At 59.0% G+C, this 55993-nt stretch carries 66 protein-coding genes (2 of these 66 cut by a window edge); 8 read left to right on the top strand and 58 right to left on the bottom strand.

Going from position 1 to position 55993, the window contains the following annotated elements; translation table 11 throughout:
- Positions 1–1187: the 3' portion of an ATP-binding cassette domain-containing protein gene (locus QX034_RS03670; RefSeq protein WP_315704504.1), read on the top strand. Its footprint begins 298 nt before the window's first position; 1187 of the gene's 1485 nt are visible here — the last part of the coding sequence; its start codon lies beyond the left edge, outside the window; it ends in the stop codon at positions 1185–1187.
- Between the two features lie 10 nt (positions 1188–1197).
- On the opposite strand, the gene QX034_RS03675 is transcribed toward QX034_RS03670, so the two are convergent.
- The 3 genes from QX034_RS03675 to QX034_RS03685 form a co-directional block, all read right to left on the bottom strand.
- Positions 1198–1929 (bottom strand): Crp/Fnr family transcriptional regulator, encoded by a 732-nt coding sequence (locus tag QX034_RS03675; RefSeq protein WP_315704951.1) that lies wholly within the window; start codon positions 1927–1929, stop codon positions 1198–1200.
- A gap of 372 nt (positions 1930–2301) precedes the next feature.
- Positions 2302–2433 (bottom strand): hypothetical protein, encoded by a 132-nt coding sequence (locus QX034_RS03680; protein ID WP_315704505.1) that lies wholly within the window; start codon positions 2431–2433, stop codon positions 2302–2304.
- A gap of 95 nt (positions 2434–2528) precedes the next feature.
- Positions 2529–3242 (bottom strand): helix-turn-helix domain-containing protein, encoded by a 714-nt coding sequence (locus QX034_RS03685; RefSeq protein ID WP_315704506.1) that lies wholly within the window; start codon positions 3240–3242, stop codon positions 2529–2531.
- 139 nt (positions 3243–3381) lie between these two features.
- Here QX034_RS03685 and QX034_RS03690 point away from each other — a divergent pair, with 139 nt between their 5' ends.
- On the top strand, positions 3382–3699 hold the full coding sequence (locus tag QX034_RS03690) for a cytochrome c (protein ID WP_315729623.1): 318 nt from the start codon (positions 3382–3384) through the stop codon (positions 3697–3699).
- 83 nt (positions 3700–3782) lie between these two features.
- Here QX034_RS03690 and QX034_RS03695 read toward each other — a convergent pair whose 3' ends face one another.
- Genes QX034_RS03695 through QX034_RS03705 form a run of 3 tightly spaced genes read right to left on the bottom strand, consistent with a single transcriptional unit; the run spans position 3783 to position 6808 of the window.
- On the bottom strand, positions 3783–4886 hold the full coding sequence (locus QX034_RS03695) for an ABC-type transport auxiliary lipoprotein family protein (RefSeq protein ID WP_315704508.1): 1104 nt from the start codon (positions 4884–4886) through the stop codon (positions 3783–3785).
- Positions 4887–4889: 3 nt separating this feature from the next.
- Entirely contained in the window at positions 4890–5669 is a 780-nt protein-coding gene (locus QX034_RS03700; protein ID WP_315704509.1) for an ABC transporter ATP-binding protein, read from the bottom strand.
- A gap of 2 nt (positions 5670–5671) precedes the next feature.
- Positions 5672–6808: an ABC transporter permease gene (locus QX034_RS03705; protein ID WP_315704510.1), complete on the bottom strand. Its 1137-nt coding sequence runs from the start codon at positions 6806–6808 to the stop codon at positions 5672–5674.
- 173 nt (positions 6809–6981) lie between these two features.
- On the opposite strand from QX034_RS03705, the gene QX034_RS03710 reads away from it, so the two are divergent.
- Both QX034_RS03710 and QX034_RS03715 read left to right on the top strand, forming a co-directional pair.
- Positions 6982–7257, top strand: coding sequence for a hypothetical protein (locus tag QX034_RS03710; RefSeq protein WP_315704511.1), 276 nt, complete (start codon positions 6982–6984; stop codon positions 7255–7257).
- Entirely contained in the window at positions 7258–7731 is a 474-nt protein-coding gene (locus QX034_RS03715) for a phage holin family protein (RefSeq protein ID WP_315704512.1), read from the top strand.
- Positions 7732–7767: 36 nt separating this feature from the next.
- Here QX034_RS03715 and QX034_RS03720 read toward each other — a convergent pair whose 3' ends face one another.
- The gene (locus QX034_RS03720; protein WP_316190134.1) at positions 7768–10461 is read right to left on the bottom strand and encodes a bifunctional acetate--CoA ligase family protein/GNAT family N-acetyltransferase; all 2694 of its coding nucleotides are present in this window, start codon (positions 10459–10461) and stop codon (positions 7768–7770) included.
- 267 nt (positions 10462–10728) lie between these two features.
- Here QX034_RS03720 and QX034_RS03725 point away from each other — a divergent pair, with 267 nt between their 5' ends.
- Together QX034_RS03725 and QX034_RS03730 are read left to right on the top strand one after the other, a co-directional pair.
- Positions 10729–11718, top strand: coding sequence for a zinc-dependent alcohol dehydrogenase family protein (locus QX034_RS03725; protein WP_315704514.1), 990 nt, complete (start codon positions 10729–10731; stop codon positions 11716–11718).
- A 4-nt stretch (positions 11719–11722) separates the two neighbouring features.
- Positions 11723–13255, top strand: coding sequence for an AAA family ATPase (locus tag QX034_RS03730; RefSeq protein ID WP_315704952.1), 1533 nt, complete (start codon positions 11723–11725; stop codon positions 13253–13255).
- A 27-nt stretch (positions 13256–13282) separates the two neighbouring features.
- Here the strand turns inward: QX034_RS03730 and QX034_RS03735 are convergent, their stop codons facing one another.
- Both QX034_RS03735 and QX034_RS03740 read right to left on the bottom strand, forming a co-directional pair.
- Complete coding sequence (locus QX034_RS03735; RefSeq protein ID WP_315727974.1) at positions 13283–15043, bottom strand: PHA/PHB synthase family protein; 1761 nt, start codon at positions 15041–15043, stop codon at positions 13283–13285.
- A 135-nt stretch (positions 15044–15178) separates the two neighbouring features.
- Entirely contained in the window at positions 15179–15556 is a 378-nt protein-coding gene (locus QX034_RS03740) for a hypothetical protein (RefSeq protein ID WP_315704515.1), read from the bottom strand.
- A 164-nt stretch (positions 15557–15720) separates the two neighbouring features.
- Between QX034_RS03740 and QX034_RS03745 the strand changes: the two genes are divergently transcribed.
- On the top strand, positions 15721–16449 hold the full coding sequence (locus tag QX034_RS03745; protein ID WP_315704516.1) for a CBS domain-containing protein: 729 nt from the start codon (positions 15721–15723) through the stop codon (positions 16447–16449).
- A gap of 38 nt (positions 16450–16487) precedes the next feature.
- On the opposite strand, the gene QX034_RS03750 is transcribed toward QX034_RS03745, so the two are convergent.
- From QX034_RS03750 to QX034_RS03965, 44 genes are all read right to left on the bottom strand, one after another.
- On the bottom strand, positions 16488–17330 hold the full coding sequence (locus QX034_RS03750; RefSeq protein WP_315704517.1) for a phosphodiesterase: 843 nt from the start codon (positions 17328–17330) through the stop codon (positions 16488–16490).
- Between the two features lie 4 nt (positions 17331–17334).
- Complete coding sequence (locus tag QX034_RS03755) at positions 17335–18399, bottom strand: ABC transporter ATP-binding protein (protein WP_315704518.1); 1065 nt, start codon at positions 18397–18399, stop codon at positions 17335–17337.
- Positions 18396–19181 carry an ABC transporter permease gene (locus QX034_RS03760; protein ID WP_315704954.1) on the bottom strand — a complete coding sequence of 262 codons (786 nt, stop codon included), beginning with the start codon at positions 19179–19181 and terminating at the stop codon, positions 18396–18398. Before QX034_RS03760 ends, QX034_RS03755 begins: the two co-directional genes overlap by 4 nt.
- 4 nt (positions 19182–19185) lie before the next feature.
- Complete coding sequence (locus QX034_RS03765; RefSeq protein ID WP_315704519.1) at positions 19186–20001, bottom strand: ABC transporter permease; 816 nt, start codon at positions 19999–20001, stop codon at positions 19186–19188.
- A gap of 52 nt (positions 20002–20053) precedes the next feature.
- Positions 20054–21061 carry an ABC transporter substrate-binding protein gene (locus tag QX034_RS03770; RefSeq protein WP_316195014.1) on the bottom strand — a complete coding sequence of 336 codons (1008 nt, stop codon included), beginning with the start codon at positions 21059–21061 and terminating at the stop codon, positions 20054–20056.
- A gap of 173 nt (positions 21062–21234) precedes the next feature.
- Positions 21235–21801 carry a flavin reductase family protein gene (locus tag QX034_RS03775; RefSeq protein ID WP_315741919.1) on the bottom strand — a complete coding sequence of 189 codons (567 nt, stop codon included), beginning with the start codon at positions 21799–21801 and terminating at the stop codon, positions 21235–21237.
- Positions 21802–21810: 9 nt separating this feature from the next.
- Entirely contained in the window at positions 21811–23031 is a 1221-nt protein-coding gene (locus tag QX034_RS03780) for an acyl-CoA dehydrogenase family protein (protein ID WP_316195016.1), read from the bottom strand.
- Between the two features lie 138 nt (positions 23032–23169).
- Positions 23170–24441, bottom strand: a complete 1272-nt coding sequence (locus QX034_RS03785; protein WP_316195017.1) for a CoA transferase — start codon at positions 24439–24441, stop codon at positions 23170–23172.
- 181 nt (positions 24442–24622) lie between these two features.
- On the bottom strand, positions 24623–25072 hold the full coding sequence (locus QX034_RS03790; protein WP_315751223.1) for a GNAT family N-acetyltransferase: 450 nt from the start codon (positions 25070–25072) through the stop codon (positions 24623–24625).
- Positions 25073–25103: 31 nt separating this feature from the next.
- Complete coding sequence (locus QX034_RS03795) at positions 25104–25403, bottom strand: hypothetical protein (RefSeq protein WP_315704525.1); 300 nt, start codon at positions 25401–25403, stop codon at positions 25104–25106.
- Positions 25400–25783 (bottom strand): hypothetical protein, encoded by a 384-nt coding sequence (locus tag QX034_RS03800; protein WP_315751224.1) that lies wholly within the window; start codon positions 25781–25783, stop codon positions 25400–25402. Before QX034_RS03800 ends, QX034_RS03795 begins: the two co-directional genes overlap by 4 nt.
- 1 nt (position 25784) lies before the next feature.
- The gene (locus QX034_RS03805) at positions 25785–26027 is read right to left on the bottom strand and encodes a hypothetical protein (protein WP_315704955.1); all 243 of its coding nucleotides are present in this window, start codon (positions 26025–26027) and stop codon (positions 25785–25787) included.
- Positions 26028–26030: 3 nt separating this feature from the next.
- Positions 26031–26195, bottom strand: coding sequence for a hypothetical protein (locus tag QX034_RS03810; protein WP_315704527.1), 165 nt, complete (start codon positions 26193–26195; stop codon positions 26031–26033).
- Positions 26192–26896, bottom strand: a complete 705-nt coding sequence (locus QX034_RS03815; protein ID WP_315704528.1) for a hypothetical protein — start codon at positions 26894–26896, stop codon at positions 26192–26194. The genes QX034_RS03810 and QX034_RS03815 overlap by 4 nt, the downstream gene beginning before the upstream one ends.
- A 913-nt stretch (positions 26897–27809) precedes the next feature.
- The gene (locus QX034_RS03820) at positions 27810–28826 is read right to left on the bottom strand and encodes a phage tail protein (protein WP_315704529.1); all 1017 of its coding nucleotides are present in this window, start codon (positions 28824–28826) and stop codon (positions 27810–27812) included.
- A gap of 129 nt (positions 28827–28955) precedes the next feature.
- Positions 28956–29159 (bottom strand): hypothetical protein, encoded by a 204-nt coding sequence (locus QX034_RS03825; protein WP_315704530.1) that lies wholly within the window; start codon positions 29157–29159, stop codon positions 28956–28958.
- Entirely contained in the window at positions 29128–29610 is a 483-nt protein-coding gene (locus QX034_RS03830; protein WP_315704531.1) for a hypothetical protein, read from the bottom strand. The genes QX034_RS03825 and QX034_RS03830 overlap by 32 nt, the downstream gene beginning before the upstream one ends.
- Before the next feature lie 8 nt (positions 29611–29618).
- A complete protein-coding gene (locus QX034_RS03835; protein WP_315704532.1) occupies positions 29619–29885 on the bottom strand; it encodes a hypothetical protein in 267 nt (88 codons plus the stop codon).
- Positions 29886–29910: 25 nt separating this feature from the next.
- Positions 29911–30516 (bottom strand): hypothetical protein, encoded by a 606-nt coding sequence (locus tag QX034_RS03840; protein ID WP_315704533.1) that lies wholly within the window; start codon positions 30514–30516, stop codon positions 29911–29913.
- A 364-nt stretch (positions 30517–30880) separates the two neighbouring features.
- Positions 30881–31339, bottom strand: coding sequence for a hypothetical protein (locus QX034_RS03845; RefSeq protein ID WP_315704534.1), 459 nt, complete (start codon positions 31337–31339; stop codon positions 30881–30883).
- Between the two features lie 123 nt (positions 31340–31462).
- The gene (locus tag QX034_RS03850) at positions 31463–32674 is read right to left on the bottom strand and encodes a hypothetical protein (RefSeq protein WP_315704535.1); all 1212 of its coding nucleotides are present in this window, start codon (positions 32672–32674) and stop codon (positions 31463–31465) included.
- A 69-nt stretch (positions 32675–32743) separates the two neighbouring features.
- Positions 32744–33601 carry a tail fiber domain-containing protein gene (locus QX034_RS03855; RefSeq protein ID WP_315704536.1) on the bottom strand — a complete coding sequence of 286 codons (858 nt, stop codon included), beginning with the start codon at positions 33599–33601 and terminating at the stop codon, positions 32744–32746.
- Between the two features lie 1203 nt (positions 33602–34804).
- The gene (locus QX034_RS03860) at positions 34805–35197 is read right to left on the bottom strand and encodes a hypothetical protein (protein ID WP_315704537.1); all 393 of its coding nucleotides are present in this window, start codon (positions 35195–35197) and stop codon (positions 34805–34807) included.
- Between the two features lie 187 nt (positions 35198–35384).
- A complete protein-coding gene (locus tag QX034_RS03865; protein ID WP_315727700.1) occupies positions 35385–35810 on the bottom strand; it encodes a hypothetical protein in 426 nt (141 codons plus the stop codon).
- Complete coding sequence (locus tag QX034_RS03870; RefSeq protein ID WP_315704539.1) at positions 35800–36036, bottom strand: hypothetical protein; 237 nt, start codon at positions 36034–36036, stop codon at positions 35800–35802. Before QX034_RS03870 ends, QX034_RS03865 begins: the two co-directional genes overlap by 11 nt.
- Before the next feature lie 55 nt (positions 36037–36091).
- Positions 36092–36928 (bottom strand): hypothetical protein, encoded by an 837-nt coding sequence (locus QX034_RS03875; protein WP_315704540.1) that lies wholly within the window; start codon positions 36926–36928, stop codon positions 36092–36094.
- Positions 36929–37172: 244 nt separating this feature from the next.
- Positions 37173–37487: a hypothetical protein gene (locus tag QX034_RS03880; RefSeq protein WP_315704541.1), complete on the bottom strand. Its 315-nt coding sequence runs from the start codon at positions 37485–37487 to the stop codon at positions 37173–37175.
- Complete coding sequence (locus tag QX034_RS03885; protein ID WP_315704542.1) at positions 37484–38956, bottom strand: hypothetical protein; 1473 nt, start codon at positions 38954–38956, stop codon at positions 37484–37486. Before QX034_RS03885 ends, QX034_RS03880 begins: the two co-directional genes overlap by 4 nt.
- Before the next feature lie 105 nt (positions 38957–39061).
- Positions 39062–39667, bottom strand: a complete 606-nt coding sequence (locus QX034_RS03890) for a hypothetical protein (RefSeq protein ID WP_315704543.1) — start codon at positions 39665–39667, stop codon at positions 39062–39064.
- Positions 39667–40701 (bottom strand): hypothetical protein, encoded by a 1035-nt coding sequence (locus QX034_RS03895; RefSeq protein WP_315704544.1) that lies wholly within the window; start codon positions 40699–40701, stop codon positions 39667–39669. Before QX034_RS03895 ends, QX034_RS03890 begins: the two co-directional genes overlap by 1 nt.
- Position 40702: 1 nt before the next feature.
- Positions 40703–41134 (bottom strand): hypothetical protein, encoded by a 432-nt coding sequence (locus tag QX034_RS03900; protein WP_315704545.1) that lies wholly within the window; start codon positions 41132–41134, stop codon positions 40703–40705.
- Between the two features lie 26 nt (positions 41135–41160).
- Positions 41161–41814, bottom strand: a complete 654-nt coding sequence (locus QX034_RS03905) for a hypothetical protein (protein WP_315704546.1) — start codon at positions 41812–41814, stop codon at positions 41161–41163.
- A complete protein-coding gene (locus QX034_RS03910) occupies positions 41811–42143 on the bottom strand; it encodes a hypothetical protein (RefSeq protein WP_315704547.1) in 333 nt (110 codons plus the stop codon). The genes QX034_RS03905 and QX034_RS03910 overlap by 4 nt, the downstream gene beginning before the upstream one ends.
- A complete protein-coding gene (locus tag QX034_RS03915) occupies positions 42143–42454 on the bottom strand; it encodes a hypothetical protein (protein ID WP_315704548.1) in 312 nt (103 codons plus the stop codon). Before QX034_RS03915 ends, QX034_RS03910 begins: the two co-directional genes overlap by 1 nt.
- A gap of 1 nt (position 42455) precedes the next feature.
- The gene (locus QX034_RS03920) at positions 42456–42818 is read right to left on the bottom strand and encodes a hypothetical protein (protein ID WP_315704549.1); all 363 of its coding nucleotides are present in this window, start codon (positions 42816–42818) and stop codon (positions 42456–42458) included.
- 70 nt (positions 42819–42888) lie between these two features.
- Complete coding sequence (locus QX034_RS03925; RefSeq protein WP_315704550.1) at positions 42889–43845, bottom strand: DUF5309 domain-containing protein; 957 nt, start codon at positions 43843–43845, stop codon at positions 42889–42891.
- An 840-nt stretch (positions 43846–44685) separates the two neighbouring features.
- A complete protein-coding gene (locus tag QX034_RS03930) occupies positions 44686–45108 on the bottom strand; it encodes a hypothetical protein (protein ID WP_315704551.1) in 423 nt (140 codons plus the stop codon).
- A gap of 427 nt (positions 45109–45535) precedes the next feature.
- Positions 45536–46105: a hypothetical protein gene (locus QX034_RS03935; RefSeq protein ID WP_315704552.1), complete on the bottom strand. Its 570-nt coding sequence runs from the start codon at positions 46103–46105 to the stop codon at positions 45536–45538.
- A 233-nt stretch (positions 46106–46338) separates the two neighbouring features.
- Positions 46339–46620, bottom strand: a complete 282-nt coding sequence (locus QX034_RS03940) for a hypothetical protein (protein WP_315704553.1) — start codon at positions 46618–46620, stop codon at positions 46339–46341.
- Between the two features lie 7 nt (positions 46621–46627).
- Positions 46628–48292, bottom strand: coding sequence for a hypothetical protein (locus QX034_RS03945; RefSeq protein WP_315704554.1), 1665 nt, complete (start codon positions 48290–48292; stop codon positions 46628–46630).
- A 48-nt stretch (positions 48293–48340) separates the two neighbouring features.
- On the bottom strand, positions 48341–49372 hold the full coding sequence (locus QX034_RS03950) for a hypothetical protein (protein ID WP_315704555.1): 1032 nt from the start codon (positions 49370–49372) through the stop codon (positions 48341–48343).
- Entirely contained in the window at positions 49369–49935 is a 567-nt protein-coding gene (locus QX034_RS03955) for a hypothetical protein (protein WP_315704556.1), read from the bottom strand. Before QX034_RS03955 ends, QX034_RS03950 begins: the two co-directional genes overlap by 4 nt.
- 43 nt (positions 49936–49978) lie before the next feature.
- The gene (locus QX034_RS03960; protein WP_315704557.1) at positions 49979–50302 is read right to left on the bottom strand and encodes a hypothetical protein; all 324 of its coding nucleotides are present in this window, start codon (positions 50300–50302) and stop codon (positions 49979–49981) included.
- 213 nt (positions 50303–50515) lie between these two features.
- On the bottom strand, positions 50516–51109 hold the full coding sequence (locus tag QX034_RS03965) for a hypothetical protein (protein WP_315704558.1): 594 nt from the start codon (positions 51107–51109) through the stop codon (positions 50516–50518).
- A gap of 317 nt (positions 51110–51426) precedes the next feature.
- Here QX034_RS03965 and QX034_RS03970 point away from each other — a divergent pair, with 317 nt between their 5' ends.
- Positions 51427–51732, top strand: coding sequence for a hypothetical protein (locus tag QX034_RS03970; protein WP_315704559.1), 306 nt, complete (start codon positions 51427–51429; stop codon positions 51730–51732).
- Between the two features lie 763 nt (positions 51733–52495).
- On the opposite strand, the gene QX034_RS03975 is transcribed toward QX034_RS03970, so the two are convergent.
- From QX034_RS03975 to QX034_RS03995, 5 genes are all read right to left on the bottom strand, one after another.
- The gene (locus QX034_RS03975; RefSeq protein ID WP_315704560.1) at positions 52496–53071 is read right to left on the bottom strand and encodes a hypothetical protein; all 576 of its coding nucleotides are present in this window, start codon (positions 53069–53071) and stop codon (positions 52496–52498) included.
- 314 nt (positions 53072–53385) lie between these two features.
- Complete coding sequence (locus QX034_RS03980) at positions 53386–53961, bottom strand: hypothetical protein (RefSeq protein WP_315704561.1); 576 nt, start codon at positions 53959–53961, stop codon at positions 53386–53388.
- A gap of 44 nt (positions 53962–54005) precedes the next feature.
- A complete protein-coding gene (locus QX034_RS03985; protein WP_315704562.1) occupies positions 54006–54464 on the bottom strand; it encodes a hypothetical protein in 459 nt (152 codons plus the stop codon).
- A 98-nt stretch (positions 54465–54562) separates the two neighbouring features.
- Positions 54563–54997, bottom strand: coding sequence for a hypothetical protein (locus tag QX034_RS03990; protein WP_315704563.1), 435 nt, complete (start codon positions 54995–54997; stop codon positions 54563–54565).
- A gap of 278 nt (positions 54998–55275) precedes the next feature.
- Positions 55276–55993 carry the 3' portion of a M23 family metallopeptidase gene (locus tag QX034_RS03995; protein ID WP_315704956.1) on the bottom strand. The gene runs 179 nt beyond the window's last position, so the window shows 718 of its 897 coding nt (coding positions 180–897); the start codon falls outside the window, past its right edge; the stop codon is at positions 55276–55278.

The raw sequence follows: 55993 nt of genomic DNA on the forward strand, positions 1-55993 counted from the left end.
GACAGACCGTTCTGGAAAACATATTGGTTGCGCTGCTGCCGGACAGCCTCTTGATGCTGTTTCCGGACAAGCAACTGACCGAACGGGCCAAGTGGATCGCGGACCGCGTCGGTCTTGGCGCGGTCATGAACCGGCGCCCGCCGACGTTGCCCTTTGCCGACCTTCGACGTCTTGAACTCGCGAAAGCGATCGCGCGCGAGCCCAAAGTCGTGCTCGTGGATGAGCCGTTCGCTGGCCTCACGATGGCTGAGGTCGGCACCTTCTCGGCTTTGATTCGTAGTTTTCGCGACGAGGGCCGCGCGGTGCTGCTGGTCGACCACAATGTAAAGAGCGTGGCAGCGCTGGTTGACCAAGTGCTCGCGATGTATCTTGGGGAAGAGATCGCCTTCGGGCGCGCCGAGGATGTCATGCGTAACGAAACGGTCCGCCGGGTTTATCTAGGTGGCGCGATCGAAACGTCAGCGCGCCCCGAGGTCAGCTTCAAGGACAAGGTCCCAGCATTGGAGGTGAAGAATCTCAGTGTCGTCTATGGCAAGGCCCAGGCCCTGGACGATGTCTCGATCCACGTCCATCATGGCGAATTCGTTTCCATTGTCGGTCTCAACGGCGCCGGAAAGACCACGCTGTTCAACGCCATCTCTGGCTTCCTGCCCTATAGCGGCGACGTCATTCGTGACGGCGCCCCGTTGCGCGGGATCAGCCCGGCGCGGATCGCGCGCGAGGGCATCGTGCAATGCCCGGAATCGCGCGAGCTGTTCGGCGAAATGACCGTGCGCGAAAATCTCGATCTCGGAGGCCAGCATCTTTCAGATCAAGAGCGGGCTCAGCAGCTGAGTTGGCTATTCGAGCTATTTCCGATTTTGAAGGATCGACAAAGCCAGCTTGCACAGACGCTTTCTGGAGGCGAGCAGCAAATGCTGGCCATCGGCCGCGCACTGATGATGCAGCCCAAGGTCCTGATCCTCGACGAACCGACGCTCGGGCTTGCGCCCGTCATCCTCGAGCAACTCTCCAAGGCTCTGGAAAAGCTGCGACAGACGACCCCGATCACAGTCGTCTTGGGAGAACAGAACGTCACCTTCGCACTTCCGCATGCGGATCGGGTCTATGTATTGGAGCACGCCCGCATCGTCTGGGAGGGCGATCCCGGCCGCTTCGCACTGGAAGCCGGCGCGGGCTATTTGTAATAGTCCGCGCTTACGCTTCGTGCTTTGAACCGGCCTCGGCCAAGGCCCGGAGCGGCTCCGGATTCAAGAGGACGATGGCGCCATGCTCGAGCCGGACCCAGTTGCGGGCTGCCCAAGCGCGCAGCTGCTTGTTGATACTTTCCCGGGTCATGCCGACCATTTCGCTGATTTCCTGCTGGGTGATCGCAATGGTCCGGCTGCCAGGTTCGAGCTTGCGCTTCTCGGTCAGGCCAAGCAGGGCGCTTGCGAGACGACGAGGCAAATCCTGCAGAATGAGCTGCTCGACCTGATCGCTGGTCCAGCGCAATCGATCGCACAAGAGCTCAATGAACTTCATGGCGAGTGCAGGCTGGCTTCTCACGAACGGCAAAAAATCGCGGCGATCAATGACAAAGATCTCGCAATTGGTGTTGGCCGTCGCATCGGCGGTCCGCTCCCCGCCATCGAGCACGGCGACCTCACCGAACAGTTCACCCGCGCTGATCAGGTTCAGGATTGCGTTCCGGCCGTCCGGCGACGACACGCTGATCTTGACGGTGCCGCTGATGACCGCATAGAGGCTGTTGCCCGAATCGCCTTTGGAAAAGATCGCGGCACCGCGCCTCAGCGTGGTGGGCTTGGCGTACCGACAAAGCTGGTCAAGCGCATCGGCCTCCAGGTCACGAAAAATCGGATGCTGGCGGAGCACAGAGAGTTTGCCGCTTGCAGAAGGCCGAGAGACCCCCTTCTTTTCGTCAATCACGCCGTTCCTCCAGCATCGGATCGCCGACCGGAAGATATTACCGTGACGCTGGCGGGGTGCTGACCCAAGGACGCAAGACAGGACGATTTGGTCACGCCAACAGCCATCGAACAAGCGGGAGGAAGCCGAAACTCTCAGGCCAGCAAGAGTGCCTGTTCGTTCCGCCTTTCGTACCGCTTCGGAATACGACAGATCGGCACAGGGAATCCGCCACAGTACAGCCGAGACCAAAGTAGTAAGCAATATGCCAGACACCTATAAGATGTCTTCTCGACAATGTCGATGCTGCTCCGCAGGCTGCGAAGGCCTCCTTAGGCGGCTGATGCCCGGCCAGGGCAGTCCTCCACCATCTCAGATGCGCGCTACGAGCGCCTATTTCCGACCTGAGATATCCTTCTTCAACTTCAGCGGGCTGGTCTGCGAATCGGCCCAGGCCAGCACTGCAGCGAACGCCACGAACACGGCCAATACGGCCAGACTGACCACCAAAGCGTCGAAAGGCATGCCTCTCCCTCCCCTTGAGTTTGGAGCATTGTCCTTTCGACAGCCGCTTAGGTCTTTGATCCGGATCAAACCGGAGCCAGCCGTCCCCCGCCCGATCAGGCCGCGGCGAGCGCTTCGGCGCGGGCAGGATCGCGCAGGCAGACGCCTCCTGGCACGATCTCGATGATCCCTTCTCTCTCGAGCTTGGTGAACGTCCGGCTCACCGTTTCGATCGTCAGGCCGAGGTAATCTGCGATGTCCTGCCGGCTCATTGGCAAGGGAACGATATCCGATATCCCCCTGAGTTCGGCGAGACGATCCCGCCAGCCCACGAGGAAGATGGCGACCTTCTCCTCTGCCGAACGACGTCCAAGCAAAACCATGTGGTCACGGGCTTGATTCAGCTCCTGGACGGTCAGATCGTTCATGCGCCGCAACAAGTTCGGCTTGTCGTCCGCAAAACGCGCGAACGGTGTCTTGGCGAACTGGCAGACTGTTACCGGACCGATTGCATCCGCCGAAAAGCAGTGTCGCTGCTCGGTCGTCATGCCTACGAAGTCGCCGGGAAGGGCGAACCCAACGATCTGCCTTCGCCCGTCGGGCAGAAGCTTGTAAAGTCGTACCACTCCGTCAAGCACATTGTAGAAATATGACGTCGTATCTTCCTGCGTAAATACGGTCTCACAGCTCGCGAACTGAACCCGTCGGCTCAGTTGTTCGAACTCCCGCATCTCCACCTTGTCCAGAGACGCACAGAGGCTGAATTGCCGCACAGCGCAGTCGGTACAGGCCTGCCCATTCGGGTCGACCGCAACCAGGGACATCTTCATGCATTGCTCCGAACGGCCGAGCCACCAACGTTTGCGGCATTCTAACCGATCATCCGCTCGGCAGTTGATGCAAATCAAATCGCCTCGCGTTGGGCCCAATATCTTGAGTTGAGGCGACCCTGCCGCCAACGGATTGCGAATGCTGCGCCTCACCTCGTGTCAGATTCTTCTGACCCTTGCCCTACTGTCTCCGGCTCTGGCTGCCCACACCGCGGAGCAACGCGGACGGACCTATGCGCAAGCCCATTGCGCAAGATGTCACGCGATCGGCAGGACGGGCGACAGCCCCCTCAAACCCGCGCCGCCCTTCCGCACGCTACACCAACGCTACCCTGTCGAATCGCTCAGCGAGGCCTTGGCGGAAGGAATTGTGACCGGTCACCCTGTGATGCCGCAATTTAGGCTCGCACCGGAGCAGATTCACGACTTGCTGTCCTATCTGAAGACCCTCGAATAACAGCGAGGAGTACGAAGCGCCCTCGCTGCCGTCTCATGATGCGGGCTTCGGAAGCAAAGCGCTAGCCCCCGAGCAAGTCCGGTCTAAAGCGCCTGTGTCGTCCACGCGATAACATCCTTGGCGAGACGGCCAAACGCGCCGTCAAAGCCGGAAACGGCCGCCGCCGGATCGAGCTCGCCGACTTTTTGGCTTTGCTCGAACAACCGCGAAGCGATCACCTTTCCATTCTTGTCGACCAGTCGTGCGGATACGCCGATTTCGGCGACGGGCTCGAGCTCGGTCGAGATCCGGAAGCGTCGGACATCAATCAAGAGCTGATAATCCGGCTGGCCGACGTCGGTACTCCGGAGCGGCGCGTGCGCGACGTCGAAGTTCTCAAAACTATCGATCAGCCGTGCCTGCAACAGCTTTGGAATGCTGTCAGCCCAGAGAAACTCGGCAAAGGCCGGATAATCTTTAGCCGGGAAGAACAGCATGCGCTGCGTCTGCAGCATGGCAACGGCCGTGGGTTCCGGGATCGCCAGCTGGCCTTTCCATATCTTGGTAGGACGCCCAAGATCACTCGGCGCCTGCAGATCATAGGTCACCTTCTGGGCTGGTGTGCCACCTCCGGTCAGCTTCTCAAGCCCGGCGACGATACCATCGAGTTTCCCGGTATTGCGCGCCAGCCCATCCGAGAACGTTTTGAAATTCCCGATGGTGTCCTTCAACGGTCCGGCATTTTCAGCGAGCACGGCGTCGACCCGGCGCAACGCATCCCTCGCAGCCTGCGTCATACTCTGGCCAGCTCCTGGCTCTGCGATCAAGGTCGGGATTGGACCGGACACCGTTACGAGCGTACCGCCCTCCAGGGCGATCACCGGAACGCCTGTCAAGCCCTGGAATTCGAGACCGACTTTGGTGTCCGCCCGGACCGGCGTCGCAGAAGCTACAGAGATCGTGGCGTTGACACGGCGTGGGTCCTCCGGTGCGAGCCCCAACTGGGTAACCTCTCCGACGCGGATCCCATTGAAGAGAACGGCGGCACCGACGAGCAATCCTGGGACCGAGCCCTCGAATTGCACATGATAGCTGGTCCGAGGCCCCAGTCCGCCGGTGTTGTTGAGCCAATAGACGAAGCCAAAAACGGCGACAATAGCGGCAAGAACGAAAGCGCCAATCACGGCAAAGGGAGCGCGGGTTTCCATCTCTCAACTCACTTTCGGTTGCAGCATCTGGGAACGCTTGCCGTGAAAATAGGCCTTCACCCAGGGATGCTCTGAAAGCAACAGCTCGCGCATCGGCCCGACCGCAACGATTTTGCCATCCGCAAGCGCCGCGACTCGATCGCAGACGACGTTCAGGCTCGCAAGATCATGGGTGACCATGAAAACCGTCAATCCCAGAGTTTTCTGCAGCGTCTTTATCAGCGCATCAAAATCGCCCGCCGAAATAGGATCGAGGCCCGATGTCGGCTCATCAAGGAACACGATTGCGGGATCGAGGGCGAGCGCGCGCGCCAGTGCAACACGCTTGGTCATACCGCCCGAGAGTTCAGCTGGAAATTTTTCGCCGTCCTCCGGGGTCAGGCCAACCATCTCGAGCTTCGCCGTTGCGATCTCATCCATCAATGACTGCGACATTTGAAGACTTTCCCGCAGCGGGAATTGGATATTTTGCCTGACGGTGAGCGATGAAAACAACGCTCCCTGCTGAAAGAGAATGCCCCAACGTCCCGCAACATCTTCCCTGTTCTGCCGCGCAGCAGCGCCGACAGGGATTCCCATCACTTCGATCGTTCCGCTTCGGCGTGGGATCAGACCGATGATCGTACGCATCAACACCGATTTGCCTCCGCCCGACGCACCGACCAGACCGAGGATTTCCCCCTTACGCACATCGAGTGAAAGATGGTCGAGAACGATCTGCCGTCCGAAGCCGACCACTAGATCGCTGACGTGAATGGCGACGGCTACTGCACTCTGCTCCATGGCTACATCCCGATGGACGCGAAGAAGACCGCAAACAGGCCATCGAGCACGATCACCAAGAAGATCGACTTTACGACCGAGGTCGTAGTCTGCAGACCGAGCGATTCGGCACTGCCCTTGACGCGCAACCCCTCGCTGCATGCAACGATGCCGATGACAAGAGCCATGAACGGCGCCTTGTACATGCCGACCTCGAAATGCGTGAGAGAGATCGCATCATGAAGCCTGGCAATGTAGATAGCCGGCGCCATGCCACCATAGAACTGCGCCACAAGACCTCCACCGTAAAGCGCTGCCATAGATCCGATGAAGGTCAGTATCGGAAGGGTCAGGATCAAAGCGACCACACGAGGCAGGATCAGCACCTCGATAGGGTCAAGGCCCATCGTCAGCAATGCATCGATCTCCTCACGCATCTTCATCGAGCCGAGCTCGGCCGTGTAAGCGCTGCCGGAGCGCCCTGCCACCATGATCGCCACGATTAGAACCCCGAGTTCTCGCAGAACCAGAATCCCCACCATGTCGACGACATAGGACTCGGCACCGAAGCGGCGAAAATGGAAGATTCCCTGCTGGGCGATGATCGCGCCGATCAGAAATGTGATCAGCATGATGATCGGGATCGCCTGCCAGCCGATCCGGTACATTTGATACACAAGCGACGTCAGTCGCAGCGAGCGCGGACGACGCAGCACGTTCGCCGTCGCCAGGAACAGCGATCCCAGCATCTCGAGAAACACAGCAAACTCGCTGACCGCCCCGATGCTGGATCGCCCCAGATCATCAAGCTTGGCCGCTATAGGAGATGCCTTGGGCGGGCTCACAACGGGCTCCCGGTTGACCCGCCGGACCTCCTCGATCAAGCCAACGTAATTGTCGGCAATCCCTACCATCTCGACGCCGCGTCCAACTGAACCGAGCCGCCGCGACAGCTTCTCTAAGAGCCAAGCGCCGAGCGTATCGAGTTCGCTTACGCCTTTCAGGTCCATCTTGACCGCCACAGGACGATCGGTGTCGGCCGCGACCGAATTCGTCAGGCGTTCAAGCACGGAGACATTTGCGGCGGTCCATGCGCCGCTCGGACGAAGCTCGAGCAAGCTTCCTGCGGCCTCAGCCGTCAATACTGGTTGGGTACCCAAAACGATGTCCTTCCCTCGCCTGAGGCCCGCGAGACCTCTTCCTTCCTAAGGTGCCTTCGAACACCAAAATTGACCTAGCTCAAACCGCCTTGCCAGTGACGCTGATTGAGCCAGATCAATCCCTGCACCGCAACACCTCCTAGCATTAGCAGGTACAATGGGATCGGCGACCAATGTTCGATGCGAGCGCAATCAAAGATGAGCTGCAAGCCCTCAAGAAAGACCTCGCTGACGCCTTGTCAAAAAGGGGAGCATCCCTTCGCGAAAAGTCAGACGAAGAGGTGAGATCGGTGGCCGCCCAGATGAAGTCTACATTCCAAGAGCTGAGCGACGCACTGGAGCAGGAGGAAGCTCAGCTCGAAAAGCTCGTCAGTCAACATCCGATCGCATCACTTGGCTCCGCTCTCGCACTCGGCGTGGTCATTGGCCTGCTATTCAGGAGAAGTTAGGTGAACACGGACAACGTCGTCAATCATTTGCGCGTCCTCTGGCGGACGGACAGGATCATCGCCGATATCCGCCTTCGTCACCTGCTCTGGGGCTTCGGCTTGCGAGCACTTGCCGCTCTCCTTGCGGTATTCGGGCTTCTGATGTTCGAGCTAGCAGCGTATTTCTGGCTGATCCAGATCTGGTCTGCCATCACAGCGGCTGCCGTCTTAGGTGCCATCGACGTCGCTATTGCGGTAATCCTACTTGCGTTCGCCGCCCGCTCGCCTTCGGGACGCGAGCTCGAGCTTGCCAACGAAATTCACGGAGCTTCGATCGAAGCGTTACAATTCGAGGCACGAGCGTTTCAGTCCAACGTCGCTGGCGCCTTGAACAATCCTTTGGACGTCCTTGTACCGCATCTGCTCGTGCCGCTGATCGGCATCATCATAAGAACTTTGAGAGGCCACTCTTCCAGCGGCGCTAGCCACCCCTGATTGCCCGTCCCGTCCAAACGACATGCGAAGATCACGTCACAACCTTAGTCGTACGTTACAGAGATCGTGCTCCATGGGATCCGGCTTCACCTCGAACCCGAGCTGACGGCACATATCGAGCATGATGATGTTTTCCTGCAGCACGTCGCCCGAAATCATCTTGAGCCCTTCCGATTTTGCATACTCGATGATCAGCTGCATCAGGGCCCAGCCGAGCCCTTTCCCCTTCAAATCCGAGCGAAGCAAGATCGCATACTCACCGCTCTCATAGATCGAGTCGGAGTGAATGCGCACAACCCCAACCAATTCGTGGGTGGCTTCGTCGAAGGCAACGAACGCCATCGCTCGGGCATAGTCCAGCTGCGTCAATCTCGCGATGAATTCGTGGGTGAACTCCTTCATCGGGGCGAAGAAACGCAACCGCAGATCTTCACCGGTCACGTGCTTCAGAAATTCGTGGATCAGCGGCTCATCTTCCGGACGAATGGGACGAGCAAAAATCCGCCAGCCGTCCTTGATCTGAAGGTGACGCTCCCACTGGGTCGGATAGGCCCGAACAGCGAAATTCGATGGACCAGATCCCTTGAACTTCGGCTGCACCTTGCCGATCACCACGCGTGCGTCGACCGCCAACACACCACTCTCGTCGGCCAACAACGGATTGATGTCGAGTTCGCGGACGTCCGGGAGATCGGCCGCCAGCTGAGCCAGCTTGACCAAGAGCAATGCGACCGCGTCCGGCTTGACCGCGGGAACATCCCGATAGCTGCGCAGCAACCGAGAGACCCGGGTACGCTCGATCAGATCGCGCGCCAAGTGCAGATCCAGCGGCGGCAAAGCCAATGCCTTGTCGTTGATGATCTCGACCGCGGTTCCACCACGGCCAAACACAACGACCGTGCCGAAGGTGGGATCGTCGGCAAGCCCCATGATCAGCTCACGGGCCTTGGCGCGCACCACCATAGCCTGCACGATCACACCCGAAATCCGCGCATCCGGGCGAAGCTTCTTGGCTCGCTCCATGATGTCGAGCGCAGCCGTGCGGACCGCCTGCGGCGTCGTCAAATTGAGCACCACGCCGCCGACATCGGACTTGTGCACGATATCACGAGAGAGGACCTTCAATACCACTGTCGCGCCTTGACTAAATAACTCCGTCGCATAGTCGACCGCAGCATCAACATCGGCCGCGGCGAACGTTTGGACCATCGGAATGTCGTAGGCACCGAGCAGCCGCTTGATTTCGACCGGATCAAGCCAAGTCCTTCCGTCGGCCAATGCCGCGGAGATAATGCTGCGAGCGGTCTCGATATCCGGGACAAAGGAGTCCGGCATAGCCGGAGGCACCGCCGCGAGCGCCTCCACGACTTCCCGGTGACGAACCAGATGCATGAAGCCACGAACGGCATCGTCTTCCGTCGGGTAATTTGGGATCGACGCGCTGCTCAGGGTTTCCACGATGGCCTGGTCCGCGCCGATCCAGGCAGCGAGAACCGGCTTCGCCCAGCGTCGGTGCTGCTTACGGTATCCGCTCACCAATTCAGTGATCGTCACCGCGATCTGTTCGGCAGACGCGATCGCAGTCTGAACATTCATGACCAGTACAGCGTCATTGTTCTGATCGGCTAACAACACCTCGAGAGCGGCAGTGTAACGGGCAGCATCCGCGTCACCGACGATGTCGACCGGATTCGATCCAGACCAGGTCGGCGGTAGCACGGCATTGAGCTTCCCGAGGCTCTCAGACGAAACGACTGCGGCAATTCCTCCGAGTTCGACAAGGCGATCGACGGCAAGCACCCCGATTCCTCCTCCGTTGGTAAGGATGGCGAGACGCTTTCCCGTCGGCGATTCGACTCGTCCCAACGTCTCCGCGCAATCGAACAATTCGCGCAAGTCGGAAACGCGCAAAATGCCAGCCCGTCGGAAGGCCGCATCATAAACGGCATCCGTCCCCGCAAGCGCACCGGTATGGGTCGCGGCAGCCATCGCCCCCGGCACGCCCCGGCCCGATTTGACGACCACGACCGGCTTGATCCTCGCGGCGGCCCGCGCCGCGGACATGAACTTCCGAGCGTCGTTGATGGATTCGATGTAGAGCAGGATCGCGCGGGTCTTGCCGTCCAATGCGAAATAATCCAGCAAGTCGGCGACATCGACATCGAGTTGATCACCGATCGAGACGATGCCAGAAAAGCCGACATCGCGCTGGGCCGCCCAATCCACCATCCCCGCGGCAATCGCCCCCGATTGTGATATCAGGGCGAGGCTGCCGGCGCAGGGCATGTGCGCCGCGAAACTTGCATTCAGGCCGACGTCCGGCATCATGATGCCCATGCAATTGGGCCCAACAAGACGCATGCCGTGCTTTTGAGCGGCTCGTTCCGCCTGCTCGGCCAAAGAACCCGGACCATGCCCGAGTCCGGAAGTGATGATCAGCGCTCCGGCAGTTCCCTGCCCCCCTGCCTGGTCGATCAACTCTGAAACAAATGCGCGAGGTGCGGTAATGACGATCAATTCCGGAACGAACGCCAATTGATCGAGACTCCGCGCCGCGGTAACGCCCGCGATTTCGCCATAACGCGGATTGACCAGCCCGAGGTTGCCTTTGAACCCGGACTTCCTGATGTTTTCGAGGATAGCTCGCCCGACGGAATTTCGGCGCGGACTTGCACCAATCAACGCGATCGAACGCGGCGACAGCACATTTTTGAGGCGATAGGTCGACATGAGCGAAGCATCCGACAATTAACCAAGCGGGTTTGGTGTTGGCTCTTGAAACGACTCACAACCCGAACCGTTCACCTCCCGGCTCGACATCATAATCCAGCATGGTGTTCGGGCTTGTGAACGATGCATAATGCCGCGAGCCGTTTGGCGGCGCCTTGAGCCATCATGTCATCATCGACATGGTTCCGCCTAGTACCTTGACAGATGTCAAAGGCAGATTGCGGCCGTCATTCTACTGGAGGATCCCAGTCACCTGGAGGTCGATCCATGCGTGCCATGGTGCTACGAAGAGAGGGCGGCCCTCTTCAACTCGAGGATCGAGCAGATCCCACCCCCGCCCCAGGTGAGATCCGCGTGAGGGTCAACGCCTGTGGCGTATGTCGGACCGACTTGCATGTGTTGGATAACGAACTGCCCAACATTAGATATCCGATCGTGCTGGGGCATGAAATCGTCGGACGCGTCGATCTGATCGGGCCAGGCGTGACGACGCATCGGCTCGGCGAGCGAGTTGGCGTCCCCTGGCTGGGACATACGTGCGGGGTTTGCCGTTTCTGCAGGGACGGCATGGAAAACCTCTGTGATCGTCCGTTGTTCACCGGCTATACGCGCGACGGCGGCTTTGCCACTCATACGATTGCAGATGCGCGCTACGCGTTCCCGCTTGGCGAAGGCGACAACGATGTCGCAATCGCTCCGCTTTTATGCGCCGGGCTGATCGGGTGGCGCTCACTCGTGATGGCGGGCAAGGCGGATCGCCTTGGCATCTATGGCTTTGGTGCGGCTGGCCACATCGTCACTCAGGTGGCGCGCTGGCAAGGCCGCCAAATCTACGCCTTCACCCGCAAGGGCGACGAAGCCGCCCAGAATCTCGCCCTTGAGCTTGGCGCCACATGGGCGGGCGCATCGGGTGAACTTCCGGATGAGCCACTGGACGCCGCCATTATCTATGCGCCTGCCGGAGAGCTGGTTCCCCTCGCGCTGCGCGCGGTCCGGAAGGGAGGTCGCGTGGTTTGTGCAGGCATCCACATGAGTGACCTGCCCAGCTTCCCCTATCGGCTGTTGTGGGGAGAACGACAGCTCGTCTCTGTGGCCAACCTGACTCGCCACGACGGTTTGGATTTCCTGAAAGTAGCCTTCCAAGCTCGCGTCCGTACCCACACCACGCCCTATCCGCTCGTGGAAGCAAATGAGGTGCTAGCCAAGTTGAAGCGCGGTGAAATCCTGGGTGCCGCCGTTCTTGTACCGGACGAATAGCATGATGCCGTCGTCATCTCCGAATGCGTTGCAAGAGGCCGTGCTAGCCTTTCTTGGCGATCCAGCACGGCATCCCCATGTCCATCGTATCGACACACATGCGGCTTCGGTGTTCCTGGAAGGTGATCGCGCCCTCAAAATCAAACGCGCCGTTTGGTTTCCATTTCTTGATTATTCCACTTTGGAAAAACGTAAGGCCGCGTGTGAGGACGAACTTCGCATCAACAAGCCCTTTGCTCCGGAGATTTATCGCCGCGTGGTCGGCATCATGCGGGCGGAGAACGGCTCGCTTTCGATCGGTGGGCCCGGAACGCCCGTCGAATATGCCGTGGAAATGACTCGCTTCGACGAAAACTGTACTTTTGACCACCTCGCCGCGCAGGGAGAGGTGAGTTCTGTGCTCGCCGAGCGCACGGCCGAGGCGATCGCGGCGTCGCACGACGTAGCCGTCCCGCGACCCGCCGAACCGTGGATCGCTTCGATTCCAACGATCATCCAAGCGTATGTCGAAGCATTTAAGGCCGTTCCTTGGTTCGCATCGAGCGAGATCGACGAACTGACCGAGATGTCACAGTCGACATTCACTCATCTGAAGCCCATGCTGGAAGATCGCGGCCGGCGGGGCTACGTCCGGCGCTGCCATGGCGACCTTCACTTGGCCAACATCGTCCTGGTCGGAGATAAACCTGTCCTGTTCGACGCAATCGAATTTGACGAGCGGATCGCCTCCATCGATGTTCTCTACGATCTTGCTTTTCCGTTGATGGACCTGGTCCAGTACGATCAGCGGGCCGCCGCCAATCACCTGCTCAATCGTTATCTCGCGGTCACGCCAATCGATCATCTCGACGGCCTCGCCGCGCTCCCGCTGTTCATGTCGATGCGGTCGGCCATCCGAGCTGAGGTTCTGCTCGCGCAGCTCGATCGAGCCGGCTCCGACCACGCCGGCATTCTCGAGGCAGCAACGCGCTATTTCCAACTCGCGCGGCGTCTGATCCATCCGGCCGCCCCGGCTCTCATCGCTGTTGGGGGGCTCTCAGGGACTGGCAAGTCCGTCTTGGCGCGCGCAATTGCTCCCTCCCTTACACCCCCACCAGGTGCTATCGTGTTACGTACTGACGTCCTTCGCAAGCAGCTATTCGGTGCACGCGAGACGGATCGTCTGCCGCCCGAGGCATACTCAGCAGACACGAGTCGGAGAGTCTATGATCTTCTCACAGAGCGCGCCGGCCGCGTCCTGGCACAGGGCTTTTCCGTTGTGGTCGATGCGGTCTTTGCTCGAGAGGACGAACGGACATCGGTGGCCGGTTTGGCCCGGCAAATGAAGATTGCATTTTCCGGATTTTTTCTGGTGGCGGATTTGGCGGTGCGCCAGGCACGCATCGGCGCGCGTCGGGCCGACGCCTCCGATGCGACGCCGAAGATCGCCGAACTGCAGGAACAATACGATGTCGGCCCCCTTGATTGGCCGATCATCGATGCGTCCGGAACAGCGGAGACGACACTTGCGCAGTGTCGAGCTCAGCTTCCACGATAGCAACGCCGCTCCGCTTGCGCGACTTCGTCACGTATGTACGTAATCTCCCGGTGCCTCGGGTAAATCGTCCGATACACCGGCGACGCCCATGGAGGGCGGATCGCAAGGCTGGCCCGATCGGGCATTAAGCCAGCCGATCCACTCGGGCCACCAAGCTCCCTCGACACGAGGCGTCGTCCGCTGCCATTCATCCGGACCGAGATAAGGTGCGTCCGCCAGCTTGGTCCTTACTTGATAGAAGTGGCCGGATTCGCTCGGCGGCGCGACAATACCGGCGTTGTGCCCACCGCTTGTCAATATGAATGTCACGTCCGCATCCACCTCATAGTGGATCTTGTAGGCGGACCTCCACGGCGCCACGTGATCACGGATGGTCCCTACCACGAACATCGGCGTGTGAATGTCGGACAGCGCGATCGGCCGACCATCCACCGCATAACGACCTTCGGCGAGATCGTTGTGCAGGAACAAATTCCGCAGATACTCCGAGTGCATCCGGTATGGCAGCCGGGTCGCGTCTGCATTCCAGGCCATGAGATCGCTCGGATGCACCCGCTCGCCCATCAGATAATCTCGCGACACCCGCGACCAGACCAGATCGTTGGAGCGAAGCAGTTGGAACGCGCCCGCCATTTGTGTAGTGTCCAGATAGCCGCGCTCCCACATCATGTCTTCCAAGAAGGCAACCTGACTTTCATTGATGAACAGCGTGAGCTCGCCGGCTTCGGTAAAGTCCGTTTGTGCAGCCAAGAGCGTGATCGATCTGAGCCGATTGTCACCGTCACGCGCCATCGCGGCACTCGTGATCGCCAGCAAAGTGCCGCCCAAGCAGTAGCCTAGCGCGTGGACGCGTCGTCTGGGCAGGATAAGCCCGATCATGTCAAGCGCCGCCTTGACGCCAAGTGTCCTATAATCATCGAAAGCGATATCACGATCCCCGGCACCGGGATTACGCCAGGAGATCATGAACACCGTGAAACCTTGCCCAGTGAGATATTTCACAAGCGAGTTATGAGGCGACAGGTCGAGGATGTAATATTTCATGATCCACGCCGGCACGATCAGGATCGGCTCTGGCCGCACCTGTTCGGTCGTCGGACTGTATTGAATGAGCTCGATCAGTTCGTTCCGATAGATTACCTTGCCCGGCGAGACTGCGACGGTCTTGCCGACGACGAACTCCGGCTCTCCCGTCCCCGGCGCACTTGAGGCCAACAGCTGCAGCAGGTCACTGCACCAGTTCTGCCAGCCAAAAACGAAATTCTCACCGCCGGTCTGAAACGCTTTCTGCAGGACTTCGGGATTGCTCCATGGGAAGTTAGACGGGGCGAACATGTCAAGGACCTGCCGCACCGAAAACTCGACAACCGCTTCGTTCGCGGCCGCGACACCCCGAACGCCCGTTGTCGCGTTATGCCACCACTGCTCGCCCAGCAAGAAGGCTTGGGCGAGCAAATTGAATGGTTCCGTTTCCCATTCAGGCTTCATGAACCTGTGGTCGGTCGGCTTGGGCCTAACCAAATCCCAGGGTCTCCGCTCGGGAGCGGCATAATGGAGTGCTCGCTGAAGCAACTTGTTGCTGGAACGCATGGCATCACGAACGTTTTCGATTTGACGCTGGGGCGCTGCGGCGAGATGGGAAGCCCAATCGAGATACGCCATCGATAGCGCGACCGGCGAAATACCGTTCGTCAGGCGCGCAAGTGTCGCACTGAACGCCTTGTCCAATTCGTGGTCTTCATGGCCGGACGCGTTTGAATCAAGATCGCGCGGCTGAGCTTCGGCCAACGCCGGCTCGTTTGGGCTGACGAACTCTGTGGGATGAGGTGAAGGTAAAGCGGCTGCACCGGCTTGGAGCGAGACGACTGGCGGCTGCACGAGCGTCTTTTCCTTCAATTCTGGTTGAATGGGCACACTAGCGGTTCAATTCTGTCCTGCCTGTCCCCGCACGGCCGCTAACTTGAGGCTTGCATCAATCATTCGCTGACCATGTCTGAAAAGTCGCTCGCAATCGCGCCGTAGGAATTCGATCTGATGCTGACCGCACTCTTGCAGCATCGTCTGAATGCCGTTCACGGAGTGTGCGCCGGCAGTCTTTGAAATGAACTCCATAAACAGGTGGGTTTCGGTGCGTGTCCGGTCCAATAGCTCGTTGCCGGCGAAAACAAGTTCTTCCAGCACAATGCGTTGGACGCCAAAGAACACGTCCAACATTTGTCTATTGGAGCTTGCAACGCGTTCTGAAATATCGACCGCCACCGGATCACTGCCGGCGGCACGAGTCTCGGAAAGCTCAGGCATTAGAAACCTCCACCTCCCCGGCTGGGGCCTAATGTCTATCAGGACGCGGGGGAAGCCACATTGCGCTGCGTCAAGCGCGCTTCCGGCCGACGATTGACCTGCATCAAGCGGCATCAACGCGGGCGGGCTACCCTTCAAAAAAGGTTCGAACGTCGGAGCTTTCCATGCGCGCCCATCAGATTATGACCCGCCCCGTCATTACCGTTACACCCGAGACCTCAATCGTAGAAGCTGCAAATGTCATGTTGCAGCGGCACGTCAGCGGCCTGCCCGTGGTCGACGGCGGTGGCAAGCTCGTCGGCGTGGTCTCGGAAGGGGACTTCATCCGCCGCAGTGAAATTGGCACGGGACGCAAGCGCGGCCGGTGGCTTCGATTCATCCTCGGCCCGGGCAAGTCCGCCGCTGACTTTGTTCATGAGCACGGTCGAAAGGTATCGGAAGTCATGACCAAGACGCCTTTGACCATCACGGAGGATACGGCGCTGGCCGAGATCGTGGACATCATGGAAAAGAACCACGTCAAGCGCTTGCCCGTGACGCGGGGAGACTTGGTCGTCGGCATCGTTTCCCGCGCAAACCTGCTTCAGGCAGTTGCCTCATTAGCTCGCCAGGTGCCGGACCCGACCGCCGATGATGATCACATTCGCAACCGAGTAATCGACACTCTAGAGAAGAACGATTGGTGCCCGTTCGGCCTGAGCGTGATCGTCAAGGACGGCATCGTGCATCTCAGTGGTGTCATCACCGAGGAGCGCTCACGCCAAGCAGCGATGGTCGCGGCGGAAAACGTCGACGGCGTCAAGAAGGTTCACGACCACCTCTGCTGGGTCGATACCATGTCCGGCATGTACCTGAATTCACCGGAGGACGACGAGATGGCGAAGGCCAGCTAGCGACGTCAATGAGATCCGGCGTATTAAAATACCGGAGATTAGTCGATCAACTTGCCATCAGGCCCGAAGAATGGATGGGGTCCATCGAACTCCCCGATCGGAACATGATGGGTCACGGTGCCCCCAAAGCCCTCCCCGGGTTGCCAGATATGAAGATGGAAGGCCGGCGGCTCGATCTTGAATGACGGGGCACGAAGCTCTGCCACGTCGAGATCGACTGCATGGTTTGGCGCTGGGCAGATCGTACAGGCAACGCCGGCAAACGTCGTCAGTGTTGACCGATGAACGTGACCGCATCCAATTCGCTGCAGACGTTGTTGACGTCTTACGATGGATGCAAGATCCGCCGGATTGCGCAGATTCTGCCGATCCATATGCCAGATCCCGGTCGCGAACGGAGGATGGTGCAGAAATGCGAGAGCGGGACGCTCCGTCGAAGTCAATAGCATCGCCTCGAGCCAGTCGCAGGTCTGGCTATCGAGTTCGCCGTGTGGATGGCCTGGCACGCTCGAATCCAGCAAAATGATGTCCAAGCCCTCTACGTCATAGCGCTGATTGAGCGGCCCGGAGGGGAATGCATATGAACGATCCGGGAATACGGATCGCATGAGTTCCCGAGAATCGTGGTTACCCGGAACGGCTACGAACGGAATCTCCAGTTTCGCGAGCAAGAGGGCGAGATGCTGATACTCCTGCTCTGTCGGAGTGTCGGCGAGATCGCCAGAAATGACCACGAGATCAATCCTGGGCTCGAAGCGATTAAGCGCCGCGATGCAGCGCACGAGCGCTGCGGACGTATCAACGCGCCGGTAGGCGAGCCGCCCAGGCGACTTGATATGCAGGTCGGAGATCTGGGCAATCAAGACCGGTCGATCTGACATCTGGTCACCGCTGGTCTAAAGGCAGCAAACGTATGGCGTCGGGCGCAACTGCAATCCCGATCCGTTCTCCAACGCTAACCTGGACTGTATTAGGGGCATCGACCACGAGAGGCTTGTCCGTGACATCGCAAACGACGATCCGCTGCCGGTCTCCCGTAAAACGAACGCTCTCGATCATTCCATTCAGGGCCGCAGCTCCCGGCGCCACGATGCCGATGGCTTCCGGACGTACCATCGCAATGGCTACAGCCATATCATCTGCTCCCTTGACCGGCTGCCGACCGCCACGGAGAATCAGTTTTCCACCTTCAATGGGAGCTTCGACAATGTTCGCCGCTCCGACGAATTCGGCAACGAAGCGATCCGCCGGGGTAAAATAGATCTCGCGCGGCGATCCGACCTGGGCAATGGCGCCCTTGCGCATCACCACCACGCGATCGCCGAGCTCCATGGCTTCGGCTTGATCATGTGTGACGTAGATCGCGGTGATGCCAAGGGTCCGGAGCAATCGATTGAGCTCGCTTCGCAGACGCTCGCGCAGCGCCGCATCCAGAGCCGTCAAGGGCTCGTCGAGCAGCAGGACGCTTGGCCGAATCGCGACCGCACGTGCCAATGCGACGCGCTGACGTTGACCGCCGGACAACTGCTCGATCCGGCGATCTTCGAGGCCCGAGATGTTGGTCAATTCCATCAATTCGGCCACACGCGCAGTCCGTTCGGATTTCGCGACACCGCGAATCTTCAAACCGTACCCGATATTTTCGGCGACCGTCATATTCGGGAACAGCGCATAGGATTGAAACACCATGCCGACGTTGCGCCGCTCGATCGGCAGACCTGTCAGGTCCTTGCCGTCGAACAGCACGCGTCCACCGAGGTCCGGAGTTTCCAACCCCGCGATGATGCGCAACAACGTCGTTTTGCCACATCCCGAAGGCCCGAGCAGCACGAGCGTTTCACCACTTGCAATGTCGAGCGACGTCGGCTCGAGCGCGCGAGTTCCGTCCGCGTAGGTCTTCGCGCAGCTCTCGACCCGAAGCGACACGCCATGTCCAACGACGGGATTCACCGCGCCCCTCCTCTTTCAGCGAGCCATTGCATAGCAACCAAGAGGGGTATGATCATGATGAAGAAAACCAATGTATAGGCCGAAGCCACTTCCAGCCGCATGGAGGCGTAACTGTCCGCAAGCCCGATCGGCAGCGTCTTGGTCAAGGGCGTGTGCAGCATCCATGTCAGATTGAACTCGCCGAGGGACAGCGTCACCACCATCAAACTACCGGCCAGAATTCCAGGGGACGCATTTGGGACGATGACATCGCAGAAACGTCGCCACGGCGACGCGCCGAGCGACGCCGCACCTTCGTCGAGCGTCTTGATATCGACGGTTGCGAAGATCGCCATCACCGATCGAACCATGAACGGCATCGTGAAGATGACGTGCCCCACCAGAATGAACAGCCAGGATCGACGAAAGTCGCCGAAGCCGCCATAGGTCAGCAGAAGCGCCAGGGCGAGCGCAAGCCCTGGAATCGCCACGGGAAGCGTAATGACCTCTTCGATCGCTCGCGACAGCCGGCCGCCGCGAACATAGAGCGCATAGGCGGCGGGAACGCCAGCGAGCAGCGTAGCGGCCAATGTTCCGAAGGCGATGACAAACGACAACAGGATGGTGCCCGCATAGAGCTCCCACACTTGGGTAACCCATTGCAGCGTGACGCCGGATCGAATGCCGCGGAAATAATTGTTAGTGACGCCTGCAGTAATCGAGAGACACGCTGGCACAACGAGAAACGCCGCGACGAGCAGTGTAAAGAGAAGCTGAGCAGCAAAGATGGCGCGATTCCGCACGGCATCAACCCGCGGCAGCAACGGCATTGCCGCTGAACGATCGGGCCAGCGCCAGGATCAGCCAAGTAATCACGCCCAATCCGACTGACAGCGCGGCTGAGGTGGCCAGATTTCCGGCCAGTGTGAACTCTGTATAGATCAGCATCGGCAGCACATCGATATTGGTCGCAAGCGTGAAGGCGGTGCCGAATGCACCCATGGCAGTTGCAAACGCGATAGCACCCGAGGCGATCAGCGCCGGCATCAAAGCCGGCAGCACGACGTCACGTTGTACGGCCCACGGCCCTGCCCCGAGCGACCGCGCCGCCTCTTCCAGAGCGGGATCGAGCTTTTGCACGGCCGCCATGATCGTTAGAATCACCCGCGGAATCGAAAAATAGAGATAGCCTAAAAACAGGCCGTAGATCGAATAGGCGAAAACGAGCTTGTCTCCGATCAGGCGGCTCGACAAATCGCCGACTACACCTTGGCGGCCGGCAAGCAGGATGATCATAAAGCCGACGACAACGCCAGGAAACGCCAACGGAAAGGTCAAGAAGGCGACCAACAAGGACCGGCCAGGAAAGCGATGCCGCTGCAGAAATATTCCGGCGATCGTTGCCACCGCCAAGGTTACCATCGTGGTGATCGCAGCAAGTATCAGAGTGTTCACGAGAGTACTGCGATAGCGCGGTTCGGCCAAAATGGAGAAGTATTCTGCCAGCCCGTTTGGACCTTCGGCCCCGGTGACGAGAAGTTGCGCCATCGGCAACAGAAAGAAAGCTGCCGTCAAGACACTCAACGGCAGCAAGCAAAGCCAAACAAAGGATCGATGCGACATGCGACAACGGTGCCCTGATTGAGCTCAAACTAGGGCAGCTGATTCTGCCACCTTACCTGACCTCGTCGAGATATCGCTCAACGAAGCCCTTTTGTGCATTTTCCATTTCGCCCCAATCGACGCTCTTGGCCCGCGCATAATCGGCGTCCGGCAGGAATTTGCTCTTTACCGACTCGGGGAGATCAATCGGGCGCGCCGGGCGCAGATAGGCATTGGTCCAGATCGCCTGCCCCTTATCGGACAAGAGATAGTCCAGAACCTTCTTCGCCTTTTCCTTGTCCGGAGCGTTCTTCACCAGGCCGACAACATAAGGGAACATGACTGATCCCTCACAGGGAATCACAAACTCAAAGTTCCCCTTCTCGGAATATTTGGCGCGATAGGCGTTGAAATCATAATCGAGCAGGATCGGCATTTCGCCCGAGACAACGCGGGCATAGGAAGTCTGCTTGGGCACGATCGGATCGTTCTTACGCAGTTCCTTGAAATAGCTGATTGCCGGGTCGAAATTGCTGCCAGACCCGCCAAGCGCAAGATTGACTGCGACAGCGCCGACATAACCCACAGCTGCGGAGCTCGGATCCAGGTACCCGACCATTCCCTTGTAGTCGGGCTTGAGCAGGTCCTTCCAGCACGCCGGCACCGGCTTCCCGCCGAGCGCATCCTTGTTCACGAACAGGCCCAGCGTGCCGGAGTGGATCGTTGTCCAATATCCGTCCCGATCTTTGAGGCCCGCAGGAACCTGGTCCCAATGCGCCGGCTTATATGGCTCCAACGCATCCTGCGCTTTGGCTTTCATACCGAACGTGACACCGAAATAGCCGATATCTCCGACCGGATTGCTCTTCTCCGCAAGAATCTGAGCCAATGCCTGCCCCGAGTTCTTGTTGTCGTGCGGAATGTCATAGCCGAGGTCGGCCTTGATGGATTTGAGCATGGAAGCCCAATCGGCCCATTCCGGCGGACAATTGTAGCAAATGACGTCTGCCGCCTTGGCCGATTGCCAGGGCGCCAGGACGGCCAGGGCGAACAGAACGACGATGAAGCGGATGACATTCATGAACTAAGGACTCCGTGGCTCCGGCATCTCAGCCAGTGACGGTTTCCCCTAAAGGGCGCACATGAAGGATTTGCGACACAATCCTTTGATGTCTTGGATAAAACAACTATCTGAACGTGCTACACTCCCAAGTCATACAAAGCGCAGGCGGAGCTCTCCGAGGCAGCGGGCGATCAAGCTTCATCCATGTTGCGTTCGTCGGTAGCCTCGAAGCGGCCGAAGCGGCCGCGCACAAACAAAAGCGGCTCGGTCGGACTGTAGGAATATGCCTCCACCGCGCCGAGAAATATCACGTGGTCTCCACCATAATACCGGCTGACCGATCGACACTGGAAATTCGCGACGCTTTCCTTGAGTACGGGCGCTCTTCCAAGGCCGGGACTCCACTCGACCCCGATGAATTTATCTTCGGATGATTTGGCGAACTTGTTCGCCAGCGCCTGCTGCGATGTCCCCAAGACATTGACGGTAAAATGACTAGCGTTCTGAAACACGTTCAGGCTGGAGGAATAGAGCAGCAGGCTCCAGAGGACCAGGGGCGGATTGAGCGACACCGACGCAAACGAGTTGCAGGTCAATCCGTATGGTCGGCCGGCCGCGTCGGCCGCAGTGATGATCGTGACGCCTGTTCCATAAGCCCCAAGCGCGTTGCGAAAATCCCGTGCGTCGATTGGTGAACTATCGCTAGCGAGTTCTTTCGCTGGATCAGGCACAACTGGACACTTCGGCGTATCGTTCATCCTGCCGTCTCACAGCGTCAGGTTATCGGAGGGCAGACCGAGCACCACCCGACCATAGCTGGTCCCAGCTGCGTCGAAGTTAAATGCAATATGGGAATTGATCGCGTGTGCATCGCGAAACCGCCGCTGCAGCACTCCGCTCGTGAACAACCCTCGCGCGCCGCTCGCCGCAAACAGCAGGGAGACGGCCTCTGTGCATAGATTGACGGCATAAGCTCCGTCACGCCGATACCGCGTCTTGGTCATCATGTCCGGAATGACGCCTCGCCGCGCATCCTCCATGGCACGGGTGCAGCTCGCTCGCATAATCATGCGGGCTGTATCTATCTTAGCGGATGCTTCGGCAATTTTTAGTTGCGTGCTCTGGAGGTCACTGAGCTTTGCCCTATTGTAGGTCGACGCGCGATGCCGCGCACCGTCGATATAGTCCTCAAGACATGCCCGAGCGTTGCCGAGGGCAACGCCCGAAATGGCAAAGGGAAATAGCGAGAACACTGGCAACCGGTACAACGGGCTGGGATTGAGGCCGCTACCTGGGGATATTCCGCCGGCGAGACTGTTCACCCCGATTGTCATCTCGTCGGCGACAAAGGCATCCCGCACTTCGACATCGTTGGAGCCAGTTCCCCTCAGCCCGGCTGCATTCCAGGTATCAAGGATGTTGTAGTCTGCCCGTGGCAAAAGAAAAATGCGATATTCCACGCCGTCTGCCTCGTCCTCGGAGGAGACTACACTTGCCAGCATATTCCACTGACACGAGGCAACGCCAGACGACAACGGCCAACTTCCGCGCAATTCGTAGCCGCCATTCACTTTCTTGGCCCGGCCCGCTGGGAAGATAAAAGAAGAGGCGATCAACGTATTGGCGTCATCGCCCCAAATCCGATCCTGTGCCCGCGGATCGAACATCGCCAACATCCAGTGGTGGCTCGCCAGGTTGGCGACATTCCAAGCCACCGATGCATCCGCGCGTGCAAGCAAATCCGCACAATCGACCAATGCGACGTAATCCAGCTCACGGCCACCGACCCGCTTTGGCTGCAGGATTCGGAACAACCCGGCTTCCAGGAGATCCTGTTCGGTCTCGGGGGGCACGCGACGCAGCTCTTCGGTTCGTTCGGCACGTTCACGAAGCAATGGCAAGAGTGCCATCGCCCGCGCCTCGACGGGCGCAAAGGCATCCGGTCGCTCATCGCCCTGATACGAGCTTGGCTGCTGCTTGGTCGTCATCCCGAACGTGCTCCGCGAACGGTCCATCATCTCGTTTCAGGCGATACCAATTGCGACCATCGCATTTTGATCCGTTATCACACGGTTGGCAATTCGTGCAGCGGTTCGAATCTGCGATTCCTCAGTCGGATTCTCCAGTCAGAACGCGCTGTCACGCGTCTGGACTCGTCCGAAAGCGCCTGCTCGCTGCAGCGCCGCAATGCAGCAATCATCATAGCCCAAGATCGTCTTTAAGACCTCGGTCGTATGTTGCCCCAAGGTCGGGGCTGCCATGGGTTCGACCGGTGGCGTCAGACTCATACTGATCGCCGGTTCAATATTAGGAACTCTGCCCGCTGTGTGGTGCGGAATCCGGCAAACCCGACCGCGCCCCCGCACTTCCGGTGCCTCGAACGCCTCCGCGATGGTGCGGAGATAGCCGGCGGGAATGTGGGCCTGCTTCAGTTTTGTCATCCATGTTTCAAGATGGTCTATCGCGAAAATCTCGGCGAAAATCGCGCGCAGCTTCTCTTTGTTCAGCGATCGCGACTTGCGCGTGGCAAACTGCGGATCGTCGAGCAGATCAGGGCGGTCAAGCACTTCCGTGACCAGCCTCCGATAGAGGCGGTCGTTGGCGCAGGCGATGTAAAGGGGGCCATCGGAGGCTTCATACACACCGACTGTAGGTGATCCGTTCGGGGAGTTGCCAAAACGCCTCGGATTGAATCCACTGAGCAGGTACGCCATGCCGTAGAAGCTCGTCATGTTCATCGCGACGTCGAAAAGAGCGACATCCACGTGCTGCCCTCGCCCGAGCCGTTCGCGAGCAAGCAGCGCCAATAGAATCGCGTTGCAGGCGGACATGCCCGTCGCGAGGTCAATGACAGGAGGTCCCGTCCGCACTGGCGGACCATCCGCAAACCCATTGAGGGACATGAAGCCACTCTCGGCCTGGGTGATCGGATCAAAACCCGGTCGCGACGCAAATTGTCCCGAACGGCCGTACGCTGAAATCGAGCAATAGACGAGACCTGGATTGTTTGCGGAAACGGTTGCGTAGTCCAGGCCGAACTTGTCCATGATTCCAGTGGAAAAATTCTCGACCACCACGTCGGCCCTCTCGATCAGATCGCGCGCAATGTCCCTGGCCTTCGGCACCGCTAGGTCCAGTGTCATCGCGCGTTTGTTGCGATTGAGGCTGAGGAACGCCGCGCTCTCGCCTGCAACCTCCGCGTGTTCGTAGGCTCGCGTATCGTCTCCTTCTTCGGGGTGCTCGATCTTGATGACATCAGCACCGAAATCGCCCAACATTTGCGTGCAGGCTGGCCCCGCCACGACCCGCGTGAAGTCGATTACGAGCATCCCGTCCAGGGCCGTCGGCGCGTCCTTTCGGCGAGGTGACCGTTCTGGCAATGGCACTTTGGTGACCATGCGTCTCGCTCCTTCCGTCGAACTCATTGTCGATCATCTTCGTGATCTTCAGCATGGCGCAGCAGAGCCCTATCGATCATTCAGAAGGGCCGCTGTAGCGTGTCGTTAGCTCAACCGGGCACACAAAAAAAGGCCCGGCGGCCTTGGCCGCCGGGCATGACCTTTGCTGCACTGCAATCTTTCATCGAACGGAGCACTCAAAGGGCTCGATCAGCTTGCGCCAGTAGAGCGTACTCGACCAACCCCAGGGTGACTGTGGGCGAAACAGTCGATAGCCGCCGCGGATGAAGTTGTTCGCAGAGATGACGTTGTCCGTCGTGTCGGACACGATGCAGGACCACCCGTTCCGCCGCCCGCGCCACTCAGCCGCGCGCATCAGCCTGAGTTGGAGACCACGACCGCAATGCTCTCTTGCTACTCCAACCCGGCAGAAATAGCCGGCTTCCGATCCTATTGATGAGGGAACGAGACCGGCAAACGCAACGGGAACGCCCTGCTCGTATGCGATCCACCAATGCCCGGCATCGAAGTCAGGCAGCGGCGCCCTGTCAAGGAAGGTTTGGCGATGAAGATCAGCGAGACTGTCGGCAACATCTTCATCGCAAGCGTCTACTTCGCGGATATGATACATCTGAAATCCTTGACCTTGCCCGCCTTATCGATCACTTCCCAATGATGACCTTGATGCCGAGCCATACCGCTCCAACAAAGCCCGTTACGATGACGGTGATGACCGCCTTGAACGTGTAGCTCTGGGCTTGCTCGACGCTCTTGCGCCATCGACGAAGATGCTGGAAATCAGCTCGCAACTCTTTGCGGTCCTCCTCCTCGATGCCAAAGGATGTCAGAATCGTCACGATTGCCCGAAGGACGACCGCGTCGATCTCCTCACGTTGCAGCCTGTGCTGTTCGGCCAGGGTCTCGGCGACGATGGCTTTGATATCTTCTTGGATAACGCTCATCGCCGGATGATTCTCGCAACGTTTTCGAAGCCGCGCTTAGCGAAATAGAACGATATGACGAGATTTGCGGTCACCGACGCGAATCCCGCAAGCGGCTCCGTAGTCCCGAACCCAAGCACCTTGTCCCACACCAGGAGTTTTGCGAAATAGATCGCCACGCAATAACCGATCAGCTTGTCCGGCTCATACCAATGACCGATTTCCGCCTCGCGATATCGCAGGATTGCGTTCGACTCGGAGACCTGTGCCGCAATCTCGGAAGCCGCAAGATCGGCCGCGATCTTGGCTTCAGTGTTACCCGCATTCAGCTTGGCTTGATAGGCATCGATCAGCCCCTTGATCACCGGACCGCCGAGAAAGCTCACGATTGTCATCCACATGTCAGCCTCCCTTCTTCAAGGATCGCGCGCGCGCCAAGATCGTGATCAGCGAGATCACGAGGAGAATGCGGCCAGTCGTCCTGGCATCGCCGACTGCAGAATTGATCTGGTCCTTGATGTTGGGATCACCGAGCGCATCGCCGACACTATCGATCAGGGACATGAAGCCGCCGATCAAGGCGAGCGTGTAGCCCCATGCGATGGTCAGAGAATGCAGACAGGCCGCCTTGATTTTTGGCCACATCAATCAGGCCCTTCGGATCAAAGCTGCGAGCGCCTTCGCCGCGCCGGCAAGCCTGGTCGCTAACGCGTTGGCTCCGATCGAGAGCGCCAGGAGTCTGCTCTTGAAGGACCAGACCAGTGCGCCGCCCGCCGCGACACCAAGACAGAATGCAGAGCCAAATTCGATCATGTCGTTCTCCTTCCGAAGATGGATTTCATCAAGGCAACAAAAAAGGCTCCGATGGAGCCTTTGGCCGGGTTCGAAATGGATATCTGAGGCGATATGGGCGGCGGATCCGCCGACGAGTGGGGTCGAACCGAGGCCGTCTCCGAAGGCGGAAACGTGATGCTCGGATCAAGCCCCATCATGGCCATCAGCAGACCTGCGCAACCGAGCTGCCGGTCCACCGCCACCGGATCGTAAACGCCGTCGCGAACGTATTTTCCGGCACGATATTGATTCGTGCCCGCCCATACATACGGCGACGGAACGCCCCGACGGGCATAGCCGAGACCATTATACTGCTCGAGCAGGGTCAGAGCGCCCGCGACTGACCAGTCCTTCCAGCGTGCCGCGTGCGGAGGGCAGTTGACCAGCGCGTCGACAGCTGCCTCTTCCCAGGATCCGAAAGGCCCTCGGCCGGCCGGCACATGGACTGAGACCTTGTTCCAGGGATCCCCTTGGGCCAGGGAGCCTCCCCAGCTTTGTGAGCACTCGCGCTCGTGAATAACGGCGATCACCGGCCAGGGGACACGGGTAACCTTCTCAACCGCTTGATAGCGGGCCTTCTTGGCTACCATACGTTGAGCGACTGATACAAAATCTCGCACCGGCTTTGCTTTGTTCCAGCGGCAGGCGTTAGCGTCGGTCAGCAGTGAAGGGTTGAGCATTTGCAATCCATAACGAGAAAGCCGCCCAATTCGCGGCTGCGTACTTGTTCGCGACGAGGTCGTGTGATTGCCTCGCGCGTCTTCGGTTTGTGAATAGGAGGGCGGCAACCGTGACGAGCATAATACTTGGAGCAAGTAGCATGGTCGGCTATCATATCGCCAAATAGGTTCGCTGAGCTATTTAAGTCTCGCGTAAACCTCCCCCCGATGGATCGCCGCTGATCTTGGGCGACCAGACACAATCCGCTTCCCGGAGTCGCAAGTCATCTACTGTGACAGCAGTCCTGTAGCGTTCTCAAAAGCTATGCCAGAAATACTTCGCCCTGGGCCGCGGCGGGTAATCGTGATCACGTCAACGAGCACCTTCACCAACCTATAGATTAGGAAGATGAGCGCGAGCGCGAAGACATGGTCGATCTGCGCGCCGCAGAGCATCGCACCATGCGCGCGTGCGAAAGCGCAGAGGCGGAATGGACGAACCTACATCCTACTCTAATCTATAGAAGGGCCGAGACCGCATTGTTCCGCAGATCGGGCACATCGTTCGCCGGCTACGCGTTATGCCCCTTACGGAGATGGCACTGGCTTGCGGTGGCCAGTACACGCTGAGGACCAAGCGCTGGACGCAATTTCTGCGACGAAGTCCGCAACTGCGCCCAATCGTTACTTTTGCACAATGGGGTAGACGTTCACTTATCGCGAAATGATCGGCCACATCTTCGTTGGGCTTTGGCTATCGCGCTGGCTTGCGCCACTGCCGCCGTTCGTCCGAAAGCAGCATTTGCAGCTGCGAAACCGCTATACCGAGCCATTATCGCCCCGAATGGGCGACCGCATGTTGAAGGATCTTGCTTTCGATTCGTCGAACGCTGCGACTACTTTCTAATGAGTACTCGTCGATTTCTCTCGCTATTCAGATAATCCGCACGATATAGTTGCACAATATAGTTGGCTGAACGATGTTGTGCGCTGCGCCGCCGCCCTGGCTGTAGGTCGTATCCAGTCCGTTCGCACTGTTCACCCGAACACCCGTTCCACTTGGTGCGGTGTTGCCGCCGACTGGGATGCCGTAACCTCCACCACCGCCAACACCTCCCGGCCCCCCGCCCGGAGAGAAAAAGTTGCTTGCCGAGTGCGCGTGCCCAGGATCGTAAATGCTCGCGCTGTGAAAGTGTGACGGAATCTCAGCCACGGTTAGCGTGTGCGCATCTTCGCCTCCGGCCCCTCCAAGACTGTGGCGAAGTCCCGCCAGACTTCCGTTGACCAGCCGATTTGCGGTCGTTCCCCCCATATTGTCCGGACGCGCCGTGACGCGTCCCCGCAGATCGGGTAAATTGAACGTCGTCGATCCGTCCCCGCCGCCATAGGTCGTCCCGACCAGTGCAAAGAGCGCGGCATAAGTCGCACGGCTGATTGCCTGACCGTAGGGGAACGCAAACGAGCTGTTCGGCGCGGTCGGCCCCCAGAAGTCAAGACCGGCGGCCAGCGGGATGTTGTACGGATTGCCGTAGAACCCGTGCAGATAGAACACTCCATCGGTCTGATTATAGACCGCAAGATACGGCGTTCCCTGCAGGATCGTACCGGCCAGCAACTCAGCATTCGGCGCACTCCGCAACGGCTTGGCGCCGAGCGAGTCGACGTTCAATGTCACGGTTGCACCGTTGGTCGTGTGCGGCGTGAACGCGATCATCTGGCCGTTGAGATGTACGAGCGTATCGAATTGCTGATAGCTCACGAGCGTATAAGCGGTGCTTGTGCCCGAGGTGACGGTCGCACCTGAGATATCGTCGCGATATTTAGCGGTTGCCGCCATCATCGCCCGGGCTGAGTCGTTGATGCTCGAAGGCACCTGCCCTTCGGACCAGTTGATCGTGGGATCGGCTGTAGCATCTGCGGAGGCCGTCTGTGACCATCTGTAGAGCGTCATGTCATTCCTCAAAGAAAAGCGGCGATCCCACTTGAGGATCGCCGCCGGCGCCATCGCCTGTTGTCACTGGAGCATGCAAGGCGCGCGTCAGGATAGACCGAATGAGCGCCGGAGCGACGTTGCCGTCGCTCATTGCTCCCGGTTGAGTTCGAGATATTGCGCGCACGCGCAGCTCGGCGCACGCGCGGTCAGCAGATTGCGGATCACGCCGCTCGGCACCCCCGGACTGTCCTGGGCGACCGCCGCGACGCGCGCCTCGATCACCGCTTCGATTTCGGCGCGGATGGCCTTGATACGCTCTTCAAGGGATGGGCTGTTGCGAGGTGTCTTCATGAGATCCGCTGCTTTCTTCCGATATTGATGCATGTTGGATGGCTGCCAATTTCTGCCTGGCTGCAGCCGCTTGGTTCTGCGCGCGCCGCAAAGCCCTCTCCCGCGCCGCCTCGTGCCCCACGATGAAGGCCTGGAGGTCATATGGCAGCGTTTTGAAGCGCGCTTTGCGATCGGCCGGCCAGGAGCGTGGCGGTGCGATCCCGCTCAGTTCGTTGATTGCGGAGACGACCGGCTCGCTCAACGTCGGATCGGCGAGCCCCTTGGAGGTGTGCAGCCTGGAGATGTCCTGCAACGCCGGCCAAAGCTGTGCAATGCCGAGTCCTGCACAATCCCGCACGAAGCTGGCGACGGTGGCTGGCGCGGCTGGACAAAACATCGCTCCCTCGCGTGCGCACCAGCGGGCGAACAAGGGTGCACACTGCTGACGCGCCCGCGCCAGCGCCTCCAGCACGGGATTGATCATCGGCCCGCGTTGCGAAGCGCCGCGTGGACGCTGCCCATGTTGCGCCGAAGCTCGAGCATTCGCGCATGGCGTCGCAAGTCGCCAGGGCTTGCCTCGATACCCTCACGCAATTCGGCATCGAAACTCTCGAGTGCCGCGACACGCTTCTGCAGACCGTAAAGCGCGAAATTTTCCGCGATCCGCTCAAGCGACATCGGCTGACCATAAAGATTTCCGGTGATAGAGTCTGAGCGCTCGATGAAGTTGCGGCGTTCGTCAGGCATGAGAAATCTCCGAAAGAGAGCGAAATCAACGAGGAGAGAAAAAGATCGGCGGCGGCGTTTTGAACTCTGGCCGGAGCTCTGCCGGCGCAGCATCAGGCCTTTGGAATTGGGAGGGCAGTTGTTTGCTCATGTTCGCAACCGCGTTCATTTCGTCCATTGGATAATCATATTCGAACGGCTTTAGAGGAGGATTCAATTTCATGAAAACATTCGAATCAACTCCCGACCAGAGACTCCCAGCACCGAGCTCATTGACCGTCGGAAAAATTCCTGTTCCATAGCCTTGCGTAACGACGTACAGATCATCACCCTCCTGGACAATTTTGCGAAATACGTTGCCCGGATGAAGCAAGTGATCCGGCAGAGTCGTATTCACGATCGTGAGCCGGTCCGGATCGACCAGTTGTCGTACTGGTCCAATGCCAGGAATTTCAACGGTACCTCCATCAACACTCTTGACTCTTTGAAACGGCGTCGCATGCCAAGACAACGCTTCAAAGGCCTGCTCTGGTGTGTGTCCTCGGGAGATGCTGCCCACCCAAGTCTTTGTTGAGTACTGATGAGGCCCGCTCGGAATAGTGATCTCAGCTCCGCCGCTGAACGGAATTGTACGGCGGATCGGTGATTGCATTACAGCATCCATATTAGCTCCAAAGAATGATTTCTGGGAAAGCCAATCCAACAGATCGGGACAAATCTGAGCAGCGTGCAACCGCGACTAACTACGATTTTAAGGATGATACGATTGGCCGATGACAATGCACGCGGCCCGAATCAAGGCACGTTGATACGCGACTTCAGCGCCGTGCGTGATCGGTTCGGCGCCCGCCTATAGAATCGTGAAGAAATCGATTGCGGCGTATCAGATCGGCAATATGCGATCGAGCTGCCCTAACGCGTCGCCCGCAGAACGCCCCCCCGCAAAGGTCCTCAATCTCTCTGCAAGAACTGCACTTAAGCGCATCACCTGCACGTAAGAGCGCGTCAGGTTCAATTCATCCTGCGGGAGCACACCGACATACGAACCTTCTCATGAGCCTTGCCACAAGGCGAAGTGCCAAGACAAAAAACAAGGGAATGAAGTTCGTAATTGCCAAACACGCGATGTACAAAACAACAATTGATATTTTATGATTCAAGTTCCTGGATTGGTACATCAGCGTAATAAAGGTCGCTCCGCACACAACGAAAAGGATGTTTGCGATTGCGATTGTGAGTGCAGCCTTCAGAACAGCTCGAGGCCGCCAATTCACAAGCTCCAGCGAGAGCACTGCGGTCTCCGCCAAGAACAGACAGACCAAATGGAGTATCGAGAATCCCACTCCAACGCTTACGAAGGGGATGATCGGCGCAAGGTATAACGAGATGAGCAGCACGACAAAGATGACCAAAGCCACCTTGATCAGCATATCGAGGACGGCAAACACGAGCCATTCGCCCACGCTGAAATTCATGGTTGCACCGTCGAAACGAACCCCAACTTGGGACTGATGATAATCATCATATAGAACAAAAAGAGAACGGTGTCAACGGCCGAACGCTGCTGGCTATGGCACGAGCTTCTCTCTCCGCGCACATCACGACCGATTCGCTCTGCGTGCCTGGTAAAGCGAGACGGCATCCTTGAGGTCGCCTGACGACGACAGCCGTGCATTCAATGCTCGCACATCGGCCCGCTCGCGTTCGGCAGAGCTCGCCGCGACGCCGGGACGCACGACAGGCGGGACCGGACGCGCCGCAATCGCATCCTTGGACTTCATCATGAGGCGGTACTTGGCCGCGTCATACATCATCCGCTGGAAGGTGGCGTGGCGCATCAACGGCTCGGTATGAAATAGCCGATTGAGCTCGGCCGGTTCGATTCCGCTCTGCTTAGCGGCAGCCATGATCTCTGCCGCGACCGCCTGCCGCACCCCCTTGGGCTCATCTTTCAGCATGACCTCAAGCCGCGCGTCCTCGCCTTGCGCGAACTTCTGGAAATTTTGCCGCTCCATCTCGGCCTGGTGCTGCTGCGCGTGAGCCTGTTGCGTACGCAACTGTTCGGACGCGGCAACTGCGGACTGGACACGGGCGAACTTGGCCGGCTCTTCGCGCGACATCTTCTCAAGCGCGGCTGGAATATGGTCGGGCGCCATGCCTGAAAATTCCGGAAATTGGCCGAGAAAGTTCGCCTGCGCGAGTTGCATCGCCGCCGCAAGGCCATCGCGATAACTTTGTCTCGCCTTTTCCGCCTCACCGATTTTCTCCTCGATGGCCTGCAGCACCTGCGGATGCTGCAGTGCCTTTTCGAGCTCGGTCGCAATCTCATCGGAGGAATGACCATCGCGCGAGGGTCTTCCGGGCCAGCCGCTTTCAGGGGCTTGCGCCGTCGCTCCATCGTCGCCTTGGCCGTCCGGATGCTTGAACCCATAGAAGTCCGCGGCTGTTGCATCATTGGCTTGGACGGCCTGACGTAGTGCATCGACGCGTTGCGCGGTTTCCTCAGCCTCCCCTGCTTGAGCAGCGCGCCTGTCCGCCGCCCTGCCCCGCGCATGGTCGCGCGCCGCGCGCGCCAGGGTCACGGCTTCAGTTGGTGCCGCGCGCTCACCTTTGGCATCGACATATTCCCTGACGGTCAAAGGTTGGTGCGCCTCAGTGAGGCGCCCCGCGGCCTCACGCAGCGCCGCGTTGTCGCCGTCGATTGGTGCGTGCTCCTGCCCCTTCTCCGGATCGTGCATCGGCGTGTAGCCTGCATTCGCGAGATCGAAGGCGACACCTGTCAGTTTGGACTCGATTTCGGAAGTCGTCATTGTGCATCCATTGCAATAGAGCTCATTCGCCACATCGGCTTTCGCAGATCTGCCGCTACGCCGGCGCCCTCAGCCTTTCGGCTTGAGCGCGCCGATGAGGCTACCGATCCCGCCAGCGATCGTGGCGAATTGATCGACGCCGGACTTTTCCTGGACCGTTGTGCCCGTGCTGTTGCTCTGCTGGCCAAGTCCCGCGATTGGCGTTCCAATCTGCGCGAGCAGCTGCAATGTCTGCAATGGGATGCCGCGCCGTTGCGCTTCTTCGGCGAGCGTGGCATTGGCACCATAGTTCTGCGCGTCCAGCGCTGACTGCGCAGCGGTCACGCCCTGCCCTTGGTTTGCGAGATATTGCTGCTGCATGCCAGCCAGCGTATTGACTGTGGTGTTGCCGGCGCCGTAGAGCGAATTGGCGGCTGCGAGCTGGTTGGTGACATCCTGGTTATATTGCGCGGCGATGACCGGCGCTTCGGCCGCGGCGATCCCCCGACCATAAGCCATCTGGTTCGCACCGCTGAAGTCGCGGCCTGCGGCGGCAAACTGCCCGTTCACTGAGTTGCCCACGTCAGTCTGGATCTGCGCGAGCTGCGCGGTGAGCGCCGGATTGTTGCCGATCATGCTGCCATTGGCGTAGGGCGTCAGGTAGTTCTGCAGCGTCGACAGGTTCGCTTGCACGTTCGGCGCCTGCGCCGTAGCGCCGCCGCCATTGAGCAGCGACTGCGCATAATTGCCGATCTGCCCGGCATAGGGATTACCCTGGGCGGCGTTGCTCTGCAGTGTATTGAGCGCGCCGGTCTCTGCGCTGGTCAGCCCGCTGTTGCTCACGCCGCTACTCAGCTGCGACAAGATTCCCTGGAGCAACGGCTGCGCCGGCTGCCAGGGGGCTGTTTGCGATTGCTGGGTGGTCGTACTGGTGGACTGCCCGCCCATTGGCGAATCTCCTTTCTAAAGATCAACTATTGTCGACGCAGACGCGTGCTCGATCGCAGCGCCACGGCGCCGGCTGCTCAAAGATGTCGGTGTCAACAGAATTGCGATAAGGGTCGAGATCGCCCAGAGCGGATTTCAGCAGCTATCGACCGCCAACTGCATTGCTTGTCGAAACAGAAGGAACAGCCGGCGCGCCGAATTCGAACACGGACTTTGGATTATTGGTCTCGGCAGGAGCGCTCGGATTTGCGTCGTTTTGCCTCAGATAGACTTGCCGCGACGCCAGAAATCAGGCAGGCGGCGCCGACGTCAGCTAGTCAACGGGCCGCGGCCGTCCTGCAACAAGCGCCGAACCGTCGGATGACGTCGCTCCTAAATAGTGATCAACGAACTTTTCCTTCGTCCAACGCCGCCCATTCACGAGTCTCGTACTGCTCTTCACTCATATCAATGATCTATTACAGATTCTGCCGACACAACGGAGTCTTCGAATACGACGCCGCAGTTTGAAAGCCGCATCAAAGCCCTCACATGTCACTTCTGGGACTCACCAACAGTTTCGCCTTCGAGCAAGGCTTCCCAAACAATCACCCCCGACCAGGCAAACGTCTTGGTTGCATGGCAACACGATTCGACACTGCTGAAATCAATGACGTGTGGCCTTGAGCCCCCGGAGGAGTCGCAAAAAAAGCGGGCTCTCGAAAGATGCATCATCGCTCGATCGAACATCTGTCAAGCCAGACGCGATACCGGTGGCCGGCATTAATCGCCACACGCGGGAGGAGATGCGGAACGTGATCTGCGAAAACTTACGTACCGGTCGGCGGACCGAATGGCTGGATACTGTGCCGGCTGGACTACGACGTCGACCAGAAAGATCGTAGCGGCGGTTGAGCAAGCAGTTCGGTCAGCTGACCATATTTCCTGGTATTTCCTGGGCGGTGCTTCAGCCTTCACCCTCGACCCAGCCATCCGATTGTTATCTTTGTCAATCCGTCATCGGTGTCCGCCGTCTACGCAGCGGATCCCGCCACGCATCGCGAAGGCGCCGCGCCTTAACGATAGACTTGACTAGAGCGGAGATAGCGAACCTGGTTTCTTGACTGCCCTGTATCAATCTCCTTGGTGGCTTGAGCTGGGAAAATCGGAGCTGCCTCGGCAGGCCAACTTGGCTTAGATACCGGTGCTTGCCGCGACGACCTTTCAACCCGCTTCGCCGCCCAATTCCGAAGATCGTTGCCCGGCAAAGTGAGCCAGGTAAAGATTTCCCGGAGTGACGGGCAGCCCTGCCCGTGTGAGCATAGTGGCATTTTCGCGAGTATAGGCTTCCGTCATTTCGCGCGACAGCTCCGGATTCGCCCGGAGAGCAAGCAGTTCCTGAGGCGTGCCCTTGATCTCTGGATGATACCGGCGCAGCATGTCTAGCCATGTGCCCGCGATAAATTGACCAAGGCCGCTTGCCGACGAGTTTGGATTCTTTGCATTTGCCTTACCAGAACTCTCGGCTCCCACGATTTGATTAGTCAGTTCCGATGAGGAATAGCTATTTGAAATTTGCTTCGTCAGTTGGCCTTGCTGTTCCTGTTGCCCCTGCAATCTGCCGATCAAATCCTGCTGGGGCTGAACGGCGCCTCGGGACTGTAGTTGGGCACGCCGCCTGGATTAGGACCTGCATCCGGCACTGCCGAATTCGGCTGCAACATGCCTTGAAAAAGGCCGACCAGCCCGCCGGCACCTTGAGATCCATGGGTCTGCGGGTCGAATTCATAATCTCTCCAGCCCATTATTCTATCTCCTTGTCCATGATGACATGTCGCTGCCTATAGCCGTCGAGCGCGCGCAGCCAGCCTTTGCGCCCGAAGACGCGCACAGACCTGCAGCCTTCGGCTTTCGCATAAGCCTCGATGCCGGCGATCAGCGGCAACCACCGCGCCATACCCTTGCCTTCACAGGCGGTGATGACGCAAACCTTGCCGGCATCCGTGAGCTGCAGGCTGGTCGTGGCGACCGCGTCGATCGCAATTGCGCTGCTGAGCGCCAGCCACAGCAGCGAGCGGCCGGCCAGAACGTCGCGCTCGATGTCAGCAAAGGCTGAAAGGCCAGTACGCCGAATGGCACGCTGCAGACGCGAGGCCACCAGCGGCCAGGCGCATTGAACATGGTCAGGACTGACACAGGCCAGTTCAGCCGAGGACCGTTCAGCCAACATATGCATTGCACACCGAAGATCCGTCGCAATGCTCGCTAGCGCCATTGGCCAGATCGATGTAAATAAGGCCAAACGGCATTGCGATTTTTTCAAATGATATCAACGAATCGACTTTCTTCTTGTCGATCGTCACGACCACGATTCGAAGGTGATTTTGGGGATAATCATCCCCAGCGCCGGAGAGCGATGGCAGTCCGTCATGAACACCTCTGACAGCGCGGATCATCGGCGGATATTGATAAGCGCCAAACGTGGGTACTGAAAGTGTTAGATTCGATCCACTAGCGCAGCTTGTATCTTTTGACCTTCTTAGGAGGCGGCCTATCTAGCGGGTTTCCACCGCATATCTCCCTGACTAACCCCCTCACACAATCATTGACGTCCCATTTCGTCCCATCCGTTTTTTTATACGGACCTGAACCAGTAAGACCTTTCCAACCATCTGCAAATGCCTTAGCGCAGTCTTCACGTGCCTGCTTCAATTCGGCAGCACATTCAGGATCATCTTCAGTTCCCGAAAGAATGCGGTTCAAAATATCAGGATAGCGCTTCAAAAATTGCCAAGTTGCCCAGTTTCCAGGGCTTGCCTCGGTAGGCAGCGGCCAGATCTGCGAGCCTGAAGTAATCGCTCGTCCTGGAACGAGACGGCAGGCTGGTCCGGCCGGCGTTGCCTCCGAAGGAGCTGGATTGTTTGAGTCCGGCTGAACACCGTTTCCTAAGCGCCGCCACAACTCCGACCACGGCAGGGTGACCGCCGCAACGCGATCCGGTGGCGGCGGTGTATCAAGTGATTGATTTCCCACGAATTCCGAATTTGGCATTCTCCGTCGACTCACCAGCTGTCGAAAATTCGGGTCCTGCGATGGAGCGGAGGCTCCTTCGTCCAACAGGCCGGTAGGATTCGGCGTGGCTTGGCCATCGTTCGCCCGATCGAACAGACGTTTAGGACCGCTGCTAGCTGCCTCTTGAGGCGAAGCCGTTCCATCGAGGACGCCGTTCGGTGCCAGCCCTTGCTGAAGCATCACTTGCTGCAGAAGTCCGGGCAGACCACCTGCACCTCGATAATCTGAGATCGGCACAGAAGGGGCGTAGGGCGTACGAAAAAATGCATTTTGCATGAATCAACTTCTCTTCTGAAAATGAGTGCAGGAATGCAGACGAGCTTCCGCGATGCGGTCGAGCCAGCCGCGGGCCAAGGCCGAGATGTCGTGGAGCGCTTCAGGTCGAAGCCAACAATGAGATGCAGATTTTCGCTCTGCGAACTGGGCGCGACTTCCGCCAGTTCCCTGGCAAGCCCGGACTATCCAATGGGACCATCAAGCCGTGCGCTGGAAACTACACGTCGGTCGGAAATACAGATACTCAACCAAGGAGCGCATACAGAAACGTTCGCCCCGCTGTCGCGCTGTTGGCGTGGGTAATTGTGAAAGTCCCGTTCGCGACCGCACTCACATACATCGTGCCGTTGCCGAGCTCAGTTGCGGCAACCGCAGTGGCCGGCGTGAGGATCGGCGTCGAGCCAGCAGCGCAGTTCTTGTCGGTGACCACGGTGTTCGAGGCACCGGTCACGAGCGTGACGCTGCCGACCGCGTTGGAGCGTCCGGCGGCGAGTTGCTGCAGCGCCAGTACGATCTTCTTCAGGTCGGTTTCGGTAATGCCCGGGACAAAGGCGGTCATTGCGTGCCACTCGTCGTCAGGTCAGGTACGAAGCCGGCGCAGAAGCTCCAGGATGTGGCCGCCGGAATGCGCACCTTGAAGCGCGAATAACGGGTCTCGCGCCGGATGTCACAGCGCCCGGTCCTAGCATTCACCAACACCTCCGCGCCGGCGAGCGCCGGCGCGGACGGCGTATCGCGGAAGGAGACGGATCCGAAAAGCGTCGCCGCGTCGGTGACCGGACGAAAACCTCGGATCATGATCCGGCTCTCGTCGGTCCCCTGCTCCGCGCTCTCGATGATCGCCTCGAGACTGGCGCCTCGAAAGAAACCCAGCACGTGCCCAGACGAGAACTGCGCGATTTCCGGCTGTACCGCCGTGGCGTAAGCATCAAGGCTCAGAGTCATGGCGTCGATTGAGGACGAGATGCTATCGAGATTTTCCAGCGTCAGTCCTGTCTGCGACATGCCGAGCAGATACTCGCCGCTCGCCTGCACCGCGAAGAAGCGATCCAGTAGGAAATCGTAACCGAGGATCTTGTCGTAGGCGCCGATCGCGCCCGAGATCGACTTGTAGGCCCAATAGACCCGCGTCGAGCGCGGGTCAGCAGCTCCGATGAAAAGCTGCAAATTGCCCTTGTCGAGATCGCCCAGGAAGGTGCGATCCACCTTCTCGCGTCCGACCTGTTCTGGCACACCGCCGGGCTCGATCTTGTGAAAGCCCTGGCCGGCGTAGAAGAAGATGCGCTCGCCGGCGCGGATGATTGAATACGGCGCATAGAGGCCCTTGTCCTGGGTGATGCGGTCGATCTGGAAGATGATCGGCGAACCGGGAACGTAGGACATGCGGCGGATCGCCTGGTCCTGAAAGATGATACCGGATTCGCCGCCGGCAACGCCGCGCACGATGCCACCATCCGGAAAATCCTGATGATCGGAGCCGGCGGTCAGCCCGTCCCACGATGTCGCAGAGTTGAAGTTGTTCAGGCCCGACCATTGGATACGATACGGCGTCGACAATAGCCCTGAGAGCACCAGAAACCGTCCGACGACGCTGATATAAGCTGCTTGGGGCGGCGAGCCCAAAGCATTGTCGAACGAGGTCGAAGCTGTGAGGTCGAAAATTTGCAGCAGCGCATTTGCCTGCGTTGCAAAAACGAAATTCCCGGTTTGCGCGAACTGCCACTGTGCCGAAGACGACAGCTGCGAATAGGCCGCGCCACTTTTCGAAACGTCGGCCCAGGTGAAGTCGGTATTGTTGAGTTTGTAGAGCCTATCTGCCGTGCCAGCAAAGGTCACGACCGTTCCGTCCGACTTCAACGCATAGAAGGCGCCGCGACAGGCCGCCGGCAAGGCCGATGTATAGGGTGTGAACGACGGAAAGGGCCCATAGCCGTCACCGCGCGGTATCACGTTTTGAACGTTGCGCGTGGCCTGCCCTTCATAGTCGCTGACGTCGGGGCGATAGTCGCCGAAAGCAAGAAGCGCCATTGTTTGCTCGCATCATTTAAGGTTGGGTCAGCGGGGCGTCGGCGGCGGCTGATCGCGGACGATGGCCGGCCAAGGTAGAGCGTGGAGCTCGGAACAAGACGGACGCTAGTTTTTCACCCAACTTCCCGGGGGGTCCTGGACTTTGGTCCAGGAGTCTTTCCCTTCCACGGCGATTGACCAGTCACCAGCGGGAGCGACGCCAGATGTCCATCCACTTTCAGGAACGCGGCCTCCGACCCAAGAAGCCCCGTGAGAGGGCAGCGGAAACCAAGCCTCATAGCCACGCGCAAACGCGGCTTCCGCGCCGCTGACGTTCCAATTTCCGCAATTCGCCGTGGTCGCCACGCCCAATGTCGAGACGGGTGCGGCAATCGCATAGTTCGTGCCACTGACCACATATGCGGTGGCAAAGCTGCCGGCATTGCAGATGCTCGCAAAGCTGCCCGTTATTGGCGACAGTGGAATGCCAAAAGCGGCTGCGTTCCCCGTCGCGCGATAGGAAACGCTCAATAGCGAAAACCAAGACGCGAATGCCGCGGCTCTTCCGCCGAGTCCGAAGGATGCCGCGACGGCGGATTGCGCGGTGCTCATGTTCGTCGTAGGCCCGCTGACGGCGTAACTCCCCGACAGCGCAGGAAGCGCAGCCGTTTGCAATGGAGGAAGCTGGCCGAGAGCCAAACGGCCAAGCGCATCCGATCCGAGCAGCGACATCAGTAATACTCGTCGATGACGATGATACCCGAACCACCGCTTGCGCCGCTATTGCCAGACGTTCCCGAAGCGCCGCCGCCGCCGCCCGCACCTACAGCGTAGGAGTAGGAAACCGCAGGAGAGACAATCAGCTTCTCAGTGTAGCCAGCCCCAGCACCGCCACCTCCGCTATAGCCGGTGGCGGCTGCCGGACCGCCGGCCCCTCCCGCGCCGGCACCAGGCATAACGCCTGGAAGGCCGCCGGCATTGGGCCACCCCCCGGGCGAACCAGGGCCGAAAAATGAGCCGCCCCCCTGCCCCCCAATGGCCGCGCCTTGAGGGCCTGCGCCAGCACCAACGCTTGCGGCGCCATAGGAGCCGCTTAACCCCCAATCCCCACCGGAGTAGGCGCCCCCATTGGACGTTGGGCCACCTGAGCCGGATCCACCAGCGCCCCCATTGGCAACCATCGAACCGAACGTCGTGTTGCCACCGGCACCAGCCGAAGACCCATTGCCGGAGCTATTTGAGCTTCCGCCGCTGCCACCACCACCTCCACACATTCGTACGAAGATGGCCTTACATCCCGCCTTGGTCGTATAAGTGCCCGATGCACTGGTAATGACCGTGCGCGTCCAATTTCCAGGTGTCGCCGCGGCCGCGATATTGGATCGTGCCTGGGCCTGCTGCGCAGTCGTGAAGCTGTTCGCGGCCTCGATCGAAATCAGGTCCTCCGCCAGCGCCACCACCGCAATGAGCGCTGGCGCGGCGGCGAAATTGATCTTCGCCCCGGAGCCTCCCTGTTTTGTCCCCGTCCCCGCGGAATTGTACAGCACGGTGGCCCGCGCAAACGTGTTCGTCGCCGAACTGTATGCGCCCGAGGCATACTCCCATTGGGTGAGATCGGCGCTCTGCGCGCGCACGACATAGACCGTCCCATTGACGGCATTTGCCTGAATCGGGCCTTGATAGCCGCCGACGGTCGAAAAGTAGGTCCAGTCGGACGTACCGCCGGTGGTCGGCACGAATCCGCAATTGTTGATGAATGCTGCCATGTCAGGTAATCGTCAGAACGCCGTTGACGAGATCGGTGTTCACCGTAAAGGTATTGCCGTTCGTCAGCGTGAGCGGCGTTCCATAGTCCCACCAACCGATGAGCGGCTGAGTCGCTGATGTGGCGTTGTAGAGCACGGCATATTGGAACGGACCGATCGATCCTCCCGCGGCCGTCCAGGATGGCTGCGTACCGGCGGTGAACTTGAATACGCCGGATGTTTGTCCACCCGTGATCGAGCCGATCGAGGCGCCGCCCGCTGTATAGCCGTTGCCTGCCGTAAGATCGGCCGGCGTATTGTAGATCGTGTTGGTCACCACCGGAGCCGTGCTGGTCAAATAGACCTTGAACACATGAGCGGTGCCGGTCTTCATGTTGTGCAATCCGTTGGCGACGTCCTGCACGAAGCAATTGAACTTGTTGAATGCTGCCATCTTGCGCCCCGTTGGAATATCTGGCGTTAGAATGTCTGGCCGGACACGTGCACTGCCATGGGTCCCGCGTTGAAGGTGGATGCCAAGCCGAGGTTGTTGAGCTCGGCGAGGGCACTGCTCAAGCCGAGCCCCCAGGTTTGGATCCGGGCGTCTTCTTTGATGTAAGGCGCGGATTCCAGCAGAGTCCCATAGAGGTAGAGGTCCGGCGCCAACGCCAGCAGCCAGTTCGTGCCGCTGGATGCAAGCGGTGGCACGGCCTGCCGATACACCATCTCGATCGTGTACGCGGCGTCGGGCGTCGGTGCGAGTTCGAGCTCATTGCCAAGGACCGTGAAGTAGCGCGGCCGCGCGGGGACGTTCGAGATCCCAAAGCGATATTCGTCGATCTGGACCCCGGATTTAAACTCCAGGCACGGCTTGCCGGTCACGCTCGCCAGCCGGATGCGGCGCATCGATTGAAAATCCGACGGCAGCGCAACGAATTCCGGCTCGCTGGATCTCAGATCGATCACAGCGATTGCGCGGCGCTCCATCTGGCGCACGAACAATTGACGATTGAACTTGGCTTCCGCCAGTTGGACGAAGCTCGGAATCCGCGCGATCAATGTCGTATCCTGATCGCGGGCAAGATATTCGGTCACCGCAGATTGCAGCGATGCATAGTCGGAGATGAGGGTCACGGACGTTCCGCCTTCCAGCCCGCCTGTAACGCAGGTCTGTCTGTGCGCAGATAGGCCCAATCCGGATCATTGAGCTTTTTCTGCACGATTTGGTCGAACTCAGGCGTGAACATGCGAAGGGTGGTATTGCCCTTCGCATGCTCTTCATTCAGCCATCTGAGATAGATGACGTTTGGGATGCGCGCGACGTGCCGGCCCCAATCGCTGTACTGCTCGTCGCGTCGCGCTTCCTTGTTCCATCGCAGGATCGGTGCGACGTCCTGAGCATGTTCGATTGCAAGGCCTTTGCCGTCGCTGTCGAGATGAGGTCGGATGAGGACCCCGCTCATCACGACACCTCCGTTACCCAGAGCGTGCCCGCCGTAGCGGTGACCAGGCCGTTGGTCGCCGCCTTGATCGCGGCGATATTCTGACCGGGACTCACTGTGACGAATTCGACGGTATTGGCCGGAAGGAATACGTCCGCTAGCGTCGCAGTCTGCGCGCCATCGCCGATCCGGTAACAGCAGGCGGCATTGGCCGCGAGCCGGAGTTGATAGGTTGCCGAGCCGAGTTTGTTGGTCGCGCCGACACTGCCGTCAAACGCAATCACTTGCGTCGTACCAATGCGCGACGATGGCTGCTTCGGAAAGAATGACATCTCAGGCTCCCTTGACCGAGAGCGAGAAATGCATCGGCACGGACGTTCCGGACGCGCCAGACGGTGTCAGCACGATCACATCGTCCTCGTTGAGATAGGTCGGTGACGGAGGCACAACGTAAAACAGCTGGCCGGCGGCCGAGCCGGACTGCGGGACGGCGAAGCTCGCAACGTTGACCGAGTTGACCGAGACGATAACGGTTCCGTCGGCCGTCGTGATTGCGCCGCCGAGAATTCCGGCCACCTTGACGAGGCGGCAGCGGAACGGTGCGCGCACATAGGCGGCCACAGGCGACGAGCCGCAGGACGGCGTGTAAGCCGTCAGATCGGCCGTGTCCAAGGTTCGATTGCCAGGAAGCGGCATGGCGAGGTCTCTCCAAAAGAATGGGGCGGCCGATGCGGCCGCCCCGGACAGAAATGCTGGATTGCAGGAATCAAGAGGCGGTGTTGTCGAACACGCCGCCGCTCGCCTTTTCATTACGAGCGACCAGCGCATATTCGGCGAGGATCTGCCGGCGCTCGGAGTCGCCGGTTTTGGCCAGCGGGATCGAGATCATATTGCGGCCGTTGAGATAGGCGACCGCCCACTTATCCATCTCGAGCACCAGCACGTCACGGGGGCGCTGAAACCGCGAGGCGACGACCTTGAGCTTGCCGAAATCAGACTCATAGGCATCCACCGAGGCGACGATCTTCTTCGATTTGGCCTCCTCGATCGCGGTGGAGCGGCCGGTAAAGGTCGAAAACACCTGCTTGTTGAAGGCCCCGGTCAGGATCGTGCCGGGCTTGCCGCCATTGATCCAGATCGAGGACAATACGGTCTTGAGCCGAGCCTCGGTAAACGCGACCTGCGTGCCGTCGGTCCTGGTTCCGGTTCCATCCGATGCGGCCGGATCCGCGCCAGAAGCGCCCTTTGACGTATTGGAGACGATCCATGACAACGCCGACGCCGTCTTTCGCGGCGTCGTCGTGTTGCCGATGATCTTGGCCTGATTGGTGCCGCATAGAATGGTTTCGAGATCGCGCTTGAGTTCGAGGCCCTTCAGCATCTCCTGATAGGCGAGTTCGTTATCGCGGCCGGCGTGATCGACCGCCTGCTGCGTCCCGGACACGCGCGCGACCTTGTAGGAGATCTGGCACTGGTTTCCGAGACGAACTGTCGGCGTGGTCGCGTTGGTGTTCGGATCATCACCTTCGAGCTGGGCGTTGGTGTTGTCCGGCGCAGCGAGCGCCTGGGTCTGCCACTCGTGATTGACGGCGGTCGCCTTCTCCTTGTCGACACCGCTCATGAAGGGCGTGTCCACCGGATCGATGCGGTAGATGATGTCGCTGAGATCTTCGCGATTGCCAACCGCCTGGTAGGTCACGAAGGTTGAGGTAGGTGTAGTCATGGATGATCCTTTTGATCTCGATCGCCAATCAGGCGCTGCTCGCACGACGTGTCGAGATAACGCCACTTGGCGCCTGAGTTAGCGCTAAGAGAGACACTGAATTGGTGTTTGCCTGGATCTCGACGGCCCGATTGCGCGGCGACAAAGGTCCGGTTCGGCGTGACGAGATATCTTCGCCGTGGCGCCCGGATCGCGATCGGGGGTCGGCGTTGCTGATCGAACCACGTCGCTGCCGTGCTCGCCGCTCCGAGGTGTACAGCGTGCGAGACCGACATGACATTGGACGTCATCTCAACCTCGCGAAAAAGCCCGCGGTCGGGTTCCGACGCGGGCTATCGAAGTCTTGCGATGTTGGAATTATGCAGGTGATTTGCCCGACGTGTCAACGGCATTCATTTTGGCTGGGTGGCGCCGAACAGCGCATTCGGCACGCGACTGCTGATCTGTGCTGTCTTCCGCTCTGGAACGAACGAAGATTATCTCCCGCGAGGGACCGGTCAACTCGCCGAGTGCAGATACTGGGTCGCTTATCGAAGAACAGCACCGTTGCTCTCAGCGAACAAGGCATCGCGACTGATCGCCGCCAACCGAGCTCAGATCAACTAAGACTGCAATCGCGAGCTGAGATATCGGACTGGCTTATTCTGTTGCGGCGGCCATCTCGGTGGTGACGGCTCGTCCGGATTGACGCCGGCAAGAGCGTCGCTGAAGAGCACGATGTCGTCGCCAGCTCCTAGCTGGGCAGGTGCGCCCCCGCGGCTACATTCAAAACGGGCGATTGCAACATTAGTAGCTCAGCCGCGCGCTGAGATAGCGAACCGGGCCAGGCTGACTAGGTGGCTAAGTCGGGGGTGTCGGCTCATCCGGGTTCACACCCGTGATTGTTTCCATTGCTGGAGAGACGCCACCTCCATCGCCAATGACATTCGGATCACTATCCAACTGCCCGCGATAGCCATAGCTGTTGAACGGAGACGGCAGACGGCGCGCGGCCATGCCAGCCGCGTAACCCTGGGCGATATTGGCTTCATTGACCTTCGACAATCCCCATTTTCCGTTTGTATCGACGTCAGACTTGAGGACTCTTTTACTAAAGATGTTATGCATCCCTCCGCCAAACTGAGCGAGTTCTTGCGGCAATCCAGCCGCACCCGTAACGTACCCAAAATGATCGGAAGCTGCACCGATATAAGCGCGCACAAATGAATTATCAGGAATACCCCAACGCGGATTCCGCTGCAGCTCCTCGGGACCACCGGCCAAAAATCCCGCATCATAAGTCCGAGCGTTCCGCCTGGAATACCTAGCCGATGAATGGCATCGAGCCTGGCAGCGGCATCTCGAGCCGCTTGCTCCGTATAGTTTTTTGGCACAACAATATAGTTGTTCTGGTTCGCTATCCTTCCATCTGTTTGATTGCTACCTCCAGCGTCCGAGTACAAATTCGCCCATTGTGAGCCGCCCGGCACGGGATCGATTACATACATTCCATTTCGAACGAGGAATCTTGAAGGAACTTAACCAGTGATCCTACCTGTCCCTCTTTGATCTTCAGCAGCTGAATAAAAGGTTCGATCTGTCACGTCGGCCTCCTGGAATGATACGTTTGAACTGGCCACAGCACAGCACGCGGAAATTCACAAGGCTTCCCACGGCAAGCAGTGACGACGACATCAGTTGGATTAGCTACTCAACCCTTTCCGTCGAGAAGACCGACGACTACGGCGTAGTAGTTTCCGAACAGGTGATAAGCGGTCCGATCGCGCTCCACTGTCGCCTCTTCGGTTTCCGCAGACATCACCTTCTTCCATTCGAGGGTTCTCTTGGAGGGCGGCAAGATGAATTCACCAATCGTATCGTAGACGACGTAGTCAAAATAATCGCCACGATCGAATCCTTCGCAGAAGCCGACAGTCTGAGTCGCGCCATTCTCGACAAAGTCCGAAAGTCGACATTGGGACAGGTAGTTCGCCGCCAGCTTGGTTCTCGCGTAAAACCCCAGGGTCCTGAGCCATTCACGTGTTTGCGGAACGCCCGCGAAGGGAAGGACGAGCAGAAACCATGTCAGCGCGAAAACGGCGCTCCACTTCTTCTTTCTGTAGAAGAGCGCTTCGATTGACAGGCAAGCGAGTGGAATCACGAATAGAAGACTGGCGAAGAACAGCCAGACCAGGAGAGCCGGAACGAAAAAGTAGCAGAACATCCCACCATAAACATCGAGCAAGGGCACGGCGATCGAAATAAGCCTGAACCAGTTCATCTTGCCTTCCTGCATCGCGCGACAATCTCTTCCGGGGTTGCGATCGGCAACAGAGCCCGGCCTTCAGCTGAAGAACTCGGCTGTTCGGATAAGACCCACAGTATAGCCGTCGGCTATGGTTGCGCGGCTTTGTTTCGAGAGAGCTAATAAGATCTGCCCGCCCTCTCGCACTATAGAACAAAGAAAGAACGCGTCAACAATGTCCTCGGTCAGGGGACCGGATACGGTGTCGCTCAAAAAATGCCAAACCGCCTCTTGCGCTCCGCGACATCTGCGAGCTCCTTCAGCTCCGCCCGCGCCAGCTTGCCGTTTGCAATGACCGATGCGAGATGATCGCGCACCTTGCCGACGATGTTGATCGCTAGAAACAGCTTCTCTCGACCGGCGGCATCGTCGATGACTGTGCGGCGCCAGGCAGAGACATAGCCTGTCTCGAGCGCCACGAACGCTTCAGATAGCAACTCGTCGTCCAGCAAGGCTTGTGCACGCGCGGCCTTTGCTGCCGCACGCTGCAATATATTTTCATCTGTCATCGGCCCGTTCCGTCCTGTCGAGGGTCTGCAACTTGGTTTGGCGCGCCTCTGCTGCCGCTCCGAGCGCAGCCTCTGCGAGTCGCATTTCGTTCTCGGCCTGGGCTTGCTGGCGCTTCTGCGCCTCTGCCAGAGACTTCAAATGCGCATCGAGCAGCGCGATCTTGGCGTCCAGGCCTGCCTTGATCTTCGCGAGCTCGATCTCGGCCTGCATCTTGATCTGCTGGTGGACCATGTCGTTCTGGGCCTGCTGCTGCGCAAGCTGCGCCCTTTGGGCAGCGATCGCCTGCTCCGTCTGCAGCTTGGCCTGCGCCGCCATGATCTTCGGATCCGGCGGCGGCTGTGGTGGCGCCGGTGGTGGATTCAAGAGCTGGCCGGTCTGCGGGTTGATCGCGGTGGGATCGTTGAAGAAGCGGCTCGGATTCTTATGTCCCATGATCCGCGTCAATTCAGCCGCGGTGTTATAGAGTTCGCGATCGCTGACGAGGTTGACCTTGCCGGCCATGGCAAGCTCCTTCTGCACATTCGCGATCGCCATGGTTTGTGCGAATTGCTGGGCCTTACCGCCGGAGCCCAGGCCGACATTAATGGTCATGTCGTCGCGTGTCCTCCAGGCGCGCGGATCGACGCTGACCCAACTGTTGCGAAGCCGTACGGTCTGCTGCTGCTGGCCGTGCTTGCAGATCGTGGCATGGAGGAGCGCGAAGATGTCGCGCACCCCCTCGGCCATGATGCGCGCGATCAGCTTGATCCGCATCTGCGAGGCCGAGAACACCTGCGCTACCGCGGTGGCGGACTGGTTTTGCAGCGCATTGGCGTCGATGCCCTGCGCCTGCTTCGACAGGCCGGTGCGGGTCTCGAGCTCGGCATCGATATATTGCAGCATCGGATAGATCGAGGTGGTGATGTCAGGCACCACCTGCCAGTTCAACCCGCCCGAGGTCTTGGTGCGCACCACGCCCCCGGGTCGCGAGACCAGGAGGTCGTCGAGCGTATTCGGCCCTGCATTCGCCTCCGCCACTTCGACGCGAGGATTGTTGTGCAGATACAGATTATCCAGCGCGCCGCGCTTGAGCGCAGTCTTCTCCCGCTGCAGCGGCATCACGAGATCGGCGATCGAGCGGCCGAAGAAGCGGTGGGTCATCGGCACCGGCGTGGTCGCGGCGAACGGAATGGCGTCGAACGGCGTGACGCACTCCTTGCCGTCCTTCCGCAGGATCTCGGCCTGATCGCCGCCGGTGATCACCTGGTACAAGCACGGCCTGCCCTCGCCCTCATAGTCCATCCGCACATAGTGTTCTGTGATGCGCACGAGCCTGGCCGCCGAATTCGTCGCGCTCGACGACAGGCGCAAGTGCTCGTCGACCGTGTCGCGGGCCAGCGTCTCGATCTCGGTCGTCCCGGTGTAGTCGCTGAGCGACCTGATCTGCTCGGCATCGAAGCCTTCTCCGATCAGCTGCGACTCGGTCTTGGTGACGACCTCGTGGAAGCAGTAGTTGCAATCGCGGATCGAGCGCGCGCCGCGCTCGATCCCGAATTCCTCCGGCGGCACGCCCATCACCCGGGCCTGCGCGAACTTGCGCGTGGTCACGATGGTTACGTCGTGCGTGATCGGAGCCGGCACCGGCTGCGGCGCCAACGGCAGAGACATTGTCATGATGATGAGCTCGTCAGAAGATGGAGTAAAGAATGCCGCGCTCGGCGATCAACGGCTTCCGCCCTCGCCCGCATTGTTGCGCATGTAGTCCTGGATCATGCCGAGCAGACCACCTGCCGGCGGTTGGAATCCTGTTGGATCTGACGGATCGCCGCCGTTGACCGATGCGATGAGGCCGGGTAGCCCGCCGGCCGACGAATCTGAGGTCGGCGGGTGATAGTGAGTTCGAGCAGGGAACGACAAGTCAAACGGCGCCCCGGCGGGGATAACCGAGGGTTGAAAGGGCGACGGCCAATTTGGACCGGAGGAAGCAGCACCGGCCGACGGAGCGAAACCACCGGCCGGTGTCGGGCCGGCAGCTGGAGCCAGTTGCGCACTCGACCTATTGGCCCGGGGTGCCGCATCCGTCCGCGGCTGACCGACACCTGGCTCCGGAAACCCGTACTCAAAAACATTGTTGCGGCTCGGCACACCGGCTGCCGCTGCGGAGTCCCGCACGGACTCATAGTTCCAGACTCGAGGGGCAGGCAGAGCCGGAGCCTGTGGAGGAACTTTGGGTAGAGGAATATACGCCCAAGGATCCTGCGACTTCCACCACGGAGCGATCGATGATCGTTTCTGAGGAGCAATTTCCAGGTTATTCCACCAATCACCAATAGCGTTTCCGTCGCCGATATGACCCGCAGTACCGCCTTGAAGATGTTCAATACCGGGATTGCCCTCCCGCCAAACCCAAGGCTGATCTGATCCGGGCCAAGACCCGTACGAGCCCGCAAGCCCGTCGTTGAATTGCCTAATAGCGGAACCTGCGCCTCGAGCAGCAACGTTGGGCTTACGGATCGTAAGCCCCAACAGCGCCTGCCCTATTGATCCTACAAAACCAGCCAATTTAAAGCCGTCGACGGCGGGACTATACAAGCCTGCTTTCGAGTCCGCCAACCATGACTTCAACGGTTGGTCACCGTACGAGAGCACTTTCCCATTGAAATCCACAAAACGATAGCTTTGATAGTAGTATCCATCTTTCGGGTTTTTGACCGGCTCTGCAAACTGCAAATATCCGTGAGCAGCTTCACTCATTGCAACCTCTTGCCCGTAAACGTTTCCCACTTGTCCACCTGCGGTCTTGCCAACCCCACAAGCGCAAGCGTGAACAGATCGCGCGCCGCGACCTGCCGATTGAAGACGTAAATGTTCTTGTTGACGCAGTAGCTTGCCATCATTGATCCGTCGGGATCTCGCTTGCACACCGCAATCGAGACAAGATATTGAGCGGCATCGCCATTAAAAGTGACCGCGGGGTCTCCGTCGGACAATATGGATGCAGTCAGGCCCCATCGACACGCCGTATAGTCGGCGTTGATCATAACCTCCTTTATCGACAATCTATTAGCGACCTCCGTCGTCATGCTGTCATCCCAGTATTCTTTTCGATCAAAAACAACTTTGCGGGGATCAATCGACAAGCAGCTAAGTCCGCTAACAGTAAACTCTTTGTAATTCACAGATACGGCCGCAAATAGCTCGTTCGGATTTGATCCCACGCCGAGCGCATACAGCGCTATCGCCAAGCCAACCGCGAGTACGGCGGCAGCGCCCCAGAACCTTTCAATCCCTGCCATCGGAATTGGGTGCTGAATCATGATCTGACTAGAGCCTCCTTGAGCCAGCCGTCGTTGGATGAGTTCAGACGAAAGCCTGCATCAACAAGGTAAGGGCGAAGAACCCGATCAGAAAAATGACAAATCCAATGAAGCCAGCGATCGTCTCTTCAATCTCGATGTGACCGGTCCCGTCGCTGCGGTAGCCAAGCACATTGAAGCTCTTCTGGGCAGAATTGAGCGGCTGCACATGGACTCTGCCGAACGAAACCAGCGGGAGAACGAGCCGCGCGACGGTGTATCCGAGCGCCTCGATCATGGCGTCAAAGATGCCTATAGGACGTCCGGCAAGCACCAAGAGCGCGCCCACGACGACGAACGCAAACCCTGTCACGATCAAGGTGAACAAGAGAACGTCCTTCGAAGCGTTGACTGAGCTAACTACCAATTAGAACAAATCAAGAATTTTGTCAAACGCCTCCAGCCCAGCCATCACGCAAATCCGTGCATTGTGACAATGCTGCGCACCCGCATGATGCGAGCCGGTGGATTGAAGCCAGAAACCAAGGGAGTGACCATTTCGATGAGACCATTGGGTCTAGGTGAGGTTGGCCGGCTCCGATCAGCGCGCTCCGCTCTCGACGGGATTATCGCGCATGTAGTCCTGGATCATGCCGAGCAGGCCACCGGCCCGCGGCTGGAATTGCGCCGGGTCGGACGGATCGCTTCCGGTGACCGACGCGATCAAGCCGGGGAGACCACCAGGCGCGTTTGGGGATACATCCGGTAAATAAGGTACGGGTGTCGCGCGCCCAGCGAAGGACGAACCTGAGCCGGGGCTTGCAGTTGCTGCGCTCGGCGGCCCGAACTGCCCCTTCAGATAGTCGGACGCCCAGGGCGCGACGCCAGCCCCCAGAGGTCCCTGCGACGGCGCTCGCATATAGGGCAACGGCTGTTCGGCGGAAGGCGCCACCCTTGCAATGCCGCTTTGGAGAGTCCGCGCAAAGGGAGAGAGTTCGTCCAGCGGACCCATTGCAGGAGGAAAGATGTATGTATTGATGAGATCGGCGATCTGAGCAGGGCTGTACGTCTTCGTGAGGGCAGGAGAGGCGTTTGGCGACCCAATCCCCCACTCCACGGCAATTTCTTTTGCTTTCCCGGGAGAAAACCACCCGTCCGGCGTGGCACCATTGACGCTGACGGAAGGAATTCCCACGGATACATTTCCGGTAATCCCTTTCCCGAGAGTGTCCTTGGACGATAGCCCCGGACGCAAATGAACCCAATGAGCTCCAAATCCTGGTATCCCAAAAGACCTAGTCACCGTGAAAGGCGGCGCGCCTGGGGCGCCTGGATTCCAATAATAAGTCCCACCCAGGCGACCAAACAGCGTTGGAAGCGACACTGAAATCCCGTCCGCGCGCAGGTTTCCATTCTTGTTGACCGACAATTCTTCCTCCATATTTAGACGAGACGACCGAAAGGCACCTTGCAGATCGGCTCACCGCCTCGGAATCTTCTTCGGATCTAACTATGATGAGTCCGTTTCCAGACTTGATCGTGCTCGCCTGGTTGCTTGGGATACTTGCGATTGCCCACAGAGCACGCGCGCTGCTTTATCGCGCCCTGAAACATCCGACTTCCGACGCAGGATCCGCTGATTTTTCCCGATTTGGATTCATCAAATTAGCCATCCATATCGATCCGTCCAAGCTGACCGAAGCAGGTCGCCCACTCCTCTCGAGGGCACAGTGGGCCGAACGAATTCTCTCCCTTTGGGTGATCGATGTCCCGCTGTTTATTTTGATTCCGCTCCTCTCGCCTCCTTTGCATCCGTGATGAAGCAGTCTGACCGGCCGGTCCATCGGCGCCGCAATTGGCTGCCAGGTGATTTTTGAAAACTGCTCTCGTGTGCTATTGGAGCTGGATCGGCAGGCTCGCGAGGTCCCCAATAAGGTTGGTGGTCGCGCATGACATGATGCATCTCTGCTCGTGGCAGACGTGCCCTTCTGCGGGCACCTGTTCCGAACACGCCTTCTTCAGCAGCAGACGACCTCAACGGCCTTGAATCCCGGCTGGATCGGTCCGCATGTACTCCTGGGTCATGCCGAAGAGACCTCCCGCAGGAGGCAGAAAATGCGAGGGATCGGAATGGGCGTTGCCGTTGACCGACGCGATCAGACCAGGAAGACCTTTCGAGGTCGGTTCAAAAGGGCCGGTTGGAGATTGATTTTGTGAGAGCGCCGCCGATATCGAACCAACACGGGCCCCGGAGTTGCTCGCCGCGCCATAAGAAGCTGCAAAACCAAGCCCCCGTTCTCCGGCTCAATTGCGCTACGCTTGCCCGGGGCAGGTGCGCTGGATGGAGCAGAAGATGGGACCCGGTTCACGGTCACAGCGAAATCGGCAAAGCCCGCCGATGGGCCAGTCCAAGGCGCACCGCTCCCCGTTGGCGCAACAAATTTGAGAGGATACCGTTAAACGATGGATCGATCCTTTGACCCTGGCGGGTAACGATCAGCTTTCCTGTCGTCAGCGCATCTAGAACGAGATCTTGAATTTGATCTCTATTCAAATTATCAGTTGATCTTCTCAGAATACTTCACCCGATGGCTTTTGGCTCCGGCTGAAACTGGCTGTTCACGCTGTGCGCGACGATTTTCATCGCGCCATCGGATTCAACGACGGCCTGTGCCAATAGCGCGAACTGATCCTCGCTGAGATCGTAGTAGGTCTCGCGGCTTTCCTCCTCGCGCTCCTCCCACCACACTTTGACAACGCCAACCTTGGACAATAGCGCGTCCTTGATGAAGGAGTAGAGGATCATGAAGCCGGGATTCTGCTGCATGAAGACGTGATTGACGTAGTCCGTCTCCTGGGCAGCCGCGGCCTCATCCTCCGGCCCGACCGGCTCGAAGCGGACCACCTCGTCGGAGCCGGCAAAGATATCCATCAGATGCGGCATCAACCCCTCGACGGTGTCGGCGACGTCGGTCGAAACCGCGCGAGAGCGGCCGTCCTGCACCGGCATGTCCTTGCGCATATCGCCGAGATAATAATCTATGGCATCGGCGCGTTCCTCCGCTAGCCGTGCAGCGGAAATGGCGGCGAGCGCATCGGCCTTTTCCGACGCCAGCATGGCCTTCAGATCGGAGATCGACATTTTCGGCATGTTCATCACCTTTCAAAACTAGATATCGAATTCCGCGCACGAATTCAAAATACGACGGTCGATCCGCAACTTGAAACGCTGCGGCGCGAGGTCGCGATCGACGAGGAGCAGCTCGCGCTCTGCAGGAATGACCGCCTGTTACAGGCGATCAGAAAACAACACTCAATGAATGAAGCAGTCCAGCAGACACCGTATTGATTGTCGCCGGAGTATACGGTGCACCACATGTAGCCACGCGCACGAGACCGGTCGGTTCTGTCGGAATATCGATGATCCCCAAGGACCGAATAACCAATTCAAAACGATCTATGGCCGATGCTCTAGCCAGACGGGTTCGGTAGACGTCCGGAAGGATAAACCAACCGACTCGAAAGGCGCCGGTACGCGTTCGGATTCTGGCTGTCCAATGCCGGTTCCGGCCTTTCGGCCGAGACGTTCAGATCACTCCTCGGATTTTTCCACGGCACCGGCGGAGCGTACGGACGTCCAAATGGATCAATCTCTATGATATTTTGATCTTGCGTCTTAGGGATACGCTCGGTTGGCAATTCGATCGACTTGTCCCTTTGATCGTTTGGATCGCTCCAGTCCGTCGCTGGAGCGAATGCATCATTGAATTTCTTTAGCTCCCTCAGCACGTCTCCCATGATGTTGTTGGGATCGTTCAATTGCTTGCTGAAGCTTTCGACGGAACCATACAAACCTTTAAGGTCATCCATTAATGCGTCTGGATTTTTCTTGATTCCCTCTGGATAGTACGAGCTCGGTCCATTGATGATATCGTCAAGCTGCTTTCCGACCATCCCGAAAATCCGTGATCGGTCCCCCTCCCCAATGCTCGGAGCATTTGGCGGTGATAGTGGAGCTTGTTCGATGATGCTTCTGCTGTCGGTCATATCAAATTGATCCTATCAATAATGATAGGCGCTAGACCGCATGCCTAGCGCGGGTGAGAAAACGTGAGATAGATCATTCCAATGCGTTCGTTCCAGGAAAACGGGTTCCGCACGAACTCGTCCCGCTCTCTCATGACACGCCGATAGATCGGCACTCGCAACAAACCGGTTGTGAGTTTCGCATGGAATTGTTCGGCAGCCTCGTTCGTATAACAACAGCCGGGCGGCCCCAGAACATTCATATCCATTGTCGGAAGACCCGTGGTGTCGGGACGGACAACGATTTTGATCATCAGACCGGCCGCGCGGATTTCGCAAACGCGCTCATAGCTGCAGTTCTCTAGTTTTCCTGTGTCCGTCTTTCCAGCCGCGTCGATCGCGTAGTTGAGGACGAAGTCTTCAGCCCAAGCAGCCGCATTCGTCACCGTCAACAGCGCCAGCAGCATGACCATGCGCAAGGCGGCAAGAGAGCAGATAGCGCGCAACCGCGATCCTCTAGTCATGGTTCGATCCGTCTGCACCTGTTACGTATCCAATGCGGCAAGAGCCCCGCTTCACTTCGCAACCGTCGCTGTCGAGCGAACTTTGGATTCGAAGACCCCTAGCCATCTCTCGATACTCCAACAATCCGCTGCGCAACGATGAGCACGAGATTAGTCAGCCGATGCGCCCCCCACAACAGAAACACGATGAGGGAGAAGACGCCGAGGGACGCCCCAAGATCGGCCACGGTGAACTCGGCCAAGGCTCCGCGGCCGTACATCAAGACACGCAAGCTGTCGTCGGTTCGCGACATCAAGATCGTCAGGAGAAGAAGCGCGTAAGAAAGCGTCACCACGGGAGAGCGGCGGAAAACAGCCAAAACAAAGATCGGGGCCAGCCAGATGCAGTGCATGAAGACATCTGGGTGGCCCCATTTCCCCCATCGGAAATCCACGGGATAGCTGACAAGGTCGGTCAGCACCAACCACGTCACCAGGCATGCGCAGGCGACGATGAAAGCCGCGGAGGAGATCCGGTCGCGATCCCATTTCATCAGGTTTTCGCTTGCCTAGTTGAGCTGTCTTCCCGCGGAGGTTGGCAACTCTGTTTAAGGACCTCACGACGAACAAATCAAGAACATCAGAGGACAACAGATTTGTCAACTGCTCGCTTGAACGCCGCCTTAGCCGCACGCGATGCGGAGCGCGAGCCGGCCGATCGAAACCCCAATGACACAACACACGGCGGGGGCATCGTTATGCGCGCATAGCGAGCTCTTCCGACGAGATCACCATCAGTACGGACCGAATCGAGCACGCTCCGGAAGACACCTCACTTATTCCAACTCGCAGGCTTGTGCCGGAGCGCAGCCCAGTCCTCTAGCCCCGGCGTCGCGCCTCCGAAGATCGGCGGCGGGAATGGATAATCGGGCATCGGCTCGCCGGTGACGATGCCGAGCGGTCTGGCGGACTGAGGCGGCGGCGAGAGTTGCTGATAGGGCGACAGCGGCCCGTTCGTTCCGCCTGCAGACGCCCAACTTCCAAAACGGTCATCGAATGAGGGGGCACGATCCATCGGCGGGAGTTGATTGGGCTTGGTCCCGACGACATCCACGTTCAGACCAGAAACAGCCGGCGAGCTCGCCGGGCGCGAGCGCAGAATCCGGACCGCATTTCCTTCCGGCGGAGCAGGGGTTCGTCCCGGAGCCGCGTCGTCTGCCTGATGGGCGTCGACCAATTGCGAGCCATAGCGCGGGCCGGCGTCCGGCGTATCGCCGAAGTCACGATCGGCCGCCGGACCAAGCTCGCGTCGATATTGGAGATAGTCCTGCAGATAGGCTGGAGCGTAAGGAGCGGGGTCGATGGGGCCTTTCCGCTCCCAATAGTCCGCCGGATCAATAACCTTACCGGTAGGATCTTTCAATTGATAGTGAACGTGAAAGTCACCACCTTCAATTCCTCGCCGTCTCACTCCGGTGTTGCCCATCGTTCCGATCAATTGTCCGGCAAGCACAGGGTCCCCAACCGAAACATGCTGACGCTGCGTATGG

The organism is Bradyrhizobium sp. SZCCHNR3119 (assembly GCF_032487775.1).
Taxonomy (GTDB): Bacteria; Pseudomonadota; Alphaproteobacteria; order Rhizobiales; family Xanthobacteraceae; genus Bradyrhizobium.

Coding starts and splice junctions, on each gene's coding strand:
- QX034_RS03880 (WP_315704541.1), bottom strand. CDS start 37,487: ATGACCGCCTTTGTCCCGGGCATTACCGAAACCGACCTGAAGAAGATC.
- QX034_RS03870 (WP_315704539.1), bottom strand. CDS start 36,036: ATGATCCGCGCTGTCAGAGGTGTTCATGACGGACTGCCATCGCTCTCC.
- QX034_RS03820 (WP_315704529.1), bottom strand. CDS start 28,826: ATGACGCTCTACAGATGGTCACAGACGGCCTCCGCAGATGCTACAGCC.
- QX034_RS03975 (WP_315704560.1), bottom strand. CDS start 53,071: ATGAACATGCCGAAAATGTCGATCTCCGATCTGAAGGCCATGCTGGCG.
- QX034_RS03875 (WP_315704540.1), bottom strand. CDS start 36,928: ATGCAAAATGCATTTTTTCGTACGCCCTACGCCCCTTCTGTGCCGATC.
- QX034_RS03745 (WP_315704516.1), top strand. CDS start 15,721: ATGCGCGCCCATCAGATTATGACCCGCCCCGTCATTACCGTTACACCC.
- QX034_RS03825 (WP_315704530.1), bottom strand. CDS start 29,159: ATGAAGACACCTCGCAACAGCCCATCCCTTGAAGAGCGTATCAAGGCC.
- QX034_RS03925 (WP_315704550.1), bottom strand. CDS start 43,845: ATGACTACACCTACCTCAACCTTCGTGACCTACCAGGCGGTTGGCAAT.
- QX034_RS03795 (WP_315704525.1), bottom strand. CDS start 25,403: ATGAGCGTTATCCAAGAAGATATCAAAGCCATCGTCGCCGAGACCCTG.
- QX034_RS03835 (WP_315704532.1), bottom strand. CDS start 29,885: ATGCCTGACGAACGCCGCAACTTCATCGAGCGCTCAGACTCTATCACC.
- QX034_RS03785 (WP_316195017.1), bottom strand. CDS start 24,441: ATGGTCACCAAAGTGCCATTGCCAGAACGGTCACCTCGCCGAAAGGAC.
- QX034_RS03805 (WP_315704955.1), bottom strand. CDS start 26,027: ATGTGGCCAAAAATCAAGGCGGCCTGTCTGCATTCTCTGACCATCGCA.
- QX034_RS03695 (WP_315704508.1), bottom strand. CDS start 4,886: ATGGAAACCCGCGCTCCCTTTGCCGTGATTGGCGCTTTCGTTCTTGCC.
- QX034_RS03970 (WP_315704559.1), top strand. CDS start 51,427: ATGATGAGTCCGTTTCCAGACTTGATCGTGCTCGCCTGGTTGCTTGGG.
- QX034_RS03890 (WP_315704543.1), bottom strand. CDS start 39,667: ATGTCGCTGCTCGGATCGGATGCGCTTGGCCGTTTGGCTCTCGGCCAG.
- QX034_RS03935 (WP_315704552.1), bottom strand. CDS start 46,105: ATGAACTGGTTCAGGCTTATTTCGATCGCCGTGCCCTTGCTCGATGTT.
- QX034_RS03690 (WP_315729623.1), top strand. CDS start 3,382: ATGCTGCGCCTCACCTCGTGTCAGATTCTTCTGACCCTTGCCCTACTG.
- QX034_RS03990 (WP_315704563.1), bottom strand. CDS start 54,997: ATGAAATGGGATCGCGACCGGATCTCCTCCGCGGCTTTCATCGTCGCC.
- QX034_RS03865 (WP_315727700.1), bottom strand. CDS start 35,810: ATGTTGGCTGAACGGTCCTCGGCTGAACTGGCCTGTGTCAGTCCTGAC.
- QX034_RS03895 (WP_315704544.1), bottom strand. CDS start 40,701: ATGGCAGCATTCATCAACAATTGCGGATTCGTGCCGACCACCGGCGGT.
- QX034_RS03840 (WP_315704533.1), bottom strand. CDS start 30,516: ATGCAATCACCGATCCGCCGTACAATTCCGTTCAGCGGCGGAGCTGAG.
- QX034_RS03915 (WP_315704548.1), bottom strand. CDS start 42,454: ATGTCATTCTTTCCGAAGCAGCCATCGTCGCGCATTGGTACGACGCAA.
- QX034_RS03685 (WP_315704506.1), bottom strand. CDS start 3,242: ATGAAGATGTCCCTGGTTGCGGTCGACCCGAATGGGCAGGCCTGTACC.
- QX034_RS03775 (WP_315741919.1), bottom strand. CDS start 21,801: ATGAACGATACGCCGAAGTGTCCAGTTGTGCCTGATCCAGCGAAAGAA.
- QX034_RS03855 (WP_315704536.1), bottom strand. CDS start 33,601: ATGGGCGGGCAGTCCACCAGTACGACCACCCAGCAATCGCAAACAGCC.
- QX034_RS03845 (WP_315704534.1), bottom strand. CDS start 31,339: ATGAATTTCAGCGTGGGCGAATGGCTCGTGTTTGCCGTCCTCGATATG.
- QX034_RS03955 (WP_315704556.1), bottom strand. CDS start 49,935: ATGATTCAGCACCCAATTCCGATGGCAGGGATTGAAAGGTTCTGGGGC.
- QX034_RS03680 (WP_315704505.1), bottom strand. CDS start 2,433: ATGCCTTTCGACGCTTTGGTGGTCAGTCTGGCCGTATTGGCCGTGTTC.
- QX034_RS03910 (WP_315704547.1), bottom strand. CDS start 42,143: ATGAGCGGGGTCCTCATCCGACCTCATCTCGACAGCGACGGCAAAGGC.
- QX034_RS03780 (WP_316195016.1), bottom strand. CDS start 23,031: ATGACGACCAAGCAGCAGCCAAGCTCGTATCAGGGCGATGAGCGACCG.
- QX034_RS03885 (WP_315704542.1), bottom strand. CDS start 38,956: ATGGCGCTTCTTGCTTTCGGCGACTATCGCCCCGACGTCAGCGACTAT.
- QX034_RS03980 (WP_315704561.1), bottom strand. CDS start 53,961: ATGACCGACAGCAGAAGCATCATCGAACAAGCTCCACTATCACCGCCA.
- QX034_RS03700 (WP_315704509.1), bottom strand. CDS start 5,669: ATGGAGCAGAGTGCAGTAGCCGTCGCCATTCACGTCAGCGATCTAGTG.
- QX034_RS03750 (WP_315704517.1), bottom strand. CDS start 17,330: ATGTCAGATCGACCGGTCTTGATTGCCCAGATCTCCGACCTGCATATC.
- QX034_RS03920 (WP_315704549.1), bottom strand. CDS start 42,818: ATGCCGCTTCCTGGCAATCGAACCTTGGACACGGCCGATCTGACGGCT.
- QX034_RS03730 (WP_315704952.1), top strand. CDS start 11,723: ATGCCGTCGTCATCTCCGAATGCGTTGCAAGAGGCCGTGCTAGCCTTT.
- QX034_RS03725 (WP_315704514.1), top strand. CDS start 10,729: ATGCGTGCCATGGTGCTACGAAGAGAGGGCGGCCCTCTTCAACTCGAG.
- QX034_RS03810 (WP_315704527.1), bottom strand. CDS start 26,195: ATGATCGAATTTGGCTCTGCATTCTGTCTTGGTGTCGCGGCGGGCGGC.
- QX034_RS03985 (WP_315704562.1), bottom strand. CDS start 54,464: ATGACTAGAGGATCGCGGTTGCGCGCTATCTGCTCTCTTGCCGCCTTG.
- QX034_RS03815 (WP_315704528.1), bottom strand. CDS start 26,896: ATGCTCAACCCTTCACTGCTGACCGACGCTAACGCCTGCCGCTGGAAC.
- QX034_RS03945 (WP_315704554.1), bottom strand. CDS start 48,292: ATGACAATGTCTCTGCCGTTGGCGCCGCAGCCGGTGCCGGCTCCGATC.
- QX034_RS03790 (WP_315751223.1), bottom strand. CDS start 25,072: ATGTATCATATCCGCGAAGTAGACGCTTGCGATGAAGATGTTGCCGAC.
- QX034_RS03740 (WP_315704515.1), bottom strand. CDS start 15,556: ATGCCTGAGCTTTCCGAGACTCGTGCCGCCGGCAGTGATCCGGTGGCG.
- QX034_RS03950 (WP_315704555.1), bottom strand. CDS start 49,372: ATGAGTGAAGCTGCTCACGGATATTTGCAGTTTGCAGAGCCGGTCAAA.
- QX034_RS03900 (WP_315704545.1), bottom strand. CDS start 41,134: ATGGCAGCATTCAACAAGTTCAATTGCTTCGTGCAGGACGTCGCCAAC.
- QX034_RS03850 (WP_315704535.1), bottom strand. CDS start 32,674: ATGACGACTTCCGAAATCGAGTCCAAACTGACAGGTGTCGCCTTCGAT.
- QX034_RS03720 (WP_316190134.1), bottom strand. CDS start 10,461: ATGTCGACCTATCGCCTCAAAAATGTGCTGTCGCCGCGTTCGATCGCG.
- QX034_RS03770 (WP_316195014.1), bottom strand. CDS start 21,061: ATGAATGTCATCCGCTTCATCGTCGTTCTGTTCGCCCTGGCCGTCCTG.
- QX034_RS03710 (WP_315704511.1), top strand. CDS start 6,982: ATGTTCGATGCGAGCGCAATCAAAGATGAGCTGCAAGCCCTCAAGAAA.
- QX034_RS03765 (WP_315704519.1), bottom strand. CDS start 20,001: ATGTCGCATCGATCCTTTGTTTGGCTTTGCTTGCTGCCGTTGAGTGTC.
- QX034_RS03800 (WP_315751224.1), bottom strand. CDS start 25,783: ATGTGGATGACAATCGTGAGCTTTCTCGGCGGTCCGGTGATCAAGGGG.